Source organism: Actinoallomurus bryophytorum (assembly GCF_006716425.1).
GTDB lineage: Bacteria > Actinomycetota > Actinomycetes > Streptosporangiales > Streptosporangiaceae > Actinoallomurus > Actinoallomurus bryophytorum.
On record NZ_VFOZ01000002.1, the window covers coordinates 280,691 to 338,361 of the forward strand.

The window sequence follows — 57,671 nt, forward strand, 5'->3', positions numbered from 1 at the left end:
GACGGCAACCCGAACGGCGTCATCACGCGTTATGAGCTGGCGGCGAGCACCGACGGGGTCTCCTACACGCCGGTCGCGACCGGCACCTGGCCACTCGACGCGACGCGGAAGACGATCGGCCTGCCGGGCGTCGCCGCGCGCTTCGTCCGGCTCACCGCACTCGGCGCGGGCGCCGGATACGCCTCCGCGGCCGAGATCCAGATCGGCATACCCGCCGGGTAGCCGTGGCCGCCGGGAGCCGTCCGCACGCTGTGGAAGGGTGTCGGGCATGGCTACGGACTCCCTTCACGGCCGGCTCTTCCCGACTCGGCGCTTCTCCCTGGGCGTCCCCGGCCACTTCACGGTCACGCCGGACGGGGCGTCCGTGCTGTTCCTCCGCAGCCGGGCGGGCGATGACCCCGTGACCTGCCTGTGGGCGCTGGACACGGACTCCGGAACCGAGCGGCTCCTCGCCGACCCCGCCGAGCTCCTCGGTGCCTCCGCTCCGGCGGGCGCGGGCGTCGACGCCTATGCCACCGACCCGGCGGCCGGGCTCGCCGCCGTCACGCTGGCCGGCGGATTGTGGACGGTGGATCTCGCCGGCGGGCGGGTCCGGTGCCTGCCCGCCGAGGGCCCGGTCGCCGACCCACGGCCCGCCCCGGGCGCGCGGCGGATCGCGTACGTGTGCGGCGGTGCCCTGCGGGTGATCGAGACGGACGGGACCGGGGACCGCGCGATCGCCGCCCCCGACGGGCCCGAGGTCACGTTCGGGACCGCCGAGCACACGCACGCCACGTCGCCGGACGGCCCGCGGGGGCACTGGTGGGCACCGGACGGCGCGCGGCTGCTGGTCGCGCGGGTGGATCCGGCGCGAGTCGGGCGGTGGCACGCCGCCGACGCGGCCGAGCCCGGCACGGCGCCGCGCACCGTGCGCTACGCGACGGCCGGCACGGCCAACGCCGAGGTCACGCTATGGATCACGGGGATCGACGGCTCGCGGACCGAGGCGGTCTGGGACCGTGACGCCTTCGAATACCTGGTGGGCGCCGGCTGGGACGCCCATGGCCCCTACGCCGTCGTGCAGTCCCGCGACCAGCGCACCGTCCGTTTCCTCGTGATCGACCCGGCCGGCGGCGGGACACGGGTCCTGAGCGAGCAGCGCGACGCGTGCTGGGTACAGCTGCTGCCGGGCCTGCCGGCGCGCACCGCCTCCGGGGCCCTGGTCGCCCACGCCGACCTGCGGGGGACGCGGCACCTGACCGTGGACGGCCTCACCGTCACGCCGCCGGGCCTTCAGGTACGTGCCGTGCTCGGCGTGGACGGCGACGAGGTGGTGTTCACCGCGTCGGATGAGCCCGCCGAGACCCACGTGTGGAGCCATCGGGCCGGAGGGGGCGTCCGGCGGCTGAGCGCGGAGGCGGGCGTGCACTCGGCCGTGCGCCGCGGCGGGACCCTGGTGCGCGTCGCCCGGTGCGCGGACCGGCCGGGCGGGCGGGTCTCGGTGTCGCGTGACGGGAGACCGGCCGTCCCCATCGCGTCACTGGTCGAACGGCCCCCGCTGGACGTACGCGTGACACGGCTCGTTCTCGGGCCGCGCGAGCTGCGCGGCGCGCTCTACCTCCCCTCCTGGCACCGTACGGGCGTGCGACTGCCGGTCCTGGTCGATCCCTACGGTGGTGCGGGGCGGCAGCAGGTCACCGCCGAGCTCACCTGGCGGTGCCTCGTGTCACAGTGGTTCGCCGAGCAGGGCTTCGCGGTCCTGGTCGCCGACGGTGCGGGCACGCCGGGCCGCGGACCGGACTGGGAGCGCGAGGTCCACGGCGACCTGTTCGGGCCGGTGCTGGAAGACCAGGTGACCGCTCTTCGGGAGGCCGCGCGCCTCCACCCGGATCTCGATCTCGGGCGGGTGGGCATCCGCGGCTGGTCCTTCGGCGGGTCGCTCGCGGCGCTGGCCGTGCTCCGGCGGCCGGATGTCTTCCACGCCGCCGTGGCCGGTGCGGGTGTCACCGACCAGCTGCTCTACAACACGCACTGGCGCGAACGGTTCCTCGGCCACCCCCGTGAGTTCCCCGGCCGGTACGAGGCGTCCTCACTGGTCGCCGCGGCACCGGACCTGACCCGGCCACTGCTCCTCATCCACGGCCTCGCCGACACCAACGTCCACCCGGCCAACACCCTGCGGCTGTCCACCGCCCTGCTGGCGGCAGGCCGCCCACACGAAGTGCTCCTCCTGCCCGGCGTCGGCCACCACGCGATGGCGACGGCGGCCACCGAGAACCTGCTGCACCACCAGGCACACTTCCTGCGACGACACCTCTGCCCGTCCGGCGACGCGACACGGTCGGCCGATGGCATCGCGTGAGGTCGCGCCCGCTTACGATGTGTTTTGTGGGAATGCCGACCGGTCTCCTGAGGAGACGGCACCAGAGGAGTACGCCCGGATGACGGAGCCGCGGGAGGCCGCCGCGCGGTTCTCCGGAAGTACCGCCTGGGCCCGGCAGCTCAAGACCCCGTTGCGGGAGTTCCTCCGCACCGAGACCGGCGGCGCCGCCCTGCTGCTGGGCGCCACCGTAGCGGCCCTGATCTGGGCGAACGTCGACGCCGCGTCGTACGAATCCCTGTGGAGGACCCGGCTCTCGATCCGCGTCGGCGGGTCCGAGCTGTCCCAGGACCTGCGCGAGTGGATCAACACCGGGCTGATGACCCTCTTCTTCTTCGTCGTCGGCCTGGAGGCACGGCGCGAGTTCGACATGGGCGAGCTGCGCGACCGGCGGCGGCTGACGCTGCCGCTGGTGGCCGGCGTCGGCGGAATGCTGGTGCCGATCGCGATCTTCCTCTCCATCAACGCGGGACGCTCGTCCGTGCACGGCTGGGGCGCCGCGATGTCGACCGACACCGCGTTCGCCCTCGGCATGCTCACCCTGGCCGCCTCCCATCTGCCGGCCCGGATGCGCACCTACCTGCTCACCGTCACGGTCGTCGACGACCTGGTCGCCCTCATCGTGATCGGGATCTTCTACAGCCGGCACATACGGCCCATGGCGCTGCTCGTCACCCTGGCGATCTTCGCGGTGATCCTGCTCCTGCGCATCGGAGGGCAACAACACCACGGCGCCGTGTTCGCGATGCTCGGCGTCGCGGCGTGGGTGGCGATGTTCGAGTCCGGGGTGGAACCCATCGTCGTCGGCCTCATCATGGGCCTGCTCGTGTACGCGTCCCCGGCCGCGCGCGATGACCTGCAGCGGGCCAGCGATCTGTTCCGGTCGTTCCGCGAGCAGCCGACGGCCGAGCTGGCGCGTACCGTGACCGGCGGGCTGGCCTCGGCGATCTCCCCCAACGAGCGACTGCAGCTGCTGTACCACCCGTGGACGAGCTACGTGATCGTTCCGCTGTTCGCACTCGCCAACGCGGGCATCACCATCAGCGGCGGGCTCCTCGGCCGGGCGTTCACCTCGCCCATCACCCTGGGGATCCTGTTCGCGTACGTGCTCGGCAAACCGCTGGGGATCACCGGCTCCTCCTGGCTGCTCAACCGCCTGAGCCGCGGCCGCGTGGAGGTGCCGGTCGGCTGGGCGGCCGTGGTCGGCGGCGGCGCGATCGCGGGCATCGGCTTCACCGTCTCCCTGCTGATCGCCACGCTCGCCTTCAACGGGGTCGAACTCGAAGAGGCCAAGCTCGGCATCCTCACCTCGGCGCTCGTCGCGTCGGCGCTCACCTGGGCGATCTTCCGCGTCACCCGCATGCTGCCCAAGAGACTGAAGCTGCGGGCGCTCCTGGGCACCGCCGAGGCGATCATCGACCTCGCCGCGCCGGTCGACCCGGAGCGGGACCACATCCGCGGTTCCGGCGACGCCCCGGTGACCGTGGTGGAGTACGGCGACTTCGAGTGCCCGTACTGCGGGCAGGCCGAGCCCGTGGTCCGTGAGCTGCTCGCCGACTTCGGCGACGTGCGGTACGTCTGGCGGCACCTGCCCCTGCACGACGTGCATCCGGCGGCCCAGCTCGCGGCCGAGGCCTCCGAGGCGGCCGCCGAGCAGGGGTTCTTCTGGGAGATGCACGACCTCCTGCTCGACTGCCAGGACAAGCTGCGCGTCCGCGACCTCATCGGTTACGCCGGGGACATCGGCCTCGACGTCGAGCGGTTCAGCGCCGACCTGAGGCGCCACCTCGGCGCGGCCCGCGTCGCCGAGGACCTCGACACGGCGGACCTGAGCGGCGTGACCGGCACCCCGACGTTCTTCATCAACGGCCGGCGTCACCATGGGGCGTACGACATCGAGACCCTGTCCGCGGCGGTCCGCTCCGCACGTGCCCGTGCCTACCTGAACGCCTGATCTCTCTGCCCGAAGTGCACCGATCCGGCCTGCTATCCGTCCAAGAAACGACGAAAGGACGTACATGGGCAAGGACGGGCGTACGGCGGTCGGTATCGCCTGGGCGTTGGCGCCGCTGGTCACCTTCGGGCTGGCCACGGTGCCGGTCTTCGTGTATCCGGCGATCCGGCTGCGCAGGACCGCGTACTGGGCCGTCCTGGCGGCGTACGCCGCCTTGGCGATCACGGCGCTCATCACCCTGGGATGGATCGAGGAACCCGGCGGCGACGCTCTCTTCACCGCCGTCTCCCTGGTGTCGTGGCTGGGCGGCACCGTCCACGCGTTCGCGATCCGTTCCCGCGTCTTCGGCGCAGGCGAGGACGGTGCTCACCCGGTACGCACCGGGTGAGCACCCGCCGCTATGAGCCGACCGTCTGGGGAGCGCGGAAGACGCGGTCGGGGTCGTACCGGTTCTTCACCTTGAGCAGGCGGGCGTAGTTGGCACCGAAGTAGGCCTGCTTCCAGGTGGACAGCCCCGCGTCGGCGTAGTTCTGGTACGCCTGCCCGCTCGCGTACGGCGTCATCGCGTCGTGCAGGGCGCGCAGCCACGTCTGCTGGGCGCCGATCGCGCCGGCCGGTGCGTCCATCGCCCACGTCGTGGTGAACTGCCCGTTGAAAAGACCGTTCCGGTGGACGAACGCGGTCGCGTCGGGGGCCACCCGGTTGACGGCACCGCCCAGTGCGTCGAAGGCGATCCCCCCGTTCCCGCCGCCGGCCAGGCCGCCGCGACGCTGGACCGCGGCCAGGATCGCGTCGATGGCCGTCCCGGTCAGCGGGGTGGTGAAGATGTGCGAGGCGGCGTACTCCGGTTCGCGGCTCTCCCGGCCTCCGGACGTGCGGCCGGGGAGTGTGCCCGGCAGATGACACTGGTCCGCGCTCAGCGTCGTGCAGCCGGCCATGATCATCATGGCGTGGTCGTAGGAGGTCGTCTCGATCACCTGCGAGGAGGGCTCCGCGCCGATCCGGCCCTTCAGGGTCTCGATCAGCCGTTCGGCGTCCTCCCGAGCGCCGAGATAGGTCCCCCCGACCTGGACCGTGGGAGTGGACTTTCCCTGGCCGTTCAGGACGTGGAGGTTGGACCACAGCTCGTCCGGCGCCGACGGTGCCCAGCGTTGCCAGGAGTCGACCACCGACCGGGCGGCCGGCCATGGCCAGTCGAGGAAGAAGACCACGATGTCGGAGGTGGGGTACGTGGCGAACGTCAGCGAGGTCGCCACGCCGAAGGTCCCCCCGCCGCCCCCGCGGCAGGCCCAGAACAGATCGGAGTTGTTCTCCGCGTCACAGGTGAGCGTCCGTCCGTCCGCGGTCACCACCTCGGCCGAGCGGAGACTGTCGGACAGGATCCCGCGGGCCCGCGTGACCACGCCGACGCCGCCGCCGAGGGTCAGGCCGGAGATGCCGACCGTCGGGCAGGATCCGGCCGGTATCGTGACGCCCGCTCCGCCGAGCCGGTCGTAGACGTCGACCAGGCGCGCCCCAGCGCCGATCGTCGCGGTGTTCGACGCGGCGTCGGCACGGACGGAGGACAGGGGGCTCACGTCGATCACCAGCCCGCTGACGAGCGAGGCCCCCGTGTAGCTGTGCCCGCCGCACCGCGGCGTCACGGCCAGGTCGTGACGGCGGACGAAGGCCAGGCACTCCGCGACGTCACGGGCGCTTTCGCAGTAGGCGATGCCCGCCGGGCGGATCCGGTCGAAGCGCGGGTTGAAGTTCGTGCGCGCCACCGCGTACTCGCCGTCGTCCGGCCGTACGAGCCGGCCCGCCAGCGAACCGCGGAGCGCCGACCAGGCGGCGGCCGTCGGCGTACCGGACACCGCCGACGGGCTGCTCGCGGTGTCGCCCACACCGGGCGCGGCGCACGCCCCGGCCGCCAGTCCGGCGACGCTTAATCCGGCGGCGCGGAGAAATCGCCTTCGATCGAGGGTCACCGCGCAAGTATGGCCAGACGACCACGGCACGCGTGTACTGAAAGTCTAGACTTTCGGCGAAAGAATCCCGGCTCAAGGCGCGGCCCGGCGAAGCCGTCTCCGTCGCGCGATATTCGTGATCGGCGGTGCTGAGCGTGGCACAATCCTCACCGTGCGCGTTCGCACCGAAGTGAGGGTCGAGGGCACCGTGCAGGGGGTCGGATTCCGGCCGTTCGTGCACGGTCTCGCGACGGGCCTGGGGCTCGCCGGGCTGGTCGGAAACGACGCGGCCGGTGTCTTCATCGAGGTCGAAGGGGACGCGGGTACGGTCGAGCGGTTCCTGCGCGGGCTGCGGGAGCCGCCTCCCCTCGCGGTGATCGAGCGGATCAGCACCCGGTCGCTCGCACCGCACGGGCACGGTGGTTTCAGCATCGTCGGCAGCGAGGCGTCCGGGCGGCGGCGCACCCTGGTGTCCGCGGACTCCGCGACCTGCGCCGACTGCCTGCGCGAGCTGCGCGACCCGGCCGACCGGCGGTTCGGCTACCCGTTCGTCAACTGCACCAACTGCGGGCCGCGCTTCACGATCGTCACCGACGTGCCCTACGACCGGCCGAACACCACGATGGCCGGGTTCGCGATGTGCGCCGACTGTGCCGCCGAGTACCGCGATCCGGCCGACCGGCGATTCCACGCCCAGCCCGTGTGCTGCCCGGCCTGCGGCCCGCACGTGACGCTGAGGGACCCGGACGGGCGGGCGCTCCCCGGTGAGCCGATGGCCGCGGCGCGCGCCCTGCTGCGCGACGGTGGCGTCCTCGCGCTCAAGGGCCTGGGCGGCTACCACCTGGCCGCCACCGCCGCCGACGGATCCGCGGTCGCGGCCCTGCGCTCCCGCAAGCACCGCGAGGACAAGCCGTTCGCGGTGATGACCGCGGACGTGCGCTCGGCGCGGAGCCTGGGCGAGGTCGGGCCGGCCGAGGAGGCGCTCCTGACGAGCGTGCGGCGGCCCATCGTCCTGCTGCGGCGGCTCGCGGACGCGCCGCTCGCCGCGGCCGTCGCGCCGGGGAACCGCTCCATCGGGGTGATGCTGCCCTACACGCCCCTGCACCACCTGCTGGCCGGCGAACCGCTGGTGCTCACCAGCGGCAATGTCTCCGACGAGCCGATCGCGTACCGCGACGAGGACGCCTTCGCCGCCCTGCGCGAGATCGCGGACGCCTTCCTCACCCACGACCGGCCGATCCACGTGCGCACCGACGACTCGGTCACGAGGGTCTTCCGCGGGAGGGAGATGCCGCTGCGGCGCTCTCGCGGGTACGTGCCCGGACCCGTGCCCCTGCCCGCCGGCGGCCCTCCGGTGCTGGCCTGCGGGGCCGAGCTCAAGAACACCTTCTGCCTGGCGAAAGACGGGCGCGCGTTCGTCTCCCACCACATCGGGGATCTGGAGAACTACGAGACGCTTCGCGCCTACCGCGAGGGCATCGAGCACTTCGGGCGGCTCTTCGACATCACTCCGTCGCTGATCGCCCACGACCTGCACCCCGAATACCTCTCGACCAAGTACGCCCTCGAACAGGACCTGCCGCTGGTCGGGGTGCAGCACCACCACGCGCACATCGCCTCGTGCATGGCCGACAACGAGCGGACCGAGCCGGTCATCGGCGTCGCGTTCGACGGCACCGGGTACGGCACGGACGGCACGCTGTGGGGCGGTGAGTTCCTGGTCGCGGACCTCACCGGCTTCGAACGTGCCGGGCACCTGCGGCCGGTGCCGCTGCCGGGCGGCACGATGGCGATCAGGGAGCCCTGGCGGATGGCGGCCGCGCACGGCGTGCCCGCGGACCTGGACGTCGCCCGGCGCAACGCCGCGCGCTGGGACACCGTCGTGGCCATGGGCGACCGCGGGGTCGGCTCACCCCTGACCTCGAGCATGGGACGGCTCTTCGACGCGGTCGCCGCCCTGCTCGGCGTCCGCGACCGGGTCACCTACGAGGGACAGGCCGCGATCGAGCTCGAACAGCGCGCCGACCCACGCGTGGGCGACGCGTACCCGGTGCGTCTCGACGACGGGTCGCCGTTCACGGTCTCGGGCGCGGACCTGGTCGCCGCCGTCGTCGCGGACCTGCGCGCGGGCGTGGACGTCCCGTCGATCGCGGCGCGGTTCCACAACGCCGTCGCCGGCCTCGTCGTCGCCGGGGCGCTGCGCGTGCGCGAGACGACAGGCCTGACGACGGTCGCGCTGTCCGGCGGCGTGTTCCAGAACCTCCTGCTGCTGGAGCGCGCGGTGGCCGGCCTGGAGGCCGGCGGCTTCGGCGTGCTGGTCCACCACCGCGTGCCGCCGGGCGACGGCGGCATCAGCCTGGGCCAGGCGGCGGTCGCCGCCGCCCGGCCCCATGGCGCGTCCGAGCCGGTCACGCGGGAGGCAGGTACGGACCCTCGGTGACGGAACCCTGCGGGTCGACGCCCGAGGAACCCTCGGGCTCGGTCTTACCGTACGGACGTCCGGAGGCACCCTGGGTGCCCTCGGTGGTCCTGCCCTCCTCGTCGCCGGAGTCGGCGATGTCCTCGGCGCTGCGCCGCTTGCTCTCCCCCGCGTCATCCGGCGGAGCGCCCTCGTCGGTGGTGCCGGCGGCGCTGGGGCCGACAAAGCCCTCTCCGTCTTCGGTCTCGTCCGGGCCCTCGAACGCCTTGTCGGCGCCCTGTACGGCCGGGTCCTCGGGGTCGCTCATGGTGTGCTCCTCAGCAGATGCGGGGAAGGGGGTCGCCGACCAGCAGGTCGACGATTCGGGTGCCGCCGAAGGCCGTCTTGAGCAGCACGAGCCCGGGCGGGTCGTCCTTGATCCTTCCGACGAGGGCGGCGCCGGCGCCCAGCGGATGCGAGCGCAGGGCGGCCAGCGCCTCGTCGGCCACGTCTCCGGACACGATCGCCACCATGCGGCCCTCGCAGGCGACGTACAGCGGGTCGATGCCGAGCAGTTCGCACGCGCCGCGTACGTCGGGGCGTACCGGGAACGCGTCCTCCTCCACGACGACGGCGACGCCCGCGTCGGCGGCCACCTCGTTGAGGATCGTCGCCACGCCGCCTCGCGTCGCGTCGCGCATCCGGCGCACGCCCTCGCCACAGGCGTCCATCAGCGTCGCGACCAGGCCGTTCAACGGCGCGGTGTCCGAGGTCACGTCGGACTCGATGTCCAGCTCGCCCCGCGCCAGCATGACCGTCACGCCGTGCTCGCCGATCGGGCCGGAGACCAGGATCGCGTCGCCGGGCCGCACCTCGCCGCCGAGCGGACGCCGGATCGCGCCGACTCCGGCGGTGTTGATGTAGCAGCCGTCGGCCTTGCCGCGCTGGACCACCTTGGTGTCGCCGGTGACGATCTGCACGCCGGCGACCTCCGCCGCCACCCGCATCGACGCGACGATCCGCTTCAGGTCCGCGACCGGGAAGCCCTCCTCCAGGATGAACCCGGCCGACAGGTGCAGCGGCTCGGCACCGGAGACGGCCAGGTCGTTGACGGTGCCGTTGACGGCCAGGTCGCCGATGTCGCCGCCGGGAAAGAACAGCGGCGACACGACGTAGGAGTCGGTGGTGAACGCCAGCGAGGCGCCGTCGATGCTGAGCCGCGCGCCGTCGTCGAGGGGTTCGAGCAGCGGGTTGCGGAAGGCGTCGAGGAAGACCGCCTGGATCAGCGTCTGGGTGGCCTTGCCGCCCGCGCCGTGCGAGAGGGTGATGTTCTCCTCGCGCAGCCGCGGCCGGGCCCGCCGGGCGCGGTCGATGCGTTCGAGCACCTGCTCCTCGCGGGAGGCCATCTCGACGTGCGCGTGCTCGCGTACGGCGGCCTCGGCCCAGTCGGCGGACCGCTCGGGCGCGGATCCCTCGATCACGGGTCGCTCAGCCACGGGTGGCCTCCTGGACCCGCTCGCGGGTGAACCGGCCGAAGTTGTAGTACGCCGCGCAGGCGCCCTCGGAGGAGACCATGCAGGTGCCGATGGGCGTCTCCGGGGTGCACGCGGTGCCGAACACCTTGCACTCCCAGGGTTTGAGCACGCCCTTGAGCACCTCGCCGCACTGGCAGGCCTTCGGGTCCGCGACCCGGCTGCCCGGGATCTCGAAGATCCGCTCGGCGTCGAACTCGGCGTACGCCTCGCGGACCCGCAGCGCCGAGTGGGAGATGAAACCCAGCCCGCGCCACTCGAAGTAGGGCCGCAGCTCCATCGTCTCGTTGATCACCTTGAGCGCCTTGAGGTTGCCGTCCCACGGCACGACGCGCCCGTACTGGTTCTCCACCTCCGAGCGGCCCTCGGCGAGCTGCTGGAGCAGCATGTGGATCGAGGCCAGGATGTCCAGTGGCTCGAACCCGGCCACGACGATCGGCTTGCCGTACTCCCCCGCGATGAAGTCGTACGGCCGGCAGCCGATCACCGTCGAGACGTGACCCGGGCCGATGAACCCGTCGAGGCGCAGGTCGGGTGAGTCCAGGATCGCCTTGATGGCCGGGATGATCGTCACGTGGTTGCAAAAGATCGAGAAGTTGGTCAGCCCCTCGGCCTTGGCCCGCAGTACGGTCATCGCCGTGGACGGCGCGGTGGTCTCGAAGCCGATCGCCATGAAGACGACCTTCTTGTCCGGGTTCTGCCGGGCGACCTTCAGCGCGTCGAGCGGTGAGTACACCATCCGGATGTCGGCGCCGGCCGCCTTGGAGTCGAAGAAGGACCCGCGCCCGCCGGGCACCCGCATCATGTCGCCGAAGGAGGTCATGATGACGTCGTCCTGCTCGGCGATGTGGATCGTGTCGTCCACCCGGCCCATCGGGATCACGCAGACGGGGCAGCCCGGCCCGTGCACGAGCGTGACGTTCTCCGGGAGGTAGTCCTCCAGCCCGTGCTTGTAGATCGTGTGCGTGTGCCCGCCGCAGACCTCCATGAACTTGTACTGCCGGCCCGGCTCGCACAGGTTCGCGATGGAGGCGGCCAGTGCGCGTGCCTTCTCCGCGTCGCGGTACTCGTCGACGAAGCGCATCACTCGATCCTCGATTCCATCAGTGCCTCGATCTCGTCGGCGTAGGCCTGGCCGATCCCTTCGAGGAAGTCCATCGCCGCCTTGGCCTCGGCTTCGTCGATCTTGGAGAGGGCGAAGCCGACGTGGATGAGGATCCAGTCCCCCGGCTGCGGATTGTCTTCGGTGATCAGGCCGATGTTGATATTTCGCCGCACGCCGCTGATGTCGACCTTGGCGAGATCAGGTTGATCGGAAAGAATCTCCACGATCTCCCCGGGTATTCCCAGGCACATCCCGCGCCTCCGCTATCTCGATGGATTCCAGCACCAATTCGTCGCCGCCGGTCATCTGCACGTCACCGTCTCCGCAGGCGGGACAGACGGCCAGCGGGTCGAGCGTGCCGGCCTCATGGCCGCACGAACGGCAGCTCAGCCGGGCCGGGGTTACGACCATGTCGATGGCCGCGCCCTCGGCGATCGTGCCCTCGGTGACCATCTGGAACGCCAGGTCCATGGAGGGCTCGACGACACGCAGGAGCGCGCCGGCACGTATCTTCGCCCGGCGCACCGGACGCCCGGCGGCGCGCTTCTCGACCGCCTCGAGGATCGCCTCGGCGAGCCCGATCTCGTGCACGTCAGCTCACCGTCCCCGGTACGCCCGTGGCCGTCTCGGTCTCCGGGGCCTGGGTTCTCGGACCATGGCGCTCCTCCTCGATGAGTTCGCGAACCACTTGAACGGCGGGCTCGATGGCGGCCGTGACCGCCGGGCTGAGCTCTATCCCGGGCGAGATGTCCGCCGGCTCGCAGCCGACCAGCAGGACCCGCCGCATCTCGCCGCCGACCACCCCGACCAGGTCGAGTACGGCGTCGGGCGTCATCCCGTGCGCGTCGATGATGCCCGTGGGCTCGCCCTCCTCCAGCTCGAGGGTGTAGATCGTGCCGGGCGGCTCGCCGCGCGGCGTTGCGTCCACCAGGATCGTCACGTCATAGTCGGACAGCTCGTAGGCGAGATGGATGCCGCGGATGCCGAAGTCGCCGACGTCGACGTCGACGGGCAGTTCGATGTCGGCCAGCCGCCGGGCGACCTCGACGCCGAACCCGTCGTCGCCCAGGAAGACGTTCCCGACACCCGCGACCAGGATCTTCACAGCGGCTCCACGTCGTCTGGGGCGAAGTACCAGTAGCGGCCCTGCGCACGCCGCATGTCGGTGCCGGGGTCGTCGTCGATGGTCACGGCCAGGTGCTGTGAGCCGTCGACGTCGAACAGCACCGCCTCGACGGTGGCGACCCGGCCGGTGACGAACATGTCCTGCGCGTCGGCGCGCCCGGACGGCCGGAGAACCACCTTGCTGCCCTTGCCGACCTCATGCCCCGCGACCGTGATCCGGTCGGTCTCCGGCGAGACGGACGCATCGGCGCCAGGGTCCCACCAGGGTTCATCGGTGGTGAAGACCGGCACCTCGTCCGGTCCGTTGTCCCAGCCGCGCCGTGGGCCGGGCGAGCGGATCGCGCCGTGCAGGCGGTCGAGCAGCTCGGGTGGCATCGCGTCGACCCGGTCGATGATCTCGGCCGCGCGCGGGTCGGTGGCGCGCGCCTCGCGCTTCTCCTCGTCGGTCAGCGTCATGGTGCGCAGACTGAGGATCTCGTCGATCTCGGTCGCGTCGAACAGGTCGCCGGGGCTCTCCGGCGCGATCTGGGGCCGGTCCTCCAGGATGATCGGCGAGGACAGGACCACGTCGTCGTCGATCAGCACCGGCCAGGTGCGGAGGTTCTCGCAGCCGTCGACCGCGGGCCGGGCCCATTCGGGTGGGTCGACCAGGGACACGAACCTCCCGCCGGTGAGCGCGATCAGCGTGTGCGCGGCGACCAGGGAGTGCCGCAGCGCCTCGGGGCGCTCCTCTCCGGTCCACTCGCCGGTGTTCTCCAGCCGCAGCCGCAGCCGGACCACGCCGTACGGGCCGGGGATCTGCTCGGCGGCGGCGCGCACCCGGACGTGCAGGGGCTGCCAGGTACGGGTGACTCCGTCCACGGTCTCCCGCCCGCCCGGGATTCGGATGTCGCGGACCTGCTCGCCCTCCAGCAGCTCTTCCAGCCGCCAGACGTGGTCGATCTCGCGCTCGGCCGCTTCGTCGAACGGCTCGGCGCCTTCGGACGTGCGAGCCTGGACGTGCAGGAACCGGGAGCGCGCGTGCACGACCTCGCCGGCCTCGATCAGGCACTCGGTCTGGCAGGCGGACGGCTCTTCGGTCACTGTGAAGCCGGGCGGCACGAACACCCCGAACTGCCAGCGCACCTGGTTCTTCACCGCGCTGGCGCGGTACGGATAGAGCAGGTAGCCCTCGTACAGGACGGCGTCCGCGATCTTGCGCGCGGCCTCCAGATCCCTCACGGCCGGGCCTCCTTGCCCTGCGTGAGTTTGGCCTGGGCGAGCAGGTCGGCGATGACGTCGTCCCAGCCTGCCAGCGCCTTCGCCGTCTTGTAGAGCATCAGCTCGGCGATGGTCGCGCGGCGCAGCCGCAGCCAGCCCGAGCCCGGGAAGAAGCGGTCCATCGCCTCCCGCCAGACGGCGACCGGCACGCGCTGCGGGGTCTCGCTGGTCCACGGGACCTGGTTGACGGTGAAGCCCGTCGGGGTCCGGACGAAGACGGTGCCACTGAACAGCAGCAGCATTGGGATCTCGCCGTCCTCCAGCGAGGCGAAGTACTTGTTGGCCGCGACCTCCAGGTCATAGGAGCACGGCACGGGCAGGTCGACCTCGGTCTCGCCGGTGAACCCGGGCACCATCACCGCGACCGTGGCGTACTGCAGCGGTTTGAGGGTGTCGCCCCAGCGGTCGGGCGTGCCGAACAGGTCACCGAGCAGCGGCGTCTCGGCCTCGGAGTACTTGCGACGGTGCGGCTCGATCCGAAGCTGGCAGCGCAGCGCGATGGCGTTCACGGCGCGGCCGCCGGTCTCGGCGATGCGCAGCCGGAAGACCAGCGTGGGCGAGGCTGCGTACGGGTCGGACCGTACGCCGAGGCACTCGAAAGTGAGATCAGCCATGCGCCTCCTCCCTGACCACTCGCTCGCCGCGGTCGCGCAGGGCGGCGAAGAAGCCGTTGATCGCGTTCCACGCCTCCTCGCCCCCGTCGAAGCCCTTCCAGTACAGCCGGACCAGGCCGACGAGCTCGTAGCAGACGTCGATCGGCACGAGGTAGGCGCCGGACCTGCGGTCGATGAGGAGTGCCTCGACGTCGGGCTGGACGTCGGCGACGGCGGGGTTCGCGGCCAGTATCCGCACCCAGGCGTCCAGGGACAGCTCCGACTCGGTCGCCCCGGCCGGACTCGGATAGAACGCGACCGTGCGGCCCATGCCGGTGTTGCGGAAGAAGAACGCCATACGTACCGGAATGGCCAGCTCGTCCCAGTCGCCTTCGGACATCGCGAAGTCCGGGTCATAGCGGTAGCGCTCGGGTACCGCTTGGAACCGCCGTATCGGAGAGTCGGCGCCGTCCGTGGGGCGGCGTTCCGTGCCCGCGCCGGCATGGGTGAACAGCAGCATGCAGGGTCGGCAGGTGCAGAGGATATGCCGGTCCTCGAGGTTCGCGACGTGACCGTGCACCTCGCCGATCGGCTCGGCGCACATCTCGCACTTCTCGACGGGAGGCCCGGCGGGAGCCGGGGCGGGCTCGGTGGCCGCCCGCTCACGCTCGAACTGCTCCCGCCCCGCGGCGAACCGGCGCAGGCTCACGTTCGTTCCCTCCTGTCGTCCGCGCTGCCGGAAAGAGTCACGACGAGACCTCCTCCGGCACCGCGCACTCCTTGCCCTGGTACGGGTGGATCTGCAGCAGCGTGGGTTCTGCCGCGACGCCCTCGACGACGACCTCGGTGATCTCCGGAGCGTCCTCCAGGATGGCTCTCTCGATCGACATCGTGGCGGTGACCTGCGATGACGGGCACCCTGAACAGTTACCCTCCAGACGGAGGCGTACAACCCCCGACAGGTCGATGCCCAGGAGCTCGACGCCGCCGGCGTGTGATCCGAGGTAGGGCCGGACCCGCTCGAGCGCACCACGGACGCGTTCGGCGGTGTTGAGCGGATGGATGTCGTGCACGATCAGCAGCGAGCCGACCAGGTTGTCGCCGGCGAGGGTGCGCGCCGTCTCGTCCCCGACCATCTCCAGGATCCGGGCCAGGCCTGCCCCGTACACCTCGATGAGCGCGGTGACCAGTTCCTCGGCCCGGTCGCGGTCGGCCGGGTCGTCGATCTCGGCGAGCAGCTGCTCCACGCGCGCGCCCGCGTCTTTTACGTCCTTGGATCCAGGCATCGGCCAAGCCCCTTCCGGTCGGTCATGGTGCGGGCGGCTCCGCCGCGGCCCCGGCCCGGTGGGGCCGCGGCGGAGTACCGGGGAGTGGCTCAGCCCTCGCCCGTGAAGGCGTGAGGAGAGTGGACCCGGTCGAGGGACTTACCGTTGCCCATGTACATGTGCACGCCGCAGGGCAGGCACGGGTCGAAGCTGCGGACGGTGCGCATGATGTCGATCCCCTTGAAGTTCTCCGGGGAGTTCTCCTCGAAGATCGGGGTGTTCTGAACGGCGTCCTCGTAGGGCCCGGGTGTGCCGTACTCGTCCCGCACGCTGGCGTTCCATGGCGTGGGCGGGTAGGGGTGGTAGTTCGCGATCTTGCCGCCCTTGATCACCATGTGGTGGGACAGCACGCCGCGTACGGCCTCGGTGAAGCCGACGCTGATCGCCTCGTCCGGGACCTTGAACGGCTCCCACGTCTTGGTGTGGCCGGCCCGGATCTCGGCGAGCGCCTTCTCCACGAAGTACAGCGCCTGCGCGGCGGCGTACGCCTGGAAGTAGGTGCGGGCCCGGTTCCGTTCGATCGCGTTGGACAGCGGCTCCCCGTTCCACATGGGGATCTTCCACTCGAACGTCTTCTCCGGCGCTCCCATGGTCTTCGGCAGGTTGATCTCGACGCTGTGCCCGGTCGCCCGGACGTACCCGGTGTCCACGAGTCCCGACAGCGCGGTGGACCACAGGCGCGCGAGCGGGCCGCCGCCGGTGTCGAGGGCCAGGTGGTCCTTGCCGTCGAACCAGCGCGGCGACATGACCCAGCTGTACTTGTCCTCGAAGTTGCGCTTACCGGGCTTGGGGATCGTGTGCTGGTTCCACGGGTGGTGGATGTCGACCGGGTTGCCGAGCGGGTCGTGGGTGACGAACTTGTCCTTGTCCGTCCAGTTCTCGTAGTACGAGCTGCCCAGCAGGATGCGAATGCCGAGGTTGATGTCGACAAGGTCGTTGGTGACGAGCCTCCCGTCGACGACGATGCCGGGGGTCACGAACATCTTCTTGCCCCAGGCGGCCATGTTCTTGTACGTGAAGTCGCAGTGGTCCGGGTCGTTGAAGGAGCCCCAGCAGTTCAGCAGGACCCGCCGCTGCCCGACCGCCTGGTAGCCCGGCAGGGCCTCGTAGAAGAAGTCGAACAGGTCGTCGTGCATGGGCACGACCCGCTTCATGAACTCCACGTACCGCATCAGGCGGGTGAGGTAGTCCGTGAACAACTGGATGGTCGCGACCGTGCCGACGCCGCCCGGGTAGAGCGTCGAGGGGTGCACGTGGCGCCCCTCCATCAGGCAGAACATCTCGCGGGTCGAGCGGCTGACCTGCAGAGCCTCGCGGTAGAACTCGCCCTCGAGCGGGTTCAGCGACTTCATGATGCCGGCGATGGTCTTGTAACCGTGGTCCTCCGCGTGCGGCGCCGGAGTGCGCTCGGCCAGGGCGAGCACGCCCGGGTTGGTCTCCCTGACCATCTTTTCGCAGTAGTCGACCCCTACCAGGTTCTCCTGGAAGATGTTGTGGTCGAACATGTATTCGGCGGCCTCGCCGAGGTTGATGATCCACTCAGCGAGGTGCGGTGGCCGGACGCCGTAGGCCATGTTCTGGGCGTAGACCGAGCACGTCGCGTGGTTGTCACCGCAGATCCCGCAGATGCGGCTCGTGATGAAGTGCGCGTCCCGCGGGTCCTTGCCCTTCATGAAGATGCTGTAGCCGCGGAACACCGATGAGGTGCTGTAGCAGTCCGCGACCGTGTTGTTGTTGAAGTCGACTTTGGCGTAGATCCCGAGGCTGCCCACGATGCGGGTGATCGGGTCCCACGCCATCTCGACGATGCCGTCTTGCGTTGCCATCTGCGCGTCTCCGCTCACCAAGAGGATTTGTAGCCGGTGGCCAAATCACCCTTCTTGCGCCACTTGGGTTCCTTGTCGAGCTTCCTGGCGGTGATCCCGCGCAGAGCGCGGATCACCCCGCCGTACGCGCCGCTGGCCATCGAGGACACGCGTGCGCCTGGGGGTTCGTCCATGAAGGGCATGAACTTGTCCGGGAAACCCGGCATGGTGCAGCCGATGCAGATGCCGCCGACGTTCGGGCAGCCGCCGATGCCGTTGATCCAGCCGCGCTTGGGCACGTTGCACTTCACGACCGGGCCCCAGCAGCCGATCTTGACCAGGCACTTCGGGGAGCCGTACTCGGTCGCGAACTGGCCCTGCTCGTAGTAGCCCGCGCGGTCGCAGCCCTCGTGGACGGTCGCGCCGAACAGCCAGGTCGGCCGCAGCGCCTCGTCCAGCGGGATCATCGGCGCCTGCCCGGCGACCTGGTACAGCAGGTACAGGATCGTCTCGGACAGGTTGTCCGGCTGGATCGGGCAGCCCGGCACGTTGACGATCGGGAGCCCGGCCTTGGACTTGTAGTCCCAGCCGAGGTAGTCGGCCACGCCCATCGCGCCGGTCGGGTTGCCGGCCATGGCGTGGATGCCGCCGTACGTCGCGCAGGTGCCGACGGCGAGCACCGCGGTCGCCCTGGGCGCCAGGATGTCCAGCCATGCGCTGGTGGTACGGGGCTGGCCGGTCGCCGGGTCGTTGCCGAACCCGGACCAGTAGCCCTCTTCCTTGATCGACTCGTTCGGAATGGAGCCCTCGATGACCAGCACGAAGGGTTCGAGCTCGCCGCGTTCGGCCTTGTAGAACCATTCGATGAAGGTGTCGGCCCCCTTGTCGGGCCCGCACTCGAAGTCGATCAGCGGCCAGTGCACAGCGATCTTGGGGAGACCCGGAAGGGCGCCGAGGGCGATCTCCTCGATACTCGGCTGCGTGGCCGCCGTCAGGGCGACCGAGTCGCCGTCGCAGCTGAGGCCCGCGTTGATCCAGAGGATGTGGACGACAGGTTCTTCCTGTGTGGTCTCCGACTCGGTCGGCGTCGTCATGCCACGTTCACCACCTTGGGGTAGGCGGTCGGGTTGGGGTGGCGTACGCGGCGGGGCCGCGTGCCATCGGGGTGCGCGTCAGAGCGCGTACTGGGTGAGCTCCCACAGGGCGTGGTAGACCGTGGTCTGGGCCTCCTGGATCCGGTGCACCGATGACGACGGCACCGTGAAGAGGTGATCGAGGCCCTCGATCTCGGCCATCTGCCCGCCCGTGTGTCCGGCCAGTCCGATCGTCAGCATTCCTCGACGCATCGCCTCCTCGAAAGCGCGGATCAGGTTGGCGGAGTTGCCACTCGTCGAAAGGCCCAGCGCGATGTCGCCGGCGCGGCCGAACGCGCCGAGCTGACGGGCGAACACGACCTCGAAGCCGATGTCGTTGGACAGGGCGGTCATGACCGCGACGTCGGTGGTCAGCGCGAGCGCGGGCAGCGGGCGCGACTCCCCGCCGGGGTTGAGGAAGAGCGCGGCGACATCCTGCGCGTCGGTGGAGCTGCCGCCGTTGCCGAAGGTGAACAGCCGTCCCCCGGCGCGGAAGGCCTCGGCCATCCGCTCCGCGCACTCGGTCAGCCGCGCGCCGTCGGCGGCGAGCACGCTCTCGCGGAGCGCGACGATCTCGTTCGCCTTCTCGGCGGTGGAGCGGCGCACCTCGTCCATGACGGACTCGAGGTCGGTGTCGCCGGAGTAGAGGAACGGGTAAAGCTCCCGCATTTCGCTCATGGCGCAGGCACCAGCCCGATCGCCTCTTTGGCGTGGACGAGCACGGTGTCGCCGACCGCGGCGTCCACGAGCGCGACGCTGACCTCCTCCGTACGGCCGTCGCCGACATCGACGTCCGCGAGGTCGCCGTCGTGCAGGCGTACGACCCGCACCGCGACGGCCTCATCGGAGCAGGTGACGCAGTGGTCGCCTTCGCAGTGATTCAGGCCTGCGCTCATGCGATCACTTCTGGAGCGAGCACACCCGGCTGTTCGAGGAACACATGGACCAGCTCCCACAGCACGTGGTAGGTCGTGACGTGCACTTCCTTGACCACGCGCGGGTCGGCGGAGGGCACGATCACCTGATGGTCGGCCACCGCGGCACGGGCGACGTCGCCGCCGTCACCGCCGAGCAGCGCCACCGTCAGCAGGCCCAGGTCCTTGGCGGTCCGCAGGCCGCGCAGCACGCCGGCGCACCGGCCGTCGGGCGAGATGCCGAGCGCGATGTCGTCGGCCTCGGCGAAGTGGCGGAGCTGGTGGGCGAACACGTCGTCGAAGCCGGCCATCGCGCCGACACCGGTGAGGGTGGCGACGTCCCCGGTCAGCGACAGGGCGGGCAGGGCGCGCTTTCCGACGATCACCGGATGGACGAACTCGACCGCGATGTGCTGGGCGTCCGTGGCCGCACCGCCGTTGCCGAAGGTGAACAGCCGTCCGCCGCGGTGAAAGCGTTCGGAGATCGCGTGACAGGCCTGTGCGATCACGTCCGCGCTGTCCACCAGCGCTCGTCCGGGAGCCTGTCTCCGGGCGAAGACCTCATGTACGCGTCCCGCTGTCCGCTGCATTTGCGGACCACTTCCCTGGGTGAAATCGGAAGGGCTTGATAACGACATGTGACAGACGACTCACGGAACATACATCAGGGCCCCGTGGCGTACAAGGCACCGAAAACCAAAGGTTTAAGCTTGATCACCTACAGTGACGTCACGCAGGCAGTGATCATCTTGACCGCTGTCAGGGCATTGTTCAGCACTTCCAGGCATGATCCATAAATGATCATTTTCAGTCCCCGGCTATTAGACCGTTCCAAAGATCTTGTGGCCCTTACAAAGGGACATATGGACCGAAAATATCGCCATATCTGGAAATTCAAGAAATAATGTCGTTACTCTGCGTACACGCCTCGTCAGGAGATCGTGGCGGTGAAGATCGGCTGACTCGTCGGCCGGGACGACCCTTCCGCGGGCTCGACGGTGAGGCCGATCTGGGTGGCGTCGCCGAGGCCGGTCGCCAGGATCGGCTTGGGGTTGCCGTGCACGGGCGGCCGCATCGTGCCGGCCGGGCGTGGCGGCTGAGGACCCATGAGCCACAGTTCGTAGGTCTTGGCAGAGGAGAGTTGTGGCAGCCCCGACATGACGATGACGGCCTTGCCGAGTGACCGGGAGGCGACGACGGTGCCGCTGCCGCCGGGGCGTACCGAGCCGCTGACGGTGCGGGCGTCCGATGCCGCCATCACCGCGGCGATCTCGCGGTTCAGCCGGTCGGCCCGCTCCCTGGTGTGCTGTTCCCGTAGCGTCGCGAGGCCCAGCACGACGGCGAGGACGAGACAGGCCGCGGACAGCATCCAGCCGAGTCTACGGGTGCGCCCGGAGCCCGGACGGCGTACGCGGGGCGGCAGCTGCCGGGTACGGGCGGCCTGGGCGAGCACGCGCTCACGCAGCGCCTCGGGCGGCTCCTGCGCCGCCGCGGTGGCGAGCCGGGTGACGGTCTCGCGCATCCCGTCGACCTCGTCGGCACAGGTGTCGCAGTCATTGAGATGGGTGTCGAAGCGACGTCGTTCGACGTCGGTGAGGCTGTCGAGGGCATACGCGGCGGCCAGCGTGTGCATGTTCTCGCTCATGAACCCTCCTTCGTCGGAAGGGTGACCAGGGCGCCGGTTTCATCGATTCGCTCGCTGCGCTCGCTCAAGGGTTCACCCCGAGGCAGTCGCGAAGACGGATGAGTCCGTCCCGCATCCGGGTCTTGATCGTGCCGAGTGGCACCTTCAGCAGCTCTCCGACCTCACGGTAGGTGTAGCCGACGTAGTAGGCGAGCGTGATCGACTCACGCTGGGTCTCGGTGAGGGTGGAAAGGCAGCGCCGTACCTGCTCGCGCTCCAGGTTGACCTGGACGTTCTCGGCGACCTCGTCGTAGGCGGGCCCGGCATCGCGGCCCGCACGCTGCTCGCGCTCGGACGCCGCCTGGGCGGACCTGACCCGGTCGACCGCGCGCCGGTGGGCGAGCATCATGACCCACGACATCGCGCTCCCCCGGCCGGGCTCGTACCGGGACGCGGTGCGCCAGACGTCGATGAGGACCTCCTGGGCGACCTCCTCGGACTGCGCCGGATCACGCACGATCCGCAACGCGAGCCCGTACACGGGCCCGGAGACCTCGTCGTAGACCCGTTCGAACGCCGCTTGGTCCCCCCGCGCCACGTGAGTCAGCAGGTCACCGAGGTCGGCCTGCTGTTCGTGGCCGCCCGGATCACCCTTCCAGAGTCGCGCCGCGCGCCGATCGCTCATCTCCACACACTCGATTCGTTACCGCTGCGGTGGTGGATTGGTCCGGACCATCGCTCGTCCGGGTCCGCCAACACCGGCCAGTGGTCCCGATCATGCCGCATCCGCATCCGCATCCGCATCCGGGACGAGCCGGGTCGGAGAACCTGCCGCGTCCGTCAGGCCCCCCGTGGCACGCCCGATCAGGCCGAGACCCTCCAGCCCCGGCAGCCGGTCGATGCGGGCGTCGATGCTCGCGGCCGTGCGTTCGCCGCCCCGCCCGGCGAGCAGGTACGACAGCAGGTGCCGCGTCTCGTCCGGTGCCATCACGCCCGAGCCGACGGGCCGCCAGTACCTCCGCAGCGCGAAACGCGTCAGCCGCCGCGCGCGCCGGGAGGCGGCCAACCGCGCACGCGCCTGGCCCACGTAGAACGCCACGTGCCGGGTCTCCTGGCGCATGATCCGTTCCAGCATCTCGGTGAGCACCGGGTGCCCTTCCCGTTCGATCAACCGGGCGTATCCCGCGTGGGTGCACCACTCGTTGATCGCCCCCCACGTCATGTGCACCGCGACGAAATCCTCGCCGATCGCCTGCGCGAGGAGCGCCTGCTTGATCGGCGCCACCCGGTCCCGCCACCCCTGCGCGCGGCGGATCTCCCGTATGTGGTCATCCCCACGGCCCGCGCCGTGCGCGGCGAGCACGTCGGCGAGCGCCTCGCCGTGCCAGTACTCCTCGTAGTTCCACATGGTGAGGAACGCCGTGACTTCGGGGTCGGTGTGCGACGGCGTCACGAGCAGGTCGCGCAGGTAGCAGACGGTGTGGTTCTCGACGTCGCACATGTAGCGGAGACACCGCAGCCCTGCGGCGCTTAACGGACGCGTGCCGAACGCGGTGAAGTCCAGGTCGTCGGTCCGCACGGGGGCGGCTGATCTCGCGTAGTCATCCATACAGAACGCCATGCCGGGAATGTAGTCCTTCATACAGAACGCCCATGCAGGGAATTCGGAGCACCGGCTTTCCCGGATTGCCCACCGCGGCGAGCGGCCGGTCGCCACATCGCTCGATTGATCACTCAGCGTGAGGTACGTCACCTGGACATGGCTCTCACCAGGGCTAAACTTGTCGCGAGGGCCATGGCCCCACTCCCCCAAATTTCACCCTTTGTGATCGTTCGGGCCGGCGTCCCGCCTCCGCGGCGCCCTTGAACCCCCTCGCCGTCGCTCTCCGCCGATCACCTGAGCGTCCCCCGAAAGCCGAGTATGAGCCTGCCCCCGAACCCCACGTACGCCGTCTTCGAGATCGACCTCGTCCACGAGGAGGCCCGCCGCCGCGCCGAGGTGGTGACGGCGCTCGGCCCACACTGGGACCCGATCGCCGCGCTGCGAGCGGAGGAGGAGGCGCACGACCTGCTCTACTCCGGTCTCGACGCGCGGCAGCGGGCCACCTACGACATGCTGGTGTCGGCCGGCGTGCTGCCATCGCGGGAGACCGGTCATGCTGCCGATTGACCCGGACGCCGACATCGGCCGCCGGGCTTGGATCGACTGCCCGCGCTGCCGCGACCACGAGCGATGCGACGACTGCCGTTCCGGCCGCAACTGCGGCACCCACTGGCGCTACCTGCTGGCGAACTCCGGCAGCGTCCTGCACGTGCAATGCCCCGCCTGCACCCACCTGTGGGACCACGAGACGTACTTCGGCCGCAGCGGAGACGCCGCGTAGGCGGCCATGTCGGTGCGACCGATCACGAGGCGTTGTCCCGCCGGGTGATGATGTGGGCCAGTTCGACGCGTGAGCCGATGTCGAGTTTGCGGAACACCTGCCGGAGGTGGAACTTGACGGTGTGGGGTGAGATGAACATCTGCGCGGCGACCTGTTTGTTCGTCAGGCCTTCGGCGACGAGTTCGGCGACGCTGTTCTCGGTGTCGGTGAGGCTGTCCCAGCCGGTCTCGGGACGTTCGGAGTGCGCCCAGTAACGTCGCCGGACGCCGAGTCCGCGGAGTCGCGCGCGGACGCGCGCCGCGTCGCGGGGCGCGCCGATCCGCTCGTACCCTTCGAGCGCCTGGTCGAGGTCGTCGATGGCCGTCTGGTGGTCGGGTTCGCTGGAGGCGCCGCCGAGCAGGACGCCCAGGTCCTCGGCGGCGGACGCGCGTGCCCACGGGTCGGGGGACCCCGCGGCGGCCTCACGGAGCGCGGCGGCGTCGCGGTGGAGGATTCCGCGGGCGTGGGCCGCGGCGTGGGTGAGGACGGGAAAGTCGGGGTTGTCGCGGGCGATGCGGTCCATCGTGGCGACGATCATCTCGGCCTGGGCGCGGTCGCCGGCCGCCAGCGCGACGCGCGTGCCCCACGCCGCGAGGTTGGACTCGGCCACGAGGTGCCAGCGCCACATCGCGACGTCGGGGCAGATGGTGCGGAGTACGCGCATCGCCTCCCCTGGACCGCCGCGGGCCTCGGCGACCGCCGCCGTCGCCCAGCCCGCGGGGAACGCCAGGCCCCGGGCGGAGTGGGCCTGGTACCGCCGGATGTAGTCGGCGGCCGCGGACAGGTCGCCGCGTAGCAGCGACACGGTGGCGAGCACGAGGATCCCGATGGGAGTGAAGGTGTGGGTGCCGAGTTCATCGGCGGTCTCCAGCCCGGCCTCGGCCTCGGCGGCGGCGTCGTCCAGTTGGCCCGTGACCAGCCGCAGGTAGGCGCGTACGTACGCGGCGCCGGCGGACTGCAGCGTGTGTCCCAACCGGCCGATCTGCTCGTCGGCGGCGCGCAGGACGTCTTCGGACTCGGTGAACAGCCGTACGTTCAGCAGGCAGATCGCCAGGTTCAGGCGCGGGCCGGTGCTGTGCGCCCCGATCGACCCGCCGCCGGCGATCCGCGCGGCCTCGCGGACGAGGCCGAGCCCGTCGGCGACGCGCCCTTCGGCCCAGGCGATGTGCATGAGCAGGACGAGCGCCCCGACCAGGGCGCCGTCGCCGTGATGCTCCCGGGCGAACGCGATGGCCTCCGCCCGCTGACGGCCGCGCCAGATGTCCTGGTGGGAGAACAACCCCACGAACCACGTCAGCTCGGTCGCGTCGCGCAGGTCGGCGGCAAGGTCGGGCCGGGCGAGCACGTCCTCGAGCTCGGTCAGCGCCTCCTCCGGCCGGCCGTTGAACAGCAGGGTGAGAGCCAGCTGATGGCGCAGGTAGGGGGCCTGGCCGTCAGATGCGTGGTCCAGCCCGGTCCGGGCGAGCTCGGCGGCCTGCGACAGTCGCCCGGTGGCCGTCAACGCCTCGACCGCGGTCACCGTACGGTCGAACCAGCCTGGGTCGGCGGCGTCGGTGAGTTCCAGGGCCCGCGTGGCGAGGTCGGCGGCGGTCTGTGGTGAGGACGGCAGCACCTCGCGGGCCGCACGGTCCAGTCCGGCGAGGGCCTGCGTGGTGCCCGGCCGGGGATGCGCCATGAAGTGCGCCGCCGCGGGGATCGCCGAGCCGCCGCGGTCCAGCAGCATCTGCCCGGCCCGAAGGTGCAGCCACTGTCGTACGGGCTGGGGAATGCCGTCGGTCACCGCCTGCCACAGCAGATGGTGGCGGAACGCCAGTGTGTCACTCCTGGCCACCACGAGCTGCGTCGCCAACACCTCCTCGACGGCCGACAGCAGGTCGCCGGCGGGTTCGTCCAGTAGCTCGGCCACGTCCTCGACCGCGAAGGAGTGGCCGAGCACCGCGGCCACCTGGAGCAGATGCCGGGCCCGCGGTGACAGCCCGTCCAGGCGGTTCTGCGCGAACGTCTGGATGCTTTCCGGCAGCCGGAGCGGCGGCTCGGTGACCAGCCGCGCGCGGCCGTCGGCCAGTTCGACGGCCGCCTCGTCGCGGAGCCCGGCCAGCAGTTCGACGAGCAGGAACGGATTACCCCCGGCCACGGCGGCCTGCGCGAGCACCGTGGTCTCGGGTGCCCCGCCGAGCACGTCCTCGGCGATCTCACCGACCGCCTCATCGTCCAGCGGCGCCAGGACCACCCGCGTGGCGCCCTCGCGTCCCAGAACGTCGTACAGGCGGTTCAGGGCGGCATCGTCGCCGCTGGTACGCGCCAGCATCCACACGAGCGGGTACGAGGCCAGGTCCGACACCAGCGACCGCAGCGCCAGCAGGGTCGCCGGGTCCGCCCACTGCAGGTCATCCAGCGTGAGGAGCATCGGGCCTTGGACGAGACGTTCCTCCAGCCGCGCCCTCAGTTGGTCTACCAGCCATATCCGCAGGTCACCGGAGGACCCCACGCCTTTGGGAAAGCCCAGCGTACGAGCGGACTCACCGAGCGCCGACATCAGCGGCGCCAGCGGATCCAGCCACCGCAGCTCGTCGGCTCCGCCACGAGCGACCATGAAGCCGCGTTCCGCGGCGACCTCGACCGCCTCCGCGAGCAGCCGGCTTTTGCCGATCCCCGACGGGCCCTCGACCAGCAGCACGCCGCCGCGGCCCGCCCCGGCCGCCCGCAGCGACTGGATGACAACGCGCCACTCCCGGGCCCGGCCGCGGTGGCCGGGCCGGGACAGGTCTTCAGGGTCCCCACGCACGGCAGGCCGAAGTCCGCCCCCCATGTGTCTCAGAAAACCATCCGCGAAACCACCCCGCAACAGCGCGAACATCCCCTGTGACGTGGGTGGGCGAGGTGACTGGTGCGCCTGATCGCGTCCTGGGGACCGGCAGCTGAACGCGAGGATTGCTCATGTCCTCATCCGGTCACGGGGCTGTTCGTAACCGACCACGTCCATCACAGTGACGATCGCGATCAACGCGATTGAGGTGGGTCGGATGAGGCGTCTCCTGACCATCGTGCTCGCCGTCGTGCTCGCGGTGGCACTGTCCGCGGGGCCCGGCGCCGCGGCGACGGCCTTCCCCGGCGGGCCGCCGAACGATCCCGACTACGCCCCCGCCGAACAGGGATCCGTGCTGACCTGCCTGACGAAGTCGGCGCCGGGCGCGGAGCAGCACAACCTCTATTCGTTCATGCCGCGGTGCACGCCGGGCGCCAAGGATCCCGAAGGCGCCTCGGGCATGTCCGTCGACACGGCCTGGCGCGACTACACCACCGGGTCGCCCGACACGGTGATCGCCTACGTCGAGGCCGGCGTCAACTGGCACGGCACGGACGTGGCCGACCTGGCGAACAAGGTCTATCTCAACACCGGTGAGCTGCCCAAGCCGCAGGGCGCCTCCTCCTACGACCGCGACGGCGACGGCGCGGTCACCGCCGCCGACTACTCCGGCGACGGGCGGGTCCACGACGCCAACGGCAACGGCGTGGTCGACCCTGAGGACCTCATCGTCGCGTTCTCCGACGGCACGGACGGCGACGGCAACGGCTTCACCGACGACATCTCCGGCTGGGACTTCTATGACGACCAGAACGACCCGGCCACCTCCGACGCGACGTACGGGCACGCGAACGAGCAGCTCAGGAAGGCCGGCGCGCAGACCGACAACGGGAAGCTCGGCGCGGGGATCTGCCCGAAGTGCCGGCTGATGCCGATCCGTGCCGGCCAGGAGGCGCTCGACCGTACCGACGACCTCGCGGCGGCCTGGCTGTACGCGGGGCGGGCGGGCGCCAAGGTCATCGTGAGCACCACCGCCGACCTCGGTTACTCCTCCGCCATGCGGCGCGCCGTGGACAAGCTCTGGAACGACGGCGTGGTCATGGTCGAGTCCAGCAACGACTTCGACTCCACGGACCACCAGGGCGGAATGTTCTGGCCGCACGTCCTCCCGGGGAACGGCCTGGTGCCCAACACCGACGGTGTGCCGAGCCCGCTCGCCAACCCGCTGACCACGACGTACCGGGAACGCTCGAACCTGACCTCGTTCGGCTCCCACTCGATGTTCTCGGTGGCCACGATGGGCGGCTCGACCTCGGAGTCGACGCCGACGACCGGCGGGATCTTCGGCCTGCTTCTGTCGTACGGCGCCCAGGCAGCCCAGGAGAAGAAGATCGCCTGGCCGCTGAGCAACGGTGAGGCCGTCCAGGTGATGCGCGCCACCGCGAGCGACGTCGCCGACACGAGCCTGGGCTGGCCGGGGCGTCCCGGCTGGGACAGCCAGTACGGCTACGGCCGGCCCAACGTGCACGCGGCCATGGCGGCGGTCGCCAAGGGCGACATCCCGCCCGTCTCCTCGATCGAGAGCCCGGACTGGTACGCCCTCTATGACCCGGAGACCACACCGTCGGTGCCGGTCACCGGGCACGTCGAGGCGCGCCGGGCCGCGAGCTTCCGGTACGAGCTGCAGGTCGCGCCCGGCCTCGATCCCGTCGACTCCGACTTCGCCGGGGCCGGGTCGGGTCAGGGCAGCGGCACCTACGACGGCAAGGTGGGCACGCTCGACCTGGCCGGGCTGCCCCGGTCGTTCTGGACCAAGGCGTACACGATGTCGGACGACAAGGCGCTGTCCACGACCGAGCAGTACACCGTCACACTGCGGCTGCGAGTGTGGGACGACCAGAACCGGATGGGCGAGGAGCGCCGCACGGTCGCGGTCCATCACGACCCGGCACTGCGGTCCGGCTTCCCGCAGCGGTTCGGCATCGGTGGCGAGAGCCAGCCCGCCCTGACCGACCTGCAGGGCAGCGGGCACGAGGCGATCGTGTTCGGCGACGCCGACGGCCGGGTGCACGCCGTCGACGGGGTCAGCGGCAAGGAGCTGCCCGGCTGGCCCGTCACCACGAACGCGAGCCGCGTGCGCGTCCCCGGCTTCGACCCCGGCCACGAACCGATCATCGCGCCGGTCGCGGCCGGCGACCTGTTCCACGACGGGCGGCAGGAGGTCGTGGTCACCAGCACGACCGGGCGTACCTACGCCTTCGACGCGTCCGGCAAGGCGCTTCCCGGCTGGCCGAGGACGCTCGACACCGGGGTGAGCAAGCCCGCGATCCCGCGGCCCGCGCTGTCGTACACGCGGCCGCCGCACCAGGGCGCGACCGCCTCGCCGGTGCTGACCGACCTGGACGGCAAGCCGGGCCTGGAGGTCGTACAGGCGGGCTGGGACGGCCGGCTGCACGCCTGGCACGCCGACGGAAGCGACGTGGCGGGCTGGCCGGTGACGGTCGCCGATCCGCCCAAGCCCGCCTCCGGCGTGGCCATCGACGACGCGAAGCTGGACGCGACCCCGGCCGTGGCCGACCTCGACGGCGACCACAGGCCGGAGATCGTGGTGCGATCGCAGCACTCGGAGACCTCGGGCGCGGGCATCCAGCCGCTCGGCGCGAACTACGTGTACGCCTACCACGCCGATGGCTCCCCGGTGAGCGGCTGGCCCGTACGGCTGCCGTCGATCATCACGTACTACGGCAGTGCGCAGGAGTTCATCACCGAGGCGGCGAACTCCCCCGCGGTGGCCGACGTCGACGGCGACGGGAAGGACGAGGTGGCCACCGGCCCGTCGTTCGCGGCGACCTTCCTGGTCGGCGGGGACGGCAAGGTGCGGAACGCGTACGGGCCGCTGAACAACCCGGCGCTCGGCCTGCTGAACGGCGACGAGTCCGTGATCCGCGCGCTGCTGGGCGGGAAGCTGCCCGCCGACGTGCCCGCGTCGTTCACGACCAGCGGCGCGTTCGGCCGCTTCAGCGGGCGTCTCGGGTACGCCGAGTCCGGATCGGGCGCGGTGTCGCTGATCGCCGCGCTGCTGTACCCCGGCAGCGGCAGCCCGATCGGCAACTTCGAGCGCGGGTACGACGCGCTCACCGGCCTGCCCGCCGCGGGCTTCCCCCATCAGCGGCACGGCCTGGACTTCCTCGGCGGGCCGCTGATCACCGACGTCACCGGCGACGGGAAGGCCGAGATCGTCGACGGCGGCGACACCTCGACGGTGCACGCCTTCACCTCGTCCGGGCAGGCGGCGGGCTTCCCGAAGTTCACCGGCGGCTGGACGCTGTTCGCACCGTCGGCGGGCGACCTGGACGGCGACGGCCGTACGGACCTGGTCACCACGACCCGCGAGGGCTATCTGTTCGCCTGGAAGACCGACGGGAAGCCGGACGCCGAGTCGTGGGCCTACCACCACGACGAGTGGCGCACCGGCCGGTACGGCACCGACACGCGGCCGCCGGGGATCCTCCGGGACGTCCAGCGCTCCGGCGCGGCGGTCACCTTCACCGCGCCGGGCGACGACTGGTACGCGGGCCGCGCGACGTCGTACCGCGTCACCGCCGACGGGACGACCACGACGGTCCCCGCGACCGTGGACGCGGGCGGGAGGCAGACCGTCACGGTCCCGGCCGGCGCGCAGAAGATCACCGTCCAGGCGGTGGACGACGCGGGCAACCTGGGCCCCCAGGCGGCCCTCTAGCGCGCGCCGCCGCTCTCGCCGGCTCGCCCATGTCCGGCCGATGACGGGAGTCCGGTGACGGCCTGTATCCGCCCTCACCGGCGGACGCGGCGGTGTTCCCGGTGGAGGCTGTGGAACGTACCGTTGGAGTCATGAAGGTGCTCACGGTCAACGTCGGCAGGCCACGGCCCAACCCGTGGAAGGGCCTGAAAGTGACGGGCATCGACAAGCGACCCGTCGACGGACCGGTCGCCGTCGCCGCCCCCGGCCCCAAGGGCACCGGCGCGGTCGGTCTCGCCGGTGACCGGGTCTATGACGTCAAGAACCACGGCGGCTCCGACCAGGCGGTCTACGCCTACGCCCGCGAGGATCTCGACGGGTGGGAGGCCGAGCTGGGCCGGCCGCTCGAGAACGGCGTCTTCGGGGAGAACCTCACGACCCTGGACCTGGACGTCAGCGGCGCCCTGATCGGCGAGCGCTGGCGGGTCGGGCCCGACGTCGTGCTGGAGGTGTCGTGCCCGCGGATCCCGTGCGGGACCTTCCAGGGCTGGCTGGAGCGTGACGGCTGGATCAAGCAGTTCACCAGGGCAGCGGTGCCGGGCGCCTATCTGCGTGTGATCGAACCCGGCGACATCCGGGCCGCCGACCCGGTCGAGATCGTGCACCGGCCCGCCCACGACGTGACCGTCGCCCTGACCTTCCGCGCGATGACGCGCGAACCCGGGCTCCTGCCCCGGTTGCTGGTCGCCGACGCACTGCCGCTGGACATCCGGGAACTCATACGCCGGCGCACCGCCCAGGTCTGAGACCGCCACCCTCAGGTCAGGGTGGAGCGGACGGCCTCGTCGGTACGGGCGACCACGGCCGAGCCGTCGTCGGCGGTGATGATCGGGCGCTGGATCAGGATCGGGTGGCCGGCCAGCGCGCGGAGCCAGCGGTCGCGGTCCTCCGGGGTGCGTGGCCAGCCGGACACGCCCAGCTCCTTGGCGACCTTCTCCCCGGTCCGCGTGATGTCCCAGGGTTCGAGGCCGAGACGGCCCAGCACCTCGCGCAGCTCTACCTCGGACGGCGGGTCGTCGAGATAGCGGCGTACGGTGTAGTCCGCGTTCTCGGCGTCCAGGATCGAGAGCGCCGAGCGGCACTTCGCGCAGCGCGGGTTGAGCCAGATTTCCATGGGTTCCTCACTCCCGCGATGTGCCGGCGACGGCGTCCGGCTCGGCCGGGGCGGCGGCGACGGCACCCGGTGCCGCGCGGCGGCCGATGGCGATGGCGAGCAGGGCGGCGGCGCAGCACAGGGCCGCGGTCGCCCAGAAGATGTCGGTGTACTCCGTGTGCAGGGCGGACTTCACCGCGGCCAGATAGGCGGCGAGGCGGCGGGCGAACTCCGTACGGCTCACCCCGATCGGCAGCGGCGTGGCCAGGTGCGCGGTGAGGGACTGGAACTTGTGGAAGCCCCACGCGCCCAGGGCCGCGACGCCGATCAGCATGCCCATCATGCGCGCCACGACGACCGCGGCCGACGCGATGCCGTGCTGTGCCGCGGGAACCGAGCGCAGCGCCACCGCCGACAGCGGCGCGATGACCAGGCCCAGGCCGAGCCCGGCGACGACGAGGTCCGCGCCCACCCGGGAGACGGTGAACACCCCGAGGTCATACCCCGCCTCCTGGGCTCGCAGCGGCCAGGCGGCGATCCGCGCGTAGCCGATCGCGGCGAGCAGCATGCCGCCGCAGATCACCCAGCGCTCGCTGACGCGGCGGGCCAGCAGGCCGCCCGCGACCGCCGCGATGGCCAGCGGGACCAGGAAGCGTGCGAGCAGGAACGCGCCGCCGGTGGCGTCACGCCCGAAGAGCGTCTGGGCGACGAGCTGGACGTCGACGAGGGTGGTCATCAGGGCCGCGCCGGACAGCAGGCTCACCCCGAGTGCCGCGAACAGGCCGCCCCGCCGGGCGCCGCGCAGGTCGAGGAGGCGGGTGCGGGCCCGCGCCTCCCAGCCGGCGAAGCACGCGATCACGACGAGGCCGGCCGCGATGCACGGAACGCCCCATGACGGCAGCGCGCTGTGGTTCGGGTCCGGGTTGTACAGGCCCGCGACGAGCAGGCCGAGGCCGGCGGCCAGGAGCACTCCCCCGACGACGTCGATCCGGGTCCGGGCCGCGGGCCGCCCGGACGGCACCGTCCACTGCACCGCGGCCATCGCGAGCAGGGCCACCGGAATGTTGATCCAGAAGATGCCGCGCCAGCCCGTGAGCGCGGCGATGGCCGCCCCGTACAGCGGGCCCAGCACACTGCCCATCTCCTGTACGGCGCCGACGCCGCCGAGAACGGTGGGCCGGCGTTCCTCGTCCCACAGGTCGCCCGCGAGCGCCATCGTGATGGGCAGCAGCGCGCCGCCGGCGAGTCCCTGCAGCGCGCGGCCCGCGACCAGCGTCGGCATCGAACCGGCCAGCGCGGTGACCACCGACCCCGCGGCGAACCCGGCCAGGCAGACCTGGAGCATGACGCGACGCCCGAACCGGTCCGACAGCAGGCCGAGCAGCGGCATCCCGGCGACGTACCCGAGCAGGAACGCCGTGACCACCAGGCTGGCGCGCTCGATGTGGTTCACCGGCACACCGAGGTCGCCGACCATGGTCACGAGCACGGTGACGACGACGTACGCGTCGATGGCGGCGAGCAGCACCACGATGCCGCCGACGCCGATGGCGACGCGTCGCGCGCCCGCCCTGGGAGAGGCCGCCGGGAGCGTCACTTGGCCGGGGCGACGATCGAGAACGGCTTGCCGAAGTCGGCGAACGCGATGGTCACCTTTCCGGGCTTGCCGCCGCTCTTGGAGGCGACCTCGACCTCGGCCTTCAGCACGTGCTTGTCGGCGGTGGAGACCCAGATGTCGGCGGGGGCGTCGGAGGTCATGCCGGGCACCAGCCGGCCGAGGGCCGCCTGGGCGAGCGTCGCGTGGACGCGGTAGCAGTCCTGGCCGGCGACCTTCTCCTTGCCGCGCGTGACGGGGTCCTTGGCGGTGACGAGGAGCTGCACCAGCCCGCGGTCGGGGTCGAGCACCGCAGACGGGTCATAGATCCCGGCCACCTGGGCCAGGGTCTCCTTCTGCCAGCCACCGGTGAGCCCCTTGAAGTACACGGCCTTGCCGAGCACGACGAAGTCCAGCTGGATCGGCAGGCCGAGCTCGGTCACCTGTACCGAGCCCTGGGAGTTGCCGTTCTTCAGCAGCTTCGCGTCCACGCTCTTGACGTTGACCTTCGGGTCTCCGCTGGTGCGGAGTGTGAAGCTGAGGCTCGCGGTGTTCCGCAGGACGTTCGCCGCCTCCTGGAGGACCTGTCCTCCGGGCGGGTTCTTGTCCGAGCCACCGCCACCGCCGCCGCCTCCGCATCCGGCGGTGAGGGCGAACGCGAGCACGATCGGGAGCAGGCGGGCGAGCCTCGCCCGGGATGACGACATACCGAGAAGATAGCGTTACGTACGGCTCGGATCAGAAGATCCGCTCAGCCGCCGCACGGCGGGATCGGCCAGAACGGTGATGGCCGTCACCACGAGGCCGTGACGTACGACCCAGCGGCCGGTGAACCCCGTCAGCCGGCGGCCGTCGACGACCGGTCCGGGCACGCACAGGCGCGCGTCGAACGTGCCCGCGTCCGGATCCGGCGTGACGACGGCCTCCTCGAAGTCCAGCCACCGCCGCGTCAGCGGGAACCACGCCTTGTAGACCGACTCCTTGGCGCTGAACAGCAACCGGTCCCAGCAGACGCCGGAAGGGTCCGGCGGAGCGCCGTTCAGCCAGTCGATCTCGGCGGGGGTCGCGACCGCCTCGAGCACGCCGTCCGGGAGCGGGCCGTTGGGCTCGGCGTCGAGCCCGACCGTACGGACCTTCCGCTCCAGGGCGACCGCGGACGCGCGGTATCCGTCGCAGTGGGTGATCGTGCCGACGATGCCGGACGGCCAGCCCGGGGCACCGCGTTCGCCGGGCACGATGGGCACCGGCGGCAGCCCGAGGGCGGCCAGCGCCCGGCGCGCGCAGCCCCTGGCCGTGGTGAACTCCCGGCGCCGTTTGTCCACCGAGCGCGCCACGACGGCCTCCTCCTCGGGGAAGAGGACCACCTCGGCACGGTCGTCGAACGCCTCCGCCGACGCGACCTCCGGCGGAAGGATCTCCTCGATCATCACGCCTCCGGCACGGGCAGGATCTGCCGGAGCCGCCCAGGGACGCCGCCGCGCGGCTCCCACTCTCGCGGGTAGCCGAGCGAGACCTCCTCGAAGCGTACGCCGTCGTACCAGGTGGTCCGCGGGATGTGCAGGTGCCCGTAGACGGCGGCGACCGCGTTGAAGCGCCGGTGCCAGTCGGCCGTCCGCTCGGTGCCGCACCACAGCGCGAACTCCGGATAGCGCAGGATCATCGTCGGGTCGCGGACGAGCGGGAAGTGGCTCACCAGGATCGTCGGCAGCGTCTCGTCCCGTGCGGCGAGGAGACGTTCGGTCTCGTCAAGGCGTACCCCGCACCACGCGTCACGGGTCGGGTGCGGGTCCGGGTGCAGCTGGAACTCATCCGTGCACACGACCCCGGCGTCGTAGGCGCGCTTGAGCGCCTCTTCCTTCGTCCGGGTGCCGGGCGGGCGGAACGTGTAGTCGTACAGCACGAACAGCGGCGCGATGGTGACCGGGCCGCCGGGGCCGCGCCAGACGGGGTACGGGTCCTCGGGAGTGACGACGCCCATGCCGCGGCACATCTCCACGAGGCGGCGGTAGCGGTGTTCGCCCTTCAGCTGTACGGGATCCGCCTGCGGGGTCCACAGCTCGTGGTTGCCCGGTGTCCAGATCACCTTGGCGAAACGCTCGCTCAGAAGGCGCAGGGCCCACTCGACGTCGCCGATGATCTCGCCCACGTCACCGGCGACGATCAGCCAGTCCTCGCCGGAGGTCGGGCGCAGCCCCGAGACGATCTTGCGGTTGGCGTCGTAGGCCACGTGCAGGTCGCTGATGGCCAGCAGCCGGGGTCCCGTGGTGTCGCTCAACGGACGCACCCCGGGGTGCGCGGAGTGCCTCCCGCCTCCTCGCCGATTCGTCTCACCGTGCTCCTCCTGTCGGCCACCGGCATCATCCGCACCATATGTCGGTGATCCACGGCACTGCACCCGCACCTGCCCGGGGCGCGGACGGCCTCAATCGGCCAGGCCGGCGCGGCATGACCTCCTCGTCGCAGGTCAGAGGCGGTATTTTCGACTGTGTGGCGACTCTGGCCGAGGGCTCGGTACGCGGACGCGCGGTCCCGCCGATGACCGCGGGGCGGGAAGGCCCGGCCCTCCGGCGCGTACGGGCGGGGTTCCCGTGAGCGCCGGTCGCGTGGACGTCTGCGTCGTCGGCGCCGGGCCCGCCGGCGCCGTGGCGGCCAAGCGCCTGGCCGAGAGCGGCTTCGGCGTGGTGGTCCTCGAACAGGGCCACTGGCCGGACTACTCGCAGGCGCGGGCGGCCGAACCCGACTTCGAGATCGACAGCGGGCCCGAGTGGGGCTGGAATCCCAACGTACGCGGGCGGGAGCAGGACTACCCGGTCGAGTGCTCCGAGTCCGACATCGACGTACTCGTCTACAACGCGGTTGGCGGCGGCACGATCGTCTACGCCGCGCAGTGGCACCGCAGCCTCCCGTCCGACTTCCGTGTCCGCACTCTCGACGGTGTCGCCGACGACTGGCCGCTGACCTATGAGGACCTGCGCCCGTTCTACGAGCGGGTCGAGACCGACTTCGGCGTGAGCGGGCTGGCCGGCGACCCGGCACTCCCGCCCGGCGCCGGCCCGCCGCTGCCGCCCGTGCCCCTGGGGCGGATGGGCCGTCGCGTCGCCCAGGCGCACAACCGGCTCGGCCGGCACTGGTGGCCGGGGTCGAACGCGATCGCGACCCGCGAGTACGGAGCGCTGCGGCCGTGCGTGCAGCGCGCGGCCTGCCTCTTCGGCTGCGCGGACGGCGCGAAGTCCAGCGTCGACCGCACCCACTGGCCGGAGGCGGTCGGGCGCGGGGTCCGGCTGGAGACCGGAGCGCGGGCCCGTCGCGTCGTCTGCGACCGCGACGGATTGGCCGACGGTGTCGAATGGGTCGACCGCGCGGGCCGCGAGCACCTGACACGCGCCGACGTGGTCATCCTCTGCGCCAACGGCATCGGAACACCCCGGCTGCTGCTCCTGTCCGGTGGGCTGGCGAACTCCTCCGGACTGGTCGGCAGGCGGCTCATGCTCCATCCGTTCGGCATCGTCACCGGGCTGTTCGAGGACGATCTCGACAGCGCGCAGGGAGTCTGGGGGCAGCACCTCTACTCCCTGGAGTTCTATGAGACCGACACCGACCGGGGCTTCGTACGCGGCGGGAAGTGGGGGCTGCAGCCGACCGGCGGTCCGCTCAGCGTCACCCGGCCATGGCCGTGGGGCGACCATCCCCTGTGGGGCGCGGGCTTCCACGACGGCGTACGCAGGCGTCTCGGGCACTCCGCCATGTGGGGGATCGTCACCGAGGACCTGCCCGACGAGTCGAACCGGGTCGTGCTCGACGAGACGCTCACCGACTCCGACGGGCTCCCCGCCCCGAAGATCATCTATCGGATCGGCGAGAACTCCCGCCGGCTCATGGACTTCCACCTCGCGCGGGCGGGCGAGTCGCTGGTCGAGGCCGGGGCGTACGAAACGATCACGGCGCCACGGATCCGCGCCACGGGCTGGCACCAGCTCGGCACCGTGAAGATGGGTACCGACCCGGCCGACTCGGTGGTGGACCCGTGGGGACGCGCACACGACGTGCCGAACCTGTTCGTCTTCGACGGCAGCACCTGGCCGACGTCGTCCGGCACGAACCCGGTGGCCACGATCGCCGCGATGTCGCTGCGCTGCACCGAGCATCTGATCGCGGGACGGCGTGCGCAGGAGGTGCCCACGTGATCATCCTCGGCGACGCCGAACGGCGAAGACTGGACGCGCTGGCCGACCGGCTGATCCCGGCCGAGGACGGCATGCCCCCCGGAAGCGTCGGCCGGGTCGACGCGGTCCTGCGCGCCCGGCCGGACCTCATCGCTCCCCTGCGCGAGATCCTGCGGCAGGAAAGGGAGCCGACGCCCGAGCAGACGGCGTTCGTCGGCGAGGTGGTGGCCGGGGCGTACTTCCTCGACGAGCGGGTCAAGGACCTCATCGGCTACCACGGGCGCCGTGCCGTGCCGATCCCGCCGGCACCGGACTACGGCGACCTGATCACACCGGTGGTCGAACGCGGTCCCATCTACCGCGCCACGCCCTGACCTGCGCCGCGGCGTACCGTGCTCACGATCGTGCGGGCCTGCCGGCGCTCCCGGCTGGAGGCGCCGCTCTGATGTGGAGCAGGTGGGCACGCTCGGCCTCGGCAGGGCCGGTCGGTGAGGAGGGGTGAGAGGGGCGGCGTCGCGCGTGGGCCGGGCCTTGTCCGCCCGTCCTCGGAGCGGCCGCGGTCAGTCCGGCTGGACGGACACCAGGTGCTCGCGCGCGTGCCCCAGCTCCGGTACGCCGGTCAAGCGCGCGGACATCGTGAGGATGCCGGCGATGTGGGAGTTGACCCGGGCCGAGGAGACCATCGGGGCGATGCGGGCCAGAGCGGTCATGTGATCCGCGGCCATCAGGGGCTCGGCCGCCGCCAGCGCGGCCTCGACCTGCCACGCCTGGTAGGCCACCAGCAGCAGCGGCGAGCACTGGCGGCTGAGCGTGACGGCCTCGGCGATCGAGACGTGCGCGTCGGGGTAGGCACGCATGCCGGCCAGCGCCACGCCGACGTTCCCCTTCATGTCGGCTCTCTCGTACGCCGACAGTCCCTCCGCGTCGCCGAGCTCGGCCAGGCGGTCGCGTGCCGCGCGCTCCTGGCCCGGGACGAGGGCCAGCGAGCGGGCCAGCCGCAGCTTGAGCCAGGCGCGTTGCGGTGGCAGGAGGTCGGGAAGCGTCAGTCCCTGCCGCGCGTGCATGATCCCCCGGTCTCCGTGCCGCCGGTCGATGCTGATCCGGCTCAGGGCGCTCAAGGCGTTCGCCTGACCGTTGACGTCGCCGGAGCGCCGGGCGAGCTGCAGGGCGAACGACCCGGCGCGCTGGGCCATGTCGTATCGGCGCGAGTCGTAGAAGATCCGCGCCGTTTCACAGGCCAGATCGGAGGCGGCGGATTGCAGTTTGCGGTCTTTGCCCGATATTGCCAGGCCGACTTTCTTCAAGTGGCGTAGTGCGGTAGAGGCGACCGGAATGCCGCCTTGTTCATATCTGTCACGCGCCAGGCGCTCCGCGAGCGCCCGCACATATTCCGCATCTTGGTACGGACCGACTTTTGGGGACGGCACGAAGGCGATCGACCCGACGGCCGCAACGAAATTTCTGCGCTTCACGGGGTCATCTTCCGTTTTGGGGGTTATGCGAACTTCCCAGCCGACACGGGCGAGAAGTCGCTGCACATTGGCGATGCCGCTGTCCTTCACGCCACGCGAGGTCTGCGAGACCCAGGACTGCGACACACCCAGCTCAGTGGCGAGATCCATTTGCGACCAACCATGCCGAGCCATGATCGATTTAAGGGCTTCGGGAAGAACATCGGCGTCCATGTCGTCACCGTATGACCGTGAGAACTCACGGCGCTACCGATATCGCATTACCTCGTGCATGCTCTTTCAATACATGACATCGGCATCCCCGGCCGCTAAAGGTGGCGGGGAGATGGAGTTATGGTCAATATGACGAATGAGGATGTTCATCTCCTGGCGGAAAAACTTGCCAACGACTGCACGAAAGCGGGTCTCCAGGCGGAGGTTCTCGCTCCCACGCGCGTACGCGTCGGGGCCCCTGGCGGGCTTTCGCGGCTGACCGAGACCGTGTGCTGCATGCCCCTGCCGCACGGGGACGAGAGCCTGATGTGGTGGTGGTCCTGGGGCGAGCCGATCAGCCCGGCGTCGCACATTCCCGACGCGGTGCGGGTCATCTCCCGCGTGCTCACCCCCCGCGGCGCCGGCGACGATCCTGGGCGCGCCGCCGTGCGGTAGCGCGGCGCGGCGCGGCGATGAGGTGGTATCCGCCGGTTTCTAGAGATCGGGAGAGGCCTGGCGAGCGGGTCCGCCTGGCCTTCGACGGGGTCGAGCCGGGCGTCGGGCCGGTCTCGGGGTGGCGGCTGGGGTCCGCGGCCGGGCGCCGCCGAGGTGAGCCGGTTCGGCGGTGTGGCGCGCAAGCCGTGGCTCAGCCGTCCCGGGCCGGGCGGCATGACGACCGCGCCCCCGGCGCGTCAGCCTGAGCCGGTGAGCTCCTCCGGGCGAGGAGCCCCGGCCATGGCCTGTCCCGTCCTGCCGAACCGTGCGACCGCCACGGCACCCGCGACGGCCAGGAGGAATCCGAGCATCGCCGCCGGACCGTACCCGGGGCGCGACGCGTCACCGAGCCAGACGACGCCCAGTGCGCCGGGGACCACGGTCTCACCGACGACGAGGGCCGCCGTCGCACCGTTGACCGAGCCGATCTGGAGGGCGACGGTGTGCAGGTACATGCCGCCGACCCCGCCGGTCAGGATGGCGTACAGGGCCGGGTCGGCCAGCAGCGCGCCAGGGGCGATCGGGTCCGCGCCGTTCAGCACGCGCACACCCACGCCGACCGCGCCGAAACCCAGGCCCGACAGCAGTCCGGCCAGGATCGCGGCCTTCGCTCCCAGCCAGCGGACACCGGCGACGCCGCCGCCGATCACCAGCGCCGAGGCCGCCAGCAGCCACCAGTGCGTGGAGATCGGGGTAGGGCCGCTCCCCTCGTGCCCCGCCGCGCCCGCCAGCAGAACCAGGGCCGAGCAGACCACCCCGACGGAGACCCACTCGGGCCGGCTCAGCCGGATGCCCAGCAGCTTGATGCCCAGCACCGCGGTGATCACCAGGTTGGCGCTGATCACCGTCTGGGACAGGAACAGCGGCAGCAGCCTGGCGGCCAGCGCGCCGAGCCCGAAGCCGACGAGGTCCAGCACCGTCCCCACGAGGAACTCCCACGTCACCGCGGCCTTCGCGGTGGACAGGAGCGTGGGGCCGCCCTGCGAGGTGGTGGCGGCCTCTTTACGTGCCGACCTGCGCGAACCCACGGCCTGCAGCACCGAGCCGGTGCCGTAACAGGCCGACGCGGCGACAGCGGTCACCAGGCCCGTGATCATCCAGTGCTCCGTCCGAATGCCGCCTGCCGGGGACTGCCACGCCACGCGCGCGACACACTCGTCGTCGTGAGCAGCGCCGGATCACCACCCCTTGTAAGGCTGGACGCCCGACGGGGGGTGAGAAGTTCCGCGAGAGCCTCACCCGGGACCGGCCGCACCATCCTCGACGACCACCGAGACTGGATCCGGCGGCCGGGCGAGGCCACCCGGTGACCGGCCCGGCGCGGCATGGCCGATCATCAGACGAGAGATTCAGACCGTACGAACCTTGAGTGAGGGAACATGGATTTCGACGTCATCGTCGTGGGAGCCGGTCTGGCCGGTCTCGTGGCGGCTCATGAGCTCACCTCTCTCGGGAGAAAGGTCGCCCTGCTCGACCAGGAGAACGCCGCGAACCTCGGCGGGCAGGCGTACTGGTCGTTCGGCGGGCTGTTCCTGGTCGACTCGCCGGAGCAGCGGCGCATGCGGGTGACGGACTCCCTCGAACTCGCCTGGAACGACTGGCAGGGCAGCGCCCAGTTCGACCGGCTGGAGGACGAGGACTCCTGGGCGGTTCGCTGGGCGCGCTCCTATGTCGAGTTCGCCGCCGGGGAGAAGCGCTCCTGGCTGGCCGGCCACGGCATTCGCCTCCTGCCGACGGTCGGCTGGGCCGAACGCGGTGACCTGCGGGCGGACGGGCACGGCAACTCGGTCCCCCGCTTCCACATCGCCTGGGGCACCGGCACCGGTGTGGTGGCGCCGTTCACGCGCAGCGCCCACGAGGCGGCCGCCGCCGGAACGCTGACCTTCCACCACCGGCACCGGGTCGACGAACTCGTCGTCGACGGCGGCGCCGTGACCGGGGTGCGCGGTTCCCTGCTCGCCGACGACGCCTCGCCCCGCGGCGTGACCTCCAGCCGCGAGGTCGTCGGGGAGTTCGAGCTCACCGCCCAGGCGGTCATCGTCACGGCGGGCGGGATCGGCGGCGACCACGACCTGGTGCGCCGCCACTGGCCGGAACGGCTGGGCAGCGCTCCCACCCGGATGGTCACCGGCGTGCCGGCCTACGTCGACGGGCGGATGCTCGACATCTCCGCCGCCGCCGGCGCGCGGCTGGTCAACCGCGACCGGATGTGGCACTACACCGAGGGCGTCCGCAACTGGGACCCGATCTGGCCCGGCCACGGCATCCGCATCCTTCCCGGCCCGTCGTCGATGTGGTTCGACGCCCTCGGCCGCCGCCTGCCGAACCCCTTCCTGCCCGGCTACGACACGCTCGGCACATTGACGCATCTGCGCACCACAGAGGACATCGCCGCCTACGACCACTCCTGGTTCATCCTCACCCAGCGGATCCTCGAGAAGGAGTTCGCGCTGTCGGGCTCGGAGCAGAACCCCGACATCACCAGCGGCGACCGCAAGGCGTTCCTGCGCGAGCGGCTGCTGGGCAAGGGCGCACCCGGGCCGGTGGACGCGTTCAAGCGGCAGGGCGCGGACTTCGTCGTCGCCGACACCCTGGACGAACTCGTGCCGAAGATGAACGGACTCACCGACGAGCCGCTCCTGACGACGGACGCGCTGCGCCGCCAGATCGAGGCACGGGACACGCAGATCGCGAACCCGTACAGCAAGGACGCCCAGATCCAGGGCATCCGCAACGCACGGCGCTACCTCGGCGACCGGCTGGGCCGCACCACGGCGCCGCACCGGATCCTGGACCCCTCGGCGGGCCCCCTGATCGGCGTCAAGCTGCACATCCTCACCCGCAAGTCCCTCGGCGGCATCCAGACCGACCTGGACTCCCGGGTGCTGGACGCCGACGGCCGGCCCATCGAGGGCCTGTACGCGGCGGGCGAGGTCGCCGGCTTCGGCGGCGGCGGGATGCACGGTTTCAATGCCCTCGAAGGCACCTTCCTCGGCGGCTGCCTGCTGTCCGGACGCAGCGCCGGCCGCGCCGCCGCCGCCCAGATCGCCTGACCGGCGCCCCGCGCGGACGGTCCCGGCGTACGCGACGGCGGGGAGGAGCGGGCCTGCGCCCGCTCCTCCCGCGGCCCGGCCTTCTCGCTGGCCCTGCTGAGAGGCCGAAGGACCGAGATGCCTGTAGCGGGAGTCGATCATCGCGGTGTTCTCCAGAGCCCTCGGCCTCCCCACCGCCGCCTACGGCACCGGCGGACTCTTCGCTCCTAACAGGCTCGAAAATCGTGAAGGTGGCGCAAGGAACGGCACCTTCCTCGCTGCGTCCCCATCTCGCGATAATGGCGTGCAACAGCTCGGGCTGACCCTCTACAGCAGGTCCGGCCGCTTCCACTTCTCACCGAGCACGTGCTGGGCGAGGAAGGCGAACACCGTCTCGTACCAGACGGTCGCGTTGCCCGGCGTGAGGATCCAGTGGTTCTCGTCCGGGAAGTAGAGGAACTTCGCCTCGGCGTCACGGCGTACGAGGTCGGACCACAGGCGCAGGCCGTTGGCGATCGGCACGCGGTAGTCGCGGTCGCCGTGGATCACGAGGATCGGGGTGCGGATCTCCTTGACGTGCCGGGCGGGGTCGTTGGCGACCCAGCGTTCGGGCCGGTCGGCCGGGTCGCCGAACTCCCGTATCAGGTAGTGCGCCTCGTCGGACGTGACGAAGGTGTCGAGCGGCCAGGCACTCGCGTGCGACACGATCGCCTTGAACCGGCCGGTGTGGCCGGCGATCCAGTTGGCCATGAAGCCGCCATAGGAGCCGCCCATGACGGCCGTCCTGTTCAGGTCCACGTCGTCGCGCGCGACCGTGGCATCGGTGATCGTCATGAGGTCGTCGTAGGGCACCGGCCCCCAGTTGCCGTGCGCCCGGCGGATGAAGTCCTGCCCGTAGCCGAGGGACAGGGCAGGGTCGGGCAGCAGGACGGCGTACCCCCGCGCCGCCATCAGCCAGGGGTTCCACCGCCAGGTCCACGCGCTCCAACTGGCGTACGGTCCGCCGTGCACCCAGAGCAGCAGCGGCGCCGGCGAGGACGCGGACGCCCCGGAAGGCAGCACGAGCCAGCCCCGGATCGCCGCGCCGTCCGCCGTCGCGGCGGTGACCTCGGTGAGGCTCCCGGGCAGCACCGGCGCGTCCCACGTCCGTAGCGGCTCCAGCGCGCCCACCGGCTCCGTCACGTCCAGGCGGACCGGCGCCTCCGGTGCGTCGATACCCGAACGCAGGGCGTACACGTACCGGCCGTCCGGGGAGACCCCCGCGATCTCGTACGCGGCGTCGTCGCCGGTCATCCGGGTGACCTCACCGGTGGCGACGTCGGCGCGGAAGACCGGGAACCGCCCGCGTTGATCCGCGGCGAAGTAGACGGTGCGCCCGTCCGGCGACCATGCCGGGTAGTACGGCCACCGGTCGGCGCCGGGGATCAGGTCGCGCCCCTCTCCGCCGCCGAGGGGGACGAGCCACAGTGTCTCGTGCGGCGGCTCCTCGTACGTCGCGTGGAGCTCGCGCTTGCACAGGACGGTCCGGCCGTCCGGCGCCACGACCGGTGAGTGGAAGTCGACGCCGTCCGCGGTGGCGAGGACCCTGCGCTCGCCCGTCGTCGTGTCGATCGCGACGAGCTCGGAGCGCAGTCCGCCGCGGCCCTCCGGCAGCCACCACCCGGTGACGACCGTCGTGCCGTCCGGGGTGATCGCGAAGGACTGGCCGTTCAGTGCCTGGCCGGGCTCCGGCGTGAGGTCACGTGGTGTGCCGAGTCCGGACCCGGCCGTCTCGGGCGGTGACGCGGCGAAGAGCCGCCGGTCGCCGGGGCCGAGCTGATGGTCCCAGTCGCGGACCGGAAGGCTCTCATGGAGGGTCGCGGTCACGCCCGCGGACCTGCGCCGCTCGCGATGTCCCGCGTCGCCGGGAAGTACGGAGGCGGCGTACACGACGGTCCCGGCGTCGCGGGCGACGGCGAGGTCCTCGATCCCGCCGGGCGGGTCCGCGACCACGCGCGGCTCGCCGCCGTCGGCCGGGAGCAGCCAGAGCCGCTGGACCTTCTCCTCGTCCTTGTCCTCGTCGGTACGGCCCGAGGTGAACAGCAGCGACCCGTCGGGCAGGAACTCCGGCTGCCCTTCGCCCGCCACCGAACGCGTCAGCCGCCGTGGCTCCGCCCCTCCGGGATCGACCTGCCACAGAGCCGTCCGGTAACGCTTGCGATCGGGGGTGAGCTCCCGCACGACCGCGACGAGCCGCCGCCCGTCCGGGGACAGCCGCAGGGAGAGGACCCGTGGCAGAGCCATGTACTCCCCGAGATCATGGAACGGCGTCACATCGTCTCCCCTCACCCGGCCCGGCGGCGATCACCGCCACCGAGCCTACCGACGCCTCCTATCGGCCCACTGCGGCGCGACTTCCGTCCCACTACGTGCCGGCCCACGGCTCCCCTAACGTGGGCTGCGGCCAGAACCCGCCGGTCGGCGAAAGGAGCAGCCGTGCACGCTCGCCGCATCGTCGATCTGTCGGTGCCGCTGTCGGAGTCGACGCAGGTCTACCCCGGTGACCCGGAGCCGCGAGTCGAGCCGGCCGCCACCATCGCGGCCGACGGCTTCAACCTGCTGAGCCTGCGCCTCGGCTCCCAGACCGGGACACACGTCGACGCCCCGTACCACTTCCGCGAGGACGGTGCACGGATCGACGAGATGGACCTGGCGCTGTTCACCGGGCCGGGTGCCGTGATCGACGTCACCGGGCTCGCCGCGCGCGCCCGGATCACCTGGGAGGCGATCGCGCCGTCGGCCGGCCGGCTCGGGCCCGGCGTCCTCGCGCTGCTGCACACCGGGTGGGCGTCCCGCTATGGGAACGACGCCTACTTCGACCATCCGTTCCTCGACGCGGACGCCTGCCGGCGCATGCTCGACCTCGGCGTGCGGACCTTCCTCCTCGACTTCCCCAACATCGACGAGACCCCGGACGCCGGGCATCCCGGTGAGGGGTTCCCGGTGCACCACCTGATCGCCGCGGCGGGCGGCGTGATCGGGGAGAACCTCCGCGGCTTCGACCTGATCGACTTCGAGCCGTTCGTGTCCTGTCTCCCACTACGCCTGGCCGGAGCCGACGGCGCCCCCGTACGCGCGGTCGCCCTGGACCTGACCGCGGAAGGAGGCCATGCCTGACAGCCTGCCCCGTACGACCGGGGAGGCCCCCGCCGGGGCCGTGGAGGTCACCGGCACTGCCTCCCATGTGGCCTGCCGGCTGCGGTCCGCGATGGCTCCGACCCCTCCCGCCCCCTGACCGCGCCAGGTCCCGAAGTAATCTCGGCAGCATCCGACCTCACAACGGAGAGCCCCTTCATGACGGCACCCGGCATCGAACAGCGACGCATCCTCAACACCCCGATCCCCGGCCCGCGCTCGGCCGAGCTCCACGAACGCAAGAACGCCGCCGTCTCCGCCGGTGTCTCGACCGGGCTACCGGTCTACGTCGAGCGGGCCGGCGGCGGCATCCTCGTGGACGTCGACGGCAACCAGCTGATCGACTTCGGCTCCGGCATCGCCGTCACGACGGTCGGCAACGCCTCGCCACGCGTGGTCGAGCGGGTACGCGCGCAGGTCGCCGACTTCACCCACACCTGTTTCATGGTCACGCCGTACGAGGAGTACGTCGAGGTGGCCGAGGCCCTGACCGAGCTCACGCCCGGCGATCACGACAAGCGCTCCGCGCTGTTCAACTCGGGCGCCGAGGCCGTGGAGAACGCCGTCAAGATCGCGCGCTCGGCCACCGGGCGGCAGGCGATCGTCGCCTTCGAGCACGCCTATCACGGCCGTACCAACCTGACGATGAGCCTGACCGCGAAGAACATGCCCTACAAGCACCGCTTCGGGCCGTTCGCGGGCGAGGTCTACCGGGTGCCGATGGCCTACCCCTACCGCTGGGCGACCGGGCCGGACAACTGCGCGGAGGAGGCGTTCGAGCTGTTCGCCGTGCAGGTGCACGCCCAGGTCGGCGAGGACAACACCGCGGCGGTGCTCATCGAGCCGATCCAGGGCGAGGGCGGGTTCGTCGTGCCGCCGGACGGCTACCTGACGCGGATCGCCGAATGGTGCCGGGACAACGGCGTGCTGCTGATCGCCGATGAGATCCAGACCGGCTTCTGCCGCACCGGCGACTGGTTCGCCTGCGACCACGAGGCCGTCGTCCCCGACCTGATCACGACCGCCAAGGGCATCGCCGGAGGCCTGCCGCTGGCCGCCGTGACCGGCCGGGCCGAGATCATGGACGCCGTCCACGCCGGCGGCCTCGGCGGCACGTACGGCGGCAACCCGGTCGCGTGCGCGGCGGCGCTGGGCGCCATCGAGACGATGAAGGCCGACGACCTGCCGCGACGCGCCCGCGACATCGAGGCGATCTTCCTGCCGCGGCTGCGGGAGCTGGCCGCCAAGTACCCCCAGATCGGCGACGTACGGGGCCGCGGCGCCATGCTCGCCGTGGAGCTGGTTTCCGACGCCGTCGCCAAGACTCCGGACGCCGCCCTGACGGCCGCCGTCAACAAGGCGTGCCACGCCGAGGGTCTGGTGACGCTGACCGCGGGCACGTACGGGAACGTCCTGCGGTTCCTGCCGCCCCTGTCGATCCCCGACGACCTGCTCACCGAGGGCCTGGACATCGTCGAAAACGCCTTCGCGTCCGCCGTCTGACCTGCGCCCGAATCAACATTGAAGTGAGGCGAACCGCCATGTCCGATGTCACGCCGTTCTATCTCTCCGGCAAGCCCGCCACCGGTGACGAGACCTTGCAGGTGACGTCCCCGTGGGACGGGGCGGTCGTGGGGGAGGTCGCGGTACCCACCGCCGACCAGGTCGAACAGGCCGTCGCCGACCTGCACGCCGTCCGTCACGAGGCCCAGGCCACCCCCGCGCACGTACGCGCCGGGGCGCTGGACCACATCTCGGCGCGCCTGTCCGAGCGCGCCGAGGAGATCGCGGCCCTGATCACGGCGGAGAACGGCAAGCCGCTGGTCTGGTCGCGCGGCGAGGTCGCGCGGGCGGTGTCGACGTTCCGCTGGGCGGCCGAGGAGGCCCGGCGCTTCGCGGGCGACCTGCAACGGCTGGACACCGACCCGGCGGCGACGGGACGGCTCGCGGTCGTACGGAGGTTCCCGCGCGGGCCGGTGCTGGGCATCGCGCCGTTCAACTTCCCGCTCAACCTCGTCGCGCACAAGGTGGCGCCCGCGATCGCGGTCGGCGCCCCGATCCTCGTCAAGCCGGCGCCGGCCACCCCGCTGACCGCCCTGCTGCTCGCCGAGATCATCGCCGAGACCGACCTGCCGCCGCGGATGGTCTCGACGCTCACGGTCCCGAACGACCAGATGTCCTCGCTGGTGACCGACCCCCGGCTGCCGGTCGTGTCCTTCACCGGCTCGGGCCCGGTCGGCTGGTCGATCCAGCGCCAGGCTCCGAACAAGCACATCACGCTCGAGCTCGGCGGGGACGCCGCGGTGATCGTCGCCGGAGACTGGCCGGACCTTTCCGCGGCGGCCTCACGTATCGCGCTGTTCGCCAACTACCAGGCGGGCCAGTCGTGCATCGCGGTCCAGCGCGTGCTGATCCAGAGCGACGTCTACGACGACTTCGTCTCGGAGTTCGTGGCTGCGGTCGAGGCACTGCCCACCGGAGACCCCACCGCCGAGGGCGTACAGGTCGGGCCGGTCATCAACGACGCCGCGGCCGAGCGGATCACGACCTGGGTCGGCGAGGCCGCCGAGGCGGGCGCCACGGTGCTCACCGGCGGCACCCGCGAGGGCCGTAATGTCGCCCCGACCGTCCTGGCCGGCGTCCCGGCCGGTACGAAGGTCGCCGACGAGGAGGTGTTCGGGCCGGTCGTGTCCGTTGCGCGGTTCGCCGACCTCGACGAGGCCTTCGCCATGGTCAACTCCTCCAGGTACGGGCTCCAGGCCGGGATCTTCACCACCGACGTGCGCGCCGCGTTCCGTGCCCACCGCGACCTCGAGGTCGGCGGAGTGATCGTCGGAGACGTCCCGAGCTACCGCGCCGACCAGATGCCCTACGGCGGCTGGAAGGACTCCGGCGTCGGGCGGGAGGGCGTCAGGTCCGCGATGAACGATCTCACCGAGGAGCGGGTGCTCGTCCTCACCGGGCTCGAGCTTTGATCTTCCCTCCACGGCCCGTCGCCTCTGCTCGGCGCGGCAGGACGGCATGGCCGGCATGCCCGCGCTGACCCGTACGGAGGCCCAGGCCCGCGCGCGCCTGCTCGACGTCCACTCCTACACCGTGCACCTGGACCTCCTGCGCGGCGAGGAGGTGTTCGGCTCCACCACGGTGATCCGTTTCGGCTGCGCCGAGCCGGGCGCGGCGACCTTCGTCGAGCTGCGGCCCGCGGCCCTGCGCCGCGTCGTGCTGAACGGCGCCGAGCTGGCCACCGAGACGCTGTCGGACGGCCGTCTGACGCTGAAGGGGCTCGCCGCGGAGAACGAGCTGCGCGTCGAGGCGGACATGGCCTACTCGCGCACCGGCGAGGGCATGCACCGGTTCACCGACCCCGCCGACGGTGAGGTCTACGTCTACACCCAGTCCGCACCCGACGAGGCCTCCCGCGTCTTCGCCTGCTTCGACCAGCCCGACCTGAAGGCGGTCCTCGCGGTCTCGGTCACCGCTCCCCCGCACTGGACGGTGCTGAGCAACGGCGCCGGCCAGCGGGGAGACGGCGGCCGGTGGGAGTTCGTCCCGACCCCGCCGATCAGCACCTATCTCGCGGCTGTCGTCGCGGGGCCGCTGCGGTCGGTGTACGTCGAGCACGACGGCATCCCGCTCGGCGTGCACTGCCGGCGTTCGCTGGCCGCCGACCTGGACGCCGACGAGCTCTTCGACATCACCCGGCGCAGCTTCGACCGCTATCACGAGCTGTTCGAGGAGCGGTACCCGTTCGGCAAGTACGACCAGGCGTTCGTGCCCGAGCTCAACTTCGGTGCGATGGAGAACCCTGGCTGCGTCACGTTCCGGGACGAGTTCCTGTTCCGCTCGGCGGTCACCGGCACCGAGCGGGAGACCCGCGCCATCGTCATCGCGCACGAGATGGCGCACATGTGGTTCGGCGATCTCGTGACCATGCGGTGGTGGGACGACCTGTGGCTCAACGAGTCCTTCGCCGAGTACATGGGCCAGCTGGTCATCGCCGAGGTCACGCGCTTCACCACGACCTGGACCGGCTTCGCGGTCAAGCGCAAGACCTGGGGCTACGACGCCGACCAGCGCCCCTCGACCCATCCCGTCGCGGCCCAGGGCGTGGACGACACCGCCACGGCCCGCGTGAGCTTCGACGGCATCTCCTACGCCAAGGGCGCCTCCGTGCTCCGCCAGCTCGTGGCCTGGGTCGGCGAGGACGCCTTCCAGAAGGGCGTGAACGCCTATTTCGCCCGCCACCGGTACGGCAACGCGGACCTGGCCGACCTGCTGGACGCCCTCGGCGGCGCCGCGGACGGCCGCGACGTGCACGGCTGGGCCGAACGCTGGCTGCGGACCAGCGGCGTGGACACCCTCCGTACCGAGGTCGCCGACCGCGACGGTGAGCTCGTCTCCGCGGAGGTGGTCCACACCGGAACGCCCGGGGAGCCGTCCTCCCTGCGCCCGCACCGGATCTTCGTCGGCCTCTACGACCTGGCGGTCGACGGCGACGGCGGACGGCGGCTGGCCCGGCGCGAACGCCTGGACGTCGATCTCGCGGCCGACGGAGCGGGCCGTACGCCGCTCTCTCGGCTCACGGGTGCCGCGCGTCCCGACCTGCTCCTGCTCAACGACGGTGACCTCAGCTACGCCAAGGTGCGCCTGGACGAGCGCTCCTGGCGGACGGTGACCGCCGCGCTGTCCACGGTCGAGGACGAGCTGACCCGCGCCCTGCTGTGGAACACCGCCCGCGACATGACACGCGACGGGGAGCTGACGGCGGGCGACTTCCTCACCCTCGTCGAGACCCATCTGCCCGGTGAGCCCGTGGTCGCCGTCGTGGAGGCCGTCCTCGCCTTCGCCCGGCACGAGATCGCCGACCGCTACCTGCGGCCCGGCGGGCGGCCCGCGGCCATCGCCGCGCTCGCCGAGGTCTGCCGGCGCATCCTGCGGCGCGCCGGGGACGACGACGCCGCCGCGGACGTACGGCTGGCCGCCGTACGCATGCTCATCCAGTGCTCGGCGGCCGAAGACGACCTCGCGGCCTTGCGGAAGTGGCTGCGGATGGAGCGGGTGCCCGGAGGACCTGCCCTCGATCCGGAGCTGCGGTGGATGATCCTGCTCCAGCTGTCCGCGCTGGGAGCGGCGGGCGAGGCCGAGATCGCCGCCGAGCTGGCACGCGACCCCAGCGCGACGGGCCGTCAGGGCGCGGCCAGGTGCGGTGCCGCGCTGCCCGGCACGGACTCCAAGGAGCGCGCCTGGCGGGGGCTGTTCACCGACGGCGCTCTGTCGAATTACCTGCTCACCGCCACCGCGCAGGGCTTCTGGCAGCCCGCACTGCCCGAGACGACCGACGGCTTCATCGGCAGGTACTTCGAGGAGATCCCCGGGGCCGCCGGCCGCGGGCCGATGGTGGAGACCGTGCTCGGCCGGACGTTCTTCCCCTCGCACGCCGCCGTGCCCGGCACCGTACGCGCGGCCGAGCGATGCCTCGACGACGGCGAACTCCCCACCGCCCTGCGCCGGGCCCTCACCGACCAGCTGGACGACCTGCGGCGCTCGGTACGCGTCCGGGACGTCTAGGGCGGGTCCGACAGACACGCCCCAGGACCGGGCGGGCGCGTACGCCCGCCCGGAGCGGGTCGTCACACGACGCGCAGCCACATGTTGGTCACGTGCGGCAGCTCGGTCAGCCCGATGCGTTCGAGCTTCACCCTGGTGCCGCCCGGATGGTCGAACAGCCGGACGCCGTCGCCGAGCATGACGGGGGCGACGCACACGAAGATCTCGTCCAGCAGGCCCGCGTCGAGGCACTGACGGGCGACACTGGCACCCAGGACGTTGACGTACTTGTCGCCCGCGGCGGCCTTGGCCGCCTCGACGGCGCCGGCGAGGTCGCCGACGAAGGTGATCCCCGGCGGGGAGGCGGGCGGGGCGTGATGGGTGAGCACGAACTGCGGCCCGCTCCACCCTCCGCCGAACGGCTTGCCCTCCTTGTCCGTGCCCCGGTGCGGATCGTCACCGCCGAAGGTGCGCCTGCCGACGAGGAGCGCACCGATCCTGTCGATGAGGGCGTCCACCTCCGGGTTGGGCCCGAGGTGTTCGGTGGCCCAGGACATGTCGCCGCCCGGCCCGGCGAGAAAACCGTCCGTCGAGATGGTGCCCGAGTACAGGAGCTTGGCCATGATCTTCCTCCGTCGAGGTCGGCGTCGATGACCCGTGTTGAGACGACGGACCGCGCGAAAACTCATCGGTGCGCCGCGGAAAGACCCGTGGGCAGCACCCCCGGCAGGGCGAACGCCGGGAAGAGGCCGGGGTCGTGGAAGGCGGTGGCCTCCACGACGCGGTCGCCGTCGATCCGCAGCACCGAGATCGCGAAGGCCCGGAAGGCGTCCTGCCCGGGCGCCCGCACGTAGGCCGCCGCCGCCGGCTGCCCGTTGGCCCGGGTCGCCACCATACGGAACCGGCCCACATAGGCCGGGGAGTCCGCGTCCCAGCCGGCGGCCAACGCCCCGATGACCGCGGTACGCCCCTGGAACCACATCGGGTACGGCGGCATCGTCGTCCGCACCTCCTCGGCCAGCAGGCCGGCGACGGCGGTGAGGTCGGCGCGTTCGACCGCGTCCATGTACCCGCGCAGGACCGCGCGCTCCCGCTCGGTGGGCTGGGCCGACGGCGCCCAGTCCAGGCGGCGTTCGGGCAGGTGCTCCTTGAGCGTCGCCCGTGCCCGCTGCAGGGCGCTGTTCACCGACGCGACGCTGCCCTCCAGCAGCTCAGCGGTCTGCCTGGCCGGCCAGCCGAGCACGTCGCGCAGAATCAGGACCGCCCGCTGCCGCGGCGGCAGATGCTGGATCGCGGCCAGGAACGCCAGCTCGATCGTCTCCCGGGTGACCACAACGGCGTCCGGCTGCGCGTCACTCGGCCCGGCCGGCTCCCAGAGCCGGTCGGGGAACGGCTGGAGCCACGCGATGTCGGTACGGGGCGGCAGCGGGTCGCCGGCCGGGGCCGTCAGGTGGTGCGGCAGCACCCGGCGTTCCCGCCCGTCCAGGGTGTCCAGGCACGCGTTCGTCGCGATCCGGTACAGCCAGGCCCGCAGTGTGGAGCGCCCCTCGAAGCCGGGAAGGCTCCGCCAGGCACGCAGGAACGTCTCCTGCACCAGGTCCTCCGACTCCTCCAGCGAGCCCAGCATCCGGTAGCAGTGCACCCGCAGCTCCCGGCCGTGCCGTTCGACGATCTGCGCGAACGCGGACTCGTCACCCGCTCTCGCGGCGGCCACGATCGCGCCGTCGTCACCCGCGTCCAACGCCGCCCTCCGTCCGCCGACCATCGGCACGTTTCCGCCGAGAACGTTACGACAGACGGAACGAGGGGGCGGTCGAACGGCGTGGCGGCAGGTGCGGCCACGGAAATGGTCTCAAAGTGAGACGGCGGATCGTGAGGGACTCGCGTGATCCGGGCCGGGGGATCAGGCCGGTACGTCATCACGGACCCGTTCGGTCACCATGATCGGTCCGGCTCGATGATCTGTGCGGTCGCCGCCGTGGTGGGCCCGCTCGGTGGCACCGGCGCGTACGGCTCTGGTGCGGTGATCGCGGAGTGTGGCGGGCCCTGTGCTCCGTATACGGCCTGGGCCCCGTATAGGGCCTGAGCCCCGTATAGGGCCTGGGCCCTGTATAGGGCGGTGCTCGCGGGCGGTGGCTTCTCCCCTTGAAGCCCCGCCCGCGAGCGCCCGCCTTCCCGCGCGCCCCGGTCGGCTACGTATCCGGATCGCGGGATCCGGCCCCGCAACGCGCATCAGGATGAATCCCCTATTTTCATCCGAGCGCGAGGGCCACCCGTGGTGGTCTCTAGGTGGTGGAGCGACTACTGTCTGGGGTCCGGCATCGCTCTCATCACGGGTCCCATAGTGGCCTTGACCAGTGTCGTTAGGCAAAGACCGGCTTCTTCTGATGCCCATATAATCTCTTCATGACCCTGCGTCAGTACGAATACCTGATCGCGGTGGCCGAGGAACACTCCTTCACCAGGGCGGCCGAGCGGCTCCTCGTCTCACAGCCGGCCCTCTCCCACCAGATCAAGGTTCTCGAGGACGGCATCGGCGGAGCGCTGCTGGACCGGCTCGCCCGTTCGGTCGAGCTCACCGCGCTCGGCGGTTCGTTCCTGCCCCACGCGGTCGCCGCGGTGCGCAGCACCGAGGAGGCCACCCGCTCGGCCCGCGCGGTGGGCAGGCTTGCCGGTGGTGAGCTGCAGGTCGCGACCCTGCAGTCGATCGCCCTCGGCATCATCCCGCCGGCCATCCGGGCCTGGCGGCACGAGCATCCGCGGGTGCGCGTGCAGATCCGCGAGTTCGGCCACATCGACCTGCTCGCGGCCGAGATGCTCCACGGAGGCGCCGACATCGCGATCGGCCCCGCGCCGGCCGGATGGACCGGCACGAGCAGGTCGCTGGGGCCCGAGGAGTTCGTGGTGGTGCTCCCCTACGACGACATCGAGCTCCAGCCCGACCGCAGGTCGATCAACCTGCGGACTCTCGCCGACCGCCCCTGGGTCCTCTACGCGCCCGGCTTCGGGCTGACCCCGATCGTCAGCGAGGCGTGCTCGCGAGCGGGCTTCACCCCGCGGGCCGCGGCGCGCACGCACCACACGGCCACGGCCATCGAGCTCGCGACGGCCGGGCTCGGCCCGGCGCTCGTGCCCAGCAACGTCATCGGCCCCGACTTCGAATGCTGCATCCTGCGCCCGGACCCGCCGATCTGGCGGGAGCTCTCGGCGTTCACCCGGCCGTACGTCTCACCGCCCGCCGCGGCGTTCATCGAGACCCTCGCCGATCACGCCACGCTGTAGCGCGGGCCCCCGGCTACATCTTCGCGGCGGCGCTCTTGATCGCCTCGCGGATACGGACGTACGTGCCGCACCGGCAGATGTTGCGGATCTCGTCGAGGTCGGCGTCGCCGATCTCCCGGCCGGCCGCCCTGGCCTGGCGCACCTTGGCGATGGCGGCCATGATCTGGCCCGGCTGGCAGTAGCCGCACTGGGCGACGTCGTGGTCGAGCCAGGCCTCCTGCATCGGGTGCAGCGCTCCCGTCTCCCGGTCGGCCAGGCCCTCGATCGTGGTGATCTCGTCGGTCGGGTCGATCTTGGAGACCGGCACCGCGCACGGGTTGAACGCCTTCCCGTTGATGTGGCAGGTGCATGCCTTGCAGACGTCCAGGCCGCAGCCGTACTTGGGGCCGGTGAGGCCGATGATGTCGCGGATCACCCACAGGAGGCGCAGGTCGTCCGGCGCCTCGACGGTGACCTGCTCGCCGTTGAGCTTGAAGGTGTGTTGCGGCATGCGGGGGTTCCTCCGGATCAGAAGGCGTGGTCGAGGCCGTCGGTGGGCGACTGCGGGATCGACGGCTCACGCGGCAGCGGGTCGAACGCGAGGGTGCCGTGGTTGATCGGGAACCTCGTCGGCATGGTGCCGGTGGCGCGGGCGTACGCGCAGGCGACCGCGGCGAACGCTCCCGCGACGCCGATCTCGCCGGCACCGCCGGGTTCGCCGGTCGTGGGCGGCATCACGATGATCTTCACTTCGGCCGGGGTGTTCCACTGGCGCGTGTAGAAGAACTCGTCCCAGCTGCCCTCCAGCGGCAGCCCGCGGGAGATGTGCAGGCTCTCGGTCAGCGCGAGGCCGATGCCGTCGCTGACGCAGCCGATCATCTGGGCCTCCAGGCCGCGCGGGTTGATGGGCAGCCCGACGTCGACCGCCATCACCACCCGGGTGACCCGCGGACCGGTGACCCCGTCGGGGACCTGCCGCCCGGTCGTCTCCGGCCGGCAGTCGATCTCCACGAGGACGGCGGTGCAGCCCTTGAACTCGGTGTGGACGGCCACGCCCTGTGCGGTGCCCTCGGGCATCGCCCGGCCCCACTCGCCGACCTCGGCGACCTTGTCCAGCACCGCGCGGTAGCGGTCCTGCTTGAGGAACGAACGGCGGAACGCCAGCGGGTCCCTGCCCATCTTTCCCGCGAGCCGGTCGACGACGAGCTCGCGGGCGCAGACGACGTTGGGCGAGTACACGTCGCGCATGGAGCCGGTGTGGAACTTCAGCGGCACCTCGCCGAGCAGCTGCGTCGTCACGCCGAAGTCGTAGGGCACCGACTGGGTGAGTGTGAACACCGTCTCGGAGAAGCCCAGGCCGCCGACGGGCAGCTTGGCGGCCGTGGCGGTCAGCGCCTCGCCGAGGCCGTGGGTGAAGTCGGTCGCGACGCTCGCGTGGCGCTGCTCGTAGCTGACGACGTTCCCGAGCGCGTACGTCGCACGGATCTTGGAGTAGGACATGGGGTGCGCGCGGCCGTGCCGGAAATCGTCGGTGCGGTGCCACATCAGCTTGACCGGCTTGCCGGTCTTCTGGGAGATCTCCGCGGCCTCGATGGCGGCGTCGAAGAACAGCTTGCGCCCGAACGACCCGCCGCCCTCCGTGACGTGCACCTTGACGGCGCTCTGTGGCAGTCCCAGCCTCGCCGCGATCATCTGCTGGGCGTCGATCGGCGACTTCAGCGCCGACCAGATCTCGGCGCCGCCGGGCCGTACGTCGGCGATCGCGTTGTTGGTCTCCAGCGCGCTGTTGCTGGCGAACGCGAAGACGAACTCCGCGTCGACGGACTTGGTGAGCAGCCGGGGTACGACGAGAGGCGGCGTCGCGGCCTTGAGCTTGGCCAGCACGGTGTCATCGGACTCGCGGTCGACGCTGCCTCCGTGCCAGGTGACCTCCAGGGCGCGTACGGCGTCGATGCACTGGCCGAAGGTCTCACCGCGTACCGCGACGCCGGTCGAGATGACCACGACGTCGGTGATGCCGGGCATCGCCCGGACCGCGGCGAGGTTCGCCACGGCGTCCACCGTGCCGTTGATCGTGGGCGGCCGGCGGACCATCGCCGGCTTCGCTCCGGGACACACGTCCAGGTCCAGGGCGAACTTCTTCGCGCCGGTGACGATCGCGCGCGCGTCGATGCGGCTCTGCGGCGTGCCGACGATGGAGAAGGCCGACCGTTCCTTCGGCCGTGCGGAGACCACCGTCGTACGCGTGCTCGCGGCGGCCTCGGCGAGCGAGCCGTAGGTCGCACGTCTCCCCGACGCGTGATGGATCACGCCCCCATGGACGGTCAGAGAGGAGGCCGGGACCTCCCACCGCTCCGCGGCCGCCGACAGCAGCCGCGCGCGGGCGACCGCGGCCGCCGTCCGCACCGGCCCGTACAGGGAGCGCATCGTGTTGGATCCGCCGGTCAACTGGTTGAACAGCAGCTCCGGGCGCGCGTCGGCGAGCGTGACCTCGACGCGGTCCAGCGGCAGGTCCAGCTCCTCGGCGATCAGCATCGCGACCGCGGTGGTGATGCCCTGGCCGACCTCGGCGCGCGGCATGGCGAACGACGCCGTGCCGTCGGCGTTCATCCGGATCGAGATCAGGTGCGAGGTCGGCACGGCCGCGAGGGTGAGGGCGTCGCCGAGGTCCAGCAGGTCGGCGGGTTCGGGCGGGGAGGGGATGGAGGCGTCGGCGGACCCCGGGCGGGCCGCCTCCACGCCGAGCTGCGCCGCGACCACGAGCGTGGGCGCCGCGAGAACGTACCCGAGGAAGCGGCGGCGGTCCGTACCGGTGGACCTGGATCCCGAATCAGACTCTGATTCGGTATTGAAGACAGGCCGGGACGATGGTTTTTCCGCCATCACATTCCTCTCGGCGAACTGAGGCGGTGCTCGGCCTCGGGGCGACGGTCTAGGTACGGGGAGTCGCGCCTCGATGGCGGTGCGCGCTGCCGTGGGACGGAGTGTGACACACCGGAACTCCCGGTAGCCATGACAGACATGTATACCAATGGTGGAGCATAAAGTCATCGCGCCCTGAGGGCATCGCATCGGCCGCCCGGCCCATGGCAGGATCCTTCCGATACCGGGGAGGATGATCCGACATGACCGACCTGCTGATCACCGGCGGCACCGTCGTGGACGGCACGGGAGCCGCCGGTCGTACGGCCGACGTCGCGATCGCCGGCGGGCGTGTCGAGGCCGTGGGCGACCTGGCGGACCGGCCGGCGACGCGGGTGCTCGACGCGACGGGGTATGTCGTGTGCCCCGGCTTCGTCGACGTGCACACCCACTCGGACCTGACTCTGCTGTCGAACCCGGCGGCGCACAGCAAGGTACGTCAGGGCGTCACCACCGAGGTGATCGGCAACTGCGGTCTGGGCGTCACGCCCATCGTCGGCGACGCGGACGGTCTCGCGGCGCTCCGCGGGGCGGCGGGGTACCTCGACCTCGATCCGGCGGTGGCGTGGGACTGGACCGACCTGCCCGGATACCTGGACACGCTCGCCGCGGCACGGCCCTCGGTCAACGTCGCCTCCCTCGT

General features: G+C 71.4%; 52 protein-coding genes (2 of these 52 running past the window's edge). 20 read left to right on the top strand and 32 right to left on the bottom strand.

Annotation, left to right across the window (positions count from 1 at the left end; genetic code table 11):
* From FB559_RS37560 to FB559_RS37575, 4 genes are all read left to right on the top strand, one after another.
* Positions 1-222 carry the final stretch of a discoidin domain-containing protein gene (locus FB559_RS37560; RefSeq protein WP_141962374.1) on the top strand. 2,244 nt of this gene lie to the left of the window's left edge, so the window shows 222 of its 2,466 coding nt (coding positions 2,245-2,466); the start codon falls outside the window, past its left edge; it ends in the stop codon at positions 220-222.
* Between the two features lie 46 nt (positions 223-268).
* Positions 269-2,341 (top strand): S9 family peptidase, encoded by a 2,073-nt coding sequence (locus FB559_RS37565; protein WP_141962375.1) that lies wholly within the window; start codon positions 269-271, stop codon positions 2,339-2,341.
* A 79-nt stretch (positions 2,342-2,420) separates the two neighbouring features.
* Positions 2,421-4,313, top strand: coding sequence for a Na+/H+ antiporter NhaA (gene nhaA / locus FB559_RS37570; protein ID WP_141962376.1), 1,893 nt, complete (start codon positions 2,421-2,423; stop codon positions 4,311-4,313).
* Positions 4,314-4,377: 64 nt separating this feature from the next.
* On the top strand, positions 4,378-4,701 hold the full coding sequence (locus tag FB559_RS37575; protein WP_141962377.1) for a hypothetical protein: 324 nt from the start codon (positions 4,378-4,380) through the stop codon (positions 4,699-4,701).
* Between the two features lie 10 nt (positions 4,702-4,711).
* On the opposite strand, the gene FB559_RS37580 is transcribed toward FB559_RS37575, so the two are convergent.
* Entirely contained in the window at positions 4,712-6,166 is a 1,455-nt protein-coding gene (locus FB559_RS37580) for an FAD-binding oxidoreductase (RefSeq protein ID WP_221640627.1), read from the bottom strand.
* 265 nt (positions 6,167-6,431) lie between these two features.
* Between FB559_RS37580 and hypF the strand changes: the two genes are divergently transcribed.
* Positions 6,432-8,699: a carbamoyltransferase HypF gene (gene hypF, locus FB559_RS37585; RefSeq protein ID WP_246122749.1), complete on the top strand. Its 2,268-nt coding sequence runs from the start codon at positions 6,432-6,434 to the stop codon at positions 8,697-8,699.
* On the opposite strand, the gene FB559_RS37590 is transcribed toward hypF, so the two are convergent.
* The 18 genes from FB559_RS37590 to FB559_RS37675 all read right to left on the bottom strand — a co-directional run bounded on the left by FB559_RS37590 (position 8,668) and on the right by FB559_RS37675 (position 22,694).
* Complete coding sequence (locus FB559_RS37590; protein WP_141962379.1) at positions 8,668-8,985, bottom strand: hypothetical protein; 318 nt, start codon at positions 8,983-8,985, stop codon at positions 8,668-8,670. The genes hypF and FB559_RS37590 overlap by 32 nt on opposite strands.
* A gap of 10 nt (positions 8,986-8,995) precedes the next feature.
* Positions 8,996-10,153: a hydrogenase expression/formation protein HypE gene (hypE, locus tag FB559_RS37595; RefSeq protein ID WP_246122751.1), complete on the bottom strand. Its 1,158-nt coding sequence runs from the start codon at positions 10,151-10,153 to the stop codon at positions 8,996-8,998.
* Positions 10,146-11,273: a hydrogenase formation protein HypD gene (gene hypD / locus FB559_RS37600; RefSeq protein WP_141962380.1), complete on the bottom strand. Its 1,128-nt coding sequence runs from the start codon at positions 11,271-11,273 to the stop codon at positions 10,146-10,148. The genes hypE and hypD overlap by 8 nt, the downstream gene beginning before the upstream one ends.
* Positions 11,273-11,518 carry a HypC/HybG/HupF family hydrogenase formation chaperone gene (locus FB559_RS37605; protein WP_342781043.1) on the bottom strand — a complete coding sequence of 82 codons (246 nt, stop codon included), beginning with the start codon at positions 11,516-11,518 and terminating at the stop codon, positions 11,273-11,275. Before FB559_RS37605 ends, hypD begins: the two co-directional genes overlap by 1 nt.
* Complete coding sequence (locus FB559_RS37610; RefSeq protein ID WP_141962382.1) at positions 11,493-11,885, bottom strand: hydrogenase maturation nickel metallochaperone HypA/HybF; 393 nt, start codon at positions 11,883-11,885, stop codon at positions 11,493-11,495. The genes FB559_RS37605 and FB559_RS37610 overlap by 26 nt, the downstream gene beginning before the upstream one ends.
* A gap of 1 nt (position 11,886) precedes the next feature.
* On the bottom strand, positions 11,887-12,399 hold the full coding sequence (locus FB559_RS37615; protein WP_141962383.1) for a hydrogenase maturation protease: 513 nt from the start codon (positions 12,397-12,399) through the stop codon (positions 11,887-11,889).
* A complete protein-coding gene (locus tag FB559_RS37620; RefSeq protein WP_141962384.1) occupies positions 12,396-13,640 on the bottom strand; it encodes a hypothetical protein in 1,245 nt (414 codons plus the stop codon). The genes FB559_RS37615 and FB559_RS37620 overlap by 4 nt, the downstream gene beginning before the upstream one ends.
* Complete coding sequence (locus FB559_RS37625; protein ID WP_141962385.1) at positions 13,637-14,293, bottom strand: DUF6084 family protein; 657 nt, start codon at positions 14,291-14,293, stop codon at positions 13,637-13,639. The genes FB559_RS37620 and FB559_RS37625 overlap by 4 nt, the downstream gene beginning before the upstream one ends.
* Positions 14,286-14,981 carry a DUF5947 family protein gene (locus FB559_RS37630; protein WP_246122753.1) on the bottom strand — a complete coding sequence of 232 codons (696 nt, stop codon included), beginning with the start codon at positions 14,979-14,981 and terminating at the stop codon, positions 14,286-14,288. The genes FB559_RS37625 and FB559_RS37630 overlap by 8 nt, the downstream gene beginning before the upstream one ends.
* 37 nt (positions 14,982-15,018) lie before the next feature.
* Positions 15,019-15,558: a NifU family protein gene (locus FB559_RS37635; protein WP_141962386.1), complete on the bottom strand. Its 540-nt coding sequence runs from the start codon at positions 15,556-15,558 to the stop codon at positions 15,019-15,021.
* Positions 15,559-15,647: 89 nt separating this feature from the next.
* Positions 15,648-17,423, bottom strand: a complete 1,776-nt coding sequence (locus FB559_RS37640) for a nickel-dependent hydrogenase large subunit (RefSeq protein WP_141962387.1) — start codon at positions 17,421-17,423, stop codon at positions 15,648-15,650.
* A gap of 14 nt (positions 17,424-17,437) precedes the next feature.
* Positions 17,438-18,496: an NADH-quinone oxidoreductase subunit B family protein gene (locus FB559_RS37645; protein ID WP_141962388.1), complete on the bottom strand. Its 1,059-nt coding sequence runs from the start codon at positions 18,494-18,496 to the stop codon at positions 17,438-17,440.
* A 78-nt stretch (positions 18,497-18,574) separates the two neighbouring features.
* Positions 18,575-19,213: a D-sedoheptulose-7-phosphate isomerase gene (locus FB559_RS37650; protein ID WP_141962389.1), complete on the bottom strand. Its 639-nt coding sequence runs from the start codon at positions 19,211-19,213 to the stop codon at positions 18,575-18,577.
* Entirely contained in the window at positions 19,210-19,431 is a 222-nt protein-coding gene (locus FB559_RS37655) for a HypC/HybG/HupF family hydrogenase formation chaperone (RefSeq protein ID WP_141962390.1), read from the bottom strand. Before FB559_RS37655 ends, FB559_RS37650 begins: the two co-directional genes overlap by 4 nt.
* Complete coding sequence (locus FB559_RS37660) at positions 19,428-19,973, bottom strand: D-sedoheptulose-7-phosphate isomerase (protein WP_246122755.1); 546 nt, start codon at positions 19,971-19,973, stop codon at positions 19,428-19,430. The genes FB559_RS37655 and FB559_RS37660 overlap by 4 nt, the downstream gene beginning before the upstream one ends.
* 407 nt (positions 19,974-20,380) lie before the next feature.
* Positions 20,381-21,094 carry an anti-sigma factor gene (locus tag FB559_RS37665; protein ID WP_246122757.1) on the bottom strand — a complete coding sequence of 238 codons (714 nt, stop codon included), beginning with the start codon at positions 21,092-21,094 and terminating at the stop codon, positions 20,381-20,383.
* Between the two features lie 64 nt (positions 21,095-21,158).
* Complete coding sequence (locus FB559_RS37670; protein ID WP_141962392.1) at positions 21,159-21,758, bottom strand: sigma-70 family RNA polymerase sigma factor; 600 nt, start codon at positions 21,756-21,758, stop codon at positions 21,159-21,161.
* A gap of 90 nt (positions 21,759-21,848) precedes the next feature.
* Entirely contained in the window at positions 21,849-22,694 is an 846-nt protein-coding gene (locus FB559_RS37675) for a ferritin-like domain-containing protein (protein WP_221640628.1), read from the bottom strand.
* 300 nt (positions 22,695-22,994) lie between these two features.
* Here FB559_RS37675 and FB559_RS37680 point away from each other — a divergent pair, with 300 nt between their 5' ends.
* Positions 22,995-23,243, top strand: a complete 249-nt coding sequence (locus FB559_RS37680) for a DUF6400 family protein (RefSeq protein WP_141962393.1) — start codon at positions 22,995-22,997, stop codon at positions 23,241-23,243.
* Positions 23,230-23,457, top strand: coding sequence for a hypothetical protein (locus FB559_RS37685; protein ID WP_141962394.1), 228 nt, complete (start codon positions 23,230-23,232; stop codon positions 23,455-23,457). The genes FB559_RS37680 and FB559_RS37685 overlap by 14 nt, the downstream gene beginning before the upstream one ends.
* Positions 23,458-23,479: 22 nt before the next feature.
* Here the strand turns inward: FB559_RS37685 and FB559_RS37690 are convergent, their stop codons facing one another.
* A complete protein-coding gene (locus tag FB559_RS37690; protein WP_185792662.1) occupies positions 23,480-26,281 on the bottom strand; it encodes a helix-turn-helix transcriptional regulator in 2,802 nt (933 codons plus the stop codon).
* A gap of 238 nt (positions 26,282-26,519) precedes the next feature.
* Here FB559_RS37690 and FB559_RS37695 point away from each other — a divergent pair, with 238 nt between their 5' ends.
* Complete coding sequence (locus FB559_RS37695) at positions 26,520-30,044, top strand: FG-GAP-like repeat-containing protein (RefSeq protein ID WP_141962396.1); 3,525 nt, start codon at positions 26,520-26,522, stop codon at positions 30,042-30,044.
* Between the two features lie 131 nt (positions 30,045-30,175).
* Positions 30,176-30,829 carry an MOSC domain-containing protein gene (locus tag FB559_RS37700; protein ID WP_141962397.1) on the top strand — a complete coding sequence of 218 codons (654 nt, stop codon included), beginning with the start codon at positions 30,176-30,178 and terminating at the stop codon, positions 30,827-30,829.
* A gap of 11 nt (positions 30,830-30,840) precedes the next feature.
* Here FB559_RS37700 and FB559_RS37705 read toward each other — a convergent pair whose 3' ends face one another.
* Genes FB559_RS37705 through FB559_RS37725 form a run of 5 tightly spaced genes read right to left on the bottom strand, consistent with a single transcriptional unit; the run spans position 30,841 to position 35,045 of the window.
* Positions 30,841-31,197, bottom strand: a complete 357-nt coding sequence (locus FB559_RS37705; RefSeq protein WP_141962398.1) for an arsenate reductase family protein — start codon at positions 31,195-31,197, stop codon at positions 30,841-30,843.
* Between the two features lie 7 nt (positions 31,198-31,204).
* Positions 31,205-32,773 (bottom strand): MFS transporter, encoded by a 1,569-nt coding sequence (locus FB559_RS37710; protein WP_141962399.1) that lies wholly within the window; start codon positions 32,771-32,773, stop codon positions 31,205-31,207.
* Entirely contained in the window at positions 32,770-33,477 is a 708-nt protein-coding gene (locus FB559_RS37715) for an LppX_LprAFG lipoprotein (protein ID WP_141962400.1), read from the bottom strand. The genes FB559_RS37710 and FB559_RS37715 overlap by 4 nt, the downstream gene beginning before the upstream one ends.
* Before the next feature lie 15 nt (positions 33,478-33,492).
* The gene (locus FB559_RS37720) at positions 33,493-34,197 is read right to left on the bottom strand and encodes a 4'-phosphopantetheinyl transferase family protein (protein WP_141962401.1); all 705 of its coding nucleotides are present in this window, start codon (positions 34,195-34,197) and stop codon (positions 33,493-33,495) included.
* Positions 34,197-35,045 carry a metallophosphoesterase family protein gene (locus tag FB559_RS37725; RefSeq protein WP_141962402.1) on the bottom strand — a complete coding sequence of 283 codons (849 nt, stop codon included), beginning with the start codon at positions 35,043-35,045 and terminating at the stop codon, positions 34,197-34,199. The genes FB559_RS37720 and FB559_RS37725 overlap by 1 nt, the downstream gene beginning before the upstream one ends.
* 313 nt (positions 35,046-35,358) lie before the next feature.
* On the opposite strand from FB559_RS37725, the gene FB559_RS37730 reads away from it, so the two are divergent.
* Both FB559_RS37730 and FB559_RS37735 read left to right on the top strand, forming a co-directional pair.
* A complete protein-coding gene (locus FB559_RS37730) occupies positions 35,359-36,954 on the top strand; it encodes a GMC family oxidoreductase (RefSeq protein ID WP_221640629.1) in 1,596 nt (531 codons plus the stop codon).
* Positions 36,951-37,307 carry a hypothetical protein gene (locus FB559_RS37735; protein ID WP_141962404.1) on the top strand — a complete coding sequence of 119 codons (357 nt, stop codon included), beginning with the start codon at positions 36,951-36,953 and terminating at the stop codon, positions 37,305-37,307. The genes FB559_RS37730 and FB559_RS37735 overlap by 4 nt, the downstream gene beginning before the upstream one ends.
* A gap of 186 nt (positions 37,308-37,493) precedes the next feature.
* On the opposite strand, the gene FB559_RS37740 is transcribed toward FB559_RS37735, so the two are convergent.
* On the bottom strand, positions 37,494-38,618 hold the full coding sequence (locus FB559_RS37740; protein WP_141962405.1) for an NsdA family TPR-like regulatory protein: 1,125 nt from the start codon (positions 38,616-38,618) through the stop codon (positions 37,494-37,496).
* 129 nt (positions 38,619-38,747) lie between these two features.
* Here FB559_RS37740 and FB559_RS37745 point away from each other — a divergent pair, with 129 nt between their 5' ends.
* Positions 38,748-39,053 (top strand): hypothetical protein, encoded by a 306-nt coding sequence (locus FB559_RS37745; RefSeq protein WP_141962406.1) that lies wholly within the window; start codon positions 38,748-38,750, stop codon positions 39,051-39,053.
* A 236-nt stretch (positions 39,054-39,289) separates the two neighbouring features.
* Here FB559_RS37745 and FB559_RS37750 read toward each other — a convergent pair whose 3' ends face one another.
* Positions 39,290-40,189 (bottom strand): DMT family protein, encoded by a 900-nt coding sequence (locus FB559_RS37750; protein ID WP_141962407.1) that lies wholly within the window; start codon positions 40,187-40,189, stop codon positions 39,290-39,292.
* Positions 40,190-40,471: 282 nt separating this feature from the next.
* Between FB559_RS37750 and FB559_RS37755 the strand changes: the two genes are divergently transcribed.
* Positions 40,472-42,145, top strand: a complete 1,674-nt coding sequence (locus tag FB559_RS37755) for an FAD-binding dehydrogenase (RefSeq protein WP_141962408.1) — start codon at positions 40,472-40,474, stop codon at positions 42,143-42,145.
* Between the two features lie 306 nt (positions 42,146-42,451).
* Here the strand turns inward: FB559_RS37755 and FB559_RS37760 are convergent, their stop codons facing one another.
* Positions 42,452-44,407 carry a S9 family peptidase gene (locus FB559_RS37760; protein ID WP_141962409.1) on the bottom strand — a complete coding sequence of 652 codons (1,956 nt, stop codon included), beginning with the start codon at positions 44,405-44,407 and terminating at the stop codon, positions 42,452-42,454.
* 192 nt (positions 44,408-44,599) lie between these two features.
* Here FB559_RS37760 and FB559_RS37765 point away from each other — a divergent pair, with 192 nt between their 5' ends.
* From FB559_RS37765 to pepN, 5 genes are read left to right on the top strand one after another with little or no spacing between them, the layout of a single operon-like run.
* Positions 44,600-45,280: a cyclase family protein gene (locus FB559_RS37765; protein ID WP_246122759.1), complete on the top strand. Its 681-nt coding sequence runs from the start codon at positions 44,600-44,602 to the stop codon at positions 45,278-45,280.
* Positions 45,273-45,398, top strand: a complete 126-nt coding sequence (locus FB559_RS46360; protein WP_281286350.1) for a hypothetical protein — start codon at positions 45,273-45,275, stop codon at positions 45,396-45,398. The genes FB559_RS37765 and FB559_RS46360 overlap by 8 nt, the downstream gene beginning before the upstream one ends.
* A gap of 59 nt (positions 45,399-45,457) precedes the next feature.
* Complete coding sequence (gabT, locus tag FB559_RS37770; protein ID WP_141962411.1) at positions 45,458-46,801, top strand: 4-aminobutyrate--2-oxoglutarate transaminase; 1,344 nt, start codon at positions 45,458-45,460, stop codon at positions 46,799-46,801.
* A 38-nt stretch (positions 46,802-46,839) separates the two neighbouring features.
* Positions 46,840-48,273 (top strand): aldehyde dehydrogenase family protein, encoded by a 1,434-nt coding sequence (locus FB559_RS37775; protein ID WP_141962412.1) that lies wholly within the window; start codon positions 46,840-46,842, stop codon positions 48,271-48,273.
* 46 nt (positions 48,274-48,319) lie between these two features.
* Positions 48,320-50,866 (top strand): aminopeptidase N, encoded by a 2,547-nt coding sequence (gene pepN / locus FB559_RS37780; protein WP_141962413.1) that lies wholly within the window; start codon positions 48,320-48,322, stop codon positions 50,864-50,866.
* A 62-nt stretch (positions 50,867-50,928) separates the two neighbouring features.
* Here pepN and FB559_RS37785 read toward each other — a convergent pair whose 3' ends face one another.
* Both FB559_RS37785 and FB559_RS37790 read right to left on the bottom strand, forming a co-directional pair.
* A complete protein-coding gene (locus tag FB559_RS37785; RefSeq protein ID WP_141962414.1) occupies positions 50,929-51,468 on the bottom strand; it encodes a dihydrofolate reductase family protein in 540 nt (179 codons plus the stop codon).
* A gap of 62 nt (positions 51,469-51,530) precedes the next feature.
* Positions 51,531-52,586 carry a sigma-70 family RNA polymerase sigma factor gene (locus FB559_RS37790; RefSeq protein WP_246122761.1) on the bottom strand — a complete coding sequence of 352 codons (1,056 nt, stop codon included), beginning with the start codon at positions 52,584-52,586 and terminating at the stop codon, positions 51,531-51,533.
* A 665-nt stretch (positions 52,587-53,251) separates the two neighbouring features.
* Here FB559_RS37790 and FB559_RS37795 point away from each other — a divergent pair.
* Positions 53,252-54,127, top strand: a complete 876-nt coding sequence (locus FB559_RS37795; protein ID WP_141962416.1) for a LysR family transcriptional regulator — start codon at positions 53,252-53,254, stop codon at positions 54,125-54,127.
* 13 nt (positions 54,128-54,140) lie between these two features.
* On the opposite strand, the gene FB559_RS37800 is transcribed toward FB559_RS37795, so the two are convergent.
* Together FB559_RS37800 and FB559_RS37805 are read right to left on the bottom strand one after the other, a co-directional pair.
* Entirely contained in the window at positions 54,141-54,617 is a 477-nt protein-coding gene (locus tag FB559_RS37800; RefSeq protein ID WP_141962417.1) for a (2Fe-2S)-binding protein, read from the bottom strand.
* A 17-nt stretch (positions 54,618-54,634) separates the two neighbouring features.
* Entirely contained in the window at positions 54,635-56,989 is a 2,355-nt protein-coding gene (locus FB559_RS37805) for a molybdopterin cofactor-binding domain-containing protein (protein WP_141962418.1), read from the bottom strand.
* A gap of 242 nt (positions 56,990-57,231) precedes the next feature.
* Between FB559_RS37805 and FB559_RS37810 the strand changes: the two genes are divergently transcribed.
* On the top strand, positions 57,232-57,671 hold the start of the coding sequence (locus tag FB559_RS37810; protein WP_141962419.1) for an N-acyl-D-amino-acid deacylase family protein. Its footprint extends 1,144 nt past the window's final position; 440 of the gene's 1,584 nt are visible here — the first part of the coding sequence; it begins with the start codon at positions 57,232-57,234; its stop codon lies off the right edge, out of view.

Coding starts and splice junctions, on each gene's coding strand:
- FB559_RS37760 (WP_141962409.1), bottom strand. CDS start 44,407: ATGGCTCTGCCACGGGTCCTCTCCCTGCGGCTGTCCCCGGACGGGCGG.
- FB559_RS37655 (WP_141962390.1), bottom strand. CDS start 19,431: ATGAGCGCAGGCCTGAATCACTGCGAAGGCGACCACTGCGTCACCTGC.
- FB559_RS37720 (WP_141962401.1), bottom strand. CDS start 34,197: ATGATCGAGGAGATCCTTCCGCCGGAGGTCGCGTCGGCGGAGGCGTTC.
- FB559_RS37685 (WP_141962394.1), top strand. CDS start 23,230: ATGCTGCCGATTGACCCGGACGCCGACATCGGCCGCCGGGCTTGGATC.
- FB559_RS37645 (WP_141962388.1), bottom strand. CDS start 18,496: ATGACGACGCCGACCGAGTCGGAGACCACACAGGAAGAACCTGTCGTC.
- FB559_RS37665 (WP_246122757.1), bottom strand. CDS start 21,094: ATGAGCGAGAACATGCACACGCTGGCCGCCGCGTATGCCCTCGACAGC.
- FB559_RS37575 (WP_141962377.1), top strand. CDS start 4,378: ATGGGCAAGGACGGGCGTACGGCGGTCGGTATCGCCTGGGCGTTGGCG.
- FB559_RS37695 (WP_141962396.1), top strand. CDS start 26,520: ATGAGGCGTCTCCTGACCATCGTGCTCGCCGTCGTGCTCGCGGTGGCA.
- pepN (WP_141962413.1), top strand. CDS start 48,320: ATGGCCGGCATGCCCGCGCTGACCCGTACGGAGGCCCAGGCCCGCGCG.
- gabT (WP_141962411.1), top strand. CDS start 45,458: ATGACGGCACCCGGCATCGAACAGCGACGCATCCTCAACACCCCGATC.
- hypD (WP_141962380.1), bottom strand. CDS start 11,273: ATGCGCTTCGTCGACGAGTACCGCGACGCGGAGAAGGCACGCGCACTG.
- FB559_RS37750 (WP_141962407.1), bottom strand. CDS start 40,189: ATGATCACGGGCCTGGTGACCGCTGTCGCCGCGTCGGCCTGTTACGGC.
- FB559_RS37755 (WP_141962408.1), top strand. CDS start 40,472: ATGGATTTCGACGTCATCGTCGTGGGAGCCGGTCTGGCCGGTCTCGTG.
- FB559_RS37680 (WP_141962393.1), top strand. CDS start 22,995: ATGAGCCTGCCCCCGAACCCCACGTACGCCGTCTTCGAGATCGACCTC.
- FB559_RS37805 (WP_141962418.1), bottom strand. CDS start 56,989: ATGGCGGAAAAACCATCGTCCCGGCCTGTCTTCAATACCGAATCAGAG.
- nhaA (WP_141962376.1), top strand. CDS start 2,421: ATGACGGAGCCGCGGGAGGCCGCCGCGCGGTTCTCCGGAAGTACCGCC.
- FB559_RS37650 (WP_141962389.1), bottom strand. CDS start 19,213: ATGAGCGAAATGCGGGAGCTTTACCCGTTCCTCTACTCCGGCGACACC.
- FB559_RS37800 (WP_141962417.1), bottom strand. CDS start 54,617: ATGCCGCAACACACCTTCAAGCTCAACGGCGAGCAGGTCACCGTCGAG.
- FB559_RS37670 (WP_141962392.1), bottom strand. CDS start 21,758: ATGAGCGATCGGCGCGCGGCGCGACTCTGGAAGGGTGATCCGGGCGGC.
- FB559_RS37715 (WP_141962400.1), bottom strand. CDS start 33,477: ATGTCGTCATCCCGGGCGAGGCTCGCCCGCCTGCTCCCGATCGTGCTC.
- FB559_RS37740 (WP_141962405.1), bottom strand. CDS start 38,618: ATGGACGCCGATGTTCTTCCCGAAGCCCTTAAATCGATCATGGCTCGG.
- FB559_RS46360 (WP_281286350.1), top strand. CDS start 45,273: ATGCCTGACAGCCTGCCCCGTACGACCGGGGAGGCCCCCGCCGGGGCC.
- FB559_RS37640 (WP_141962387.1), bottom strand. CDS start 17,423: ATGGCAACGCAAGACGGCATCGTCGAGATGGCGTGGGACCCGATCACC.
- FB559_RS37700 (WP_141962397.1), top strand. CDS start 30,176: ATGAAGGTGCTCACGGTCAACGTCGGCAGGCCACGGCCCAACCCGTGG.
- FB559_RS37745 (WP_141962406.1), top strand. CDS start 38,748: ATGACGAATGAGGATGTTCATCTCCTGGCGGAAAAACTTGCCAACGAC.
- FB559_RS37590 (WP_141962379.1), bottom strand. CDS start 8,985: ATGAGCGACCCCGAGGACCCGGCCGTACAGGGCGCCGACAAGGCGTTC.
- FB559_RS37785 (WP_141962414.1), bottom strand. CDS start 51,468: ATGGCCAAGCTCCTGTACTCGGGCACCATCTCGACGGACGGTTTTCTC.
- FB559_RS37635 (WP_141962386.1), bottom strand. CDS start 15,558: ATGCCTGGATCCAAGGACGTAAAAGACGCGGGCGCGCGCGTGGAGCAG.
- FB559_RS37565 (WP_141962375.1), top strand. CDS start 269: ATGGCTACGGACTCCCTTCACGGCCGGCTCTTCCCGACTCGGCGCTTC.
- FB559_RS37675 (WP_221640628.1), bottom strand. CDS start 22,694: ATGGCGTTCTGTATGGATGACTACGCGAGATCAGCCGCCCCCGTGCGG.
- FB559_RS37625 (WP_141962385.1), bottom strand. CDS start 14,293: ATGGCTGATCTCACTTTCGAGTGCCTCGGCGTACGGTCCGACCCGTAC.
- FB559_RS37775 (WP_141962412.1), top strand. CDS start 46,840: ATGTCCGATGTCACGCCGTTCTATCTCTCCGGCAAGCCCGCCACCGGT.
- FB559_RS37795 (WP_141962416.1), top strand. CDS start 53,252: ATGACCCTGCGTCAGTACGAATACCTGATCGCGGTGGCCGAGGAACAC.
- FB559_RS37705 (WP_141962398.1), bottom strand. CDS start 31,197: ATGGAAATCTGGCTCAACCCGCGCTGCGCGAAGTGCCGCTCGGCGCTC.